Genomic DNA, 54935 nt, shown 5'->3' on the forward strand with positions numbered 1-54935 from the left:
CAAAGGTGGGCAGGTTCACCGCCCCCACCGTCAGCGGCGGGCTGTTGGGCGCGGCATCCACCAGCAGGAACCCGATGACAGAGGGCACGGCGATCAGCACGCCAAACCCCGCAGCCGTTGCCACGGCACGGTGGATCGGTACGTTGAACAGGCTCATCAGCGGCACGCCAAAGCTGCCCCCGCCGATCCCCATCAGTACCGATAGAAACCCGACCGAGGGTGACAACGCCGCGCGCGCGGCCCCACGGGGCATCGCCTGTCCCAAGCGCCAATGCGCCCGCCCAAAGGCCATGTATAGTCCGACGACCAGCGCCAGCCCTCCAAAGATGCCCTGCAAGACGCTCGTGCGCAGCTGTGCCACCACCAGCATCCCGATGATGGCCCCAATCACGATCCCCGGTGCCCATGTCTTGAGGATCGCCCAATCGACCGCACCCTTTTTATTGTGGCTGTGCACCGACCGCAGCGAGGTCACGATGATCGTCGCCAACGAGGTCGCCAGACACATCTGCATCAGCTGCGGGCTGTCATAGCCAAGCGCTTGGAACGCATAGAAGAACGCAGGCACCAAGACGATACCGCCACCGACACCAAGCAGCCCCGCCAGCACACCGGCAAAGGCACCGATGGCCATGATCATAAGGACAATCTGCAGAAAGAGGGTGGGGTCTTGCATGGGGGGCGATCCTGAATGTCGTGCGGTTGCCCCTGTTGCTATACCGCTTCTTGCGCCTCGGCCAGTGTTTGCATCGCGTCCAGCGCCTCTAGCAGCACCTGACGGTCGGCACCGGGGCGGGAGGCTTGCTCGGACAGGGTGCGCCGCCAGACCCGTGCACCGGTGCGACCGGCAAAGAGCCCCATCATATGGCGGGTGATCTGGTTCAGCTTGCCGCCGCCGTCGATATGCGCGTCGATATAGGGCAGCATCTGCGCCACGACATCCTCGGGCGTGGTGTCTGCGCCGGTGCCGTAAATGCGGCGATCCGCCTGCGCCAGAATATCGGTCGGGTTATGATAGGCGCTGCGCCCGATCATCACGCCATCCAAACCGGCGTCCAGAAACGCCTCTGCCTGATCAAGCGAGGTGATGCCCCCGTTGATCGAGATATGCAGGTTCGGGAACAGCCCCTTCATCCGGTGCACCAGCTCGTAGTCCAAGGGGGGAATGTCGCGGTTTTCCTTGGGGCTGAGCCCTTGCAGCCACGCCTTGCGCGCGTGGATTGTCACCCGTTCACAACCCGCGCCGACGATCTGCGCCAGAAACTCGGGCAGCACCTCGGCGGGGTTCTGGTCATCCACGCCGATCCGGCATTTGACGGTCACGTCCACATCCACCGCGCGCCGCATCGCCGCGACGGATTTCGCCACCAGCGCCGGTTGCTCCATCAGCACCGCGCCAAAACAGCCCGATTGCACGCGATCCGACGGGCAGCCGACGTTCAGGTTGATCTCGTCATACCCCGCCTGTGCCCCGATCCGCGCCGCCTCTGCCAGCTCGTCCGGGTCAGACCCGCCAAGCTGCAAGGCCACGGGATGCTCCGAGGTATCATGATCCAGCAAATGCAAAGCGCCGCCGCGCACCAAGGCAGGCGAGGTGACCATTTCGGTATAAAGCAACGTCTGCTTGGAAAACAGCCGGTGCATGTAGCGACAATGCCGGTCGGTCCAGTCCATCATGGGTGCCACGGATAGCCTTGATGACCTGCAAATATCTGATTTTAATATACTATTCGTCAAATCAAGTTCCGTTTCGCTTTGCGCATTGTTGCGCATTTTAGCTTGTTTTTGCCCGTTTTTTGCTATCTGAACAATGCATGTTGTTCAGATTGACCAAAAATGTTGTTCAGATATGCCCCAGATTATAGAGCGTAAACGCAAGGACGGTTCCACCGCGTATGTTGCACAAATCAACATCAGACGGAATGGCAAATGGGCGCATCGCGAATCCCGAACTTTTGACAAGCATTCATCTGCTTCAGCATGGTTCAAAAAGCGGATGAAAGAAATCACTGCTGCTGGTGCAGACTTGACCGCCATCAATAGCAAAGGCCGAACACTAAGCACAGCGATTGACCGCTACATCACCGAAAGCGTCAAAGAGATTGGCCGCACCAAAGCACAGGTTCTGCGGTCAATCCGTGAATATGACATAGCGTCGATGAACTGCAACGACATACAAAGCCACGACATCGTTCAGTTCGCCAAAGAACTTGGCGCGACACGAACACCGGCCACCGTTGGAAACTACTTGTCCCACCTTGGGGCAATCTTTGCCGTGGCCAGACCAGCATGGGGCATCCCATTAGACCAGCAGGCGATGAAAGATGCGTTCGTGGTCTGCAATCGCCTTGGGATAACTGGCAAAGCGAAGAGGCGTGACCGTCGCCCTACGTTGGATGAACTGGATGCGCTGCTGACCATGTTCGAAGACAAGCACCGTCGCCGCCCCAATTCACTGCCCATGCATCGCGTGGTCGGGTTCGCGCTGTTTTCAACGCGCCGTCAGGAAGAAATCACAAGGGTGGCTTGGAAAGGTTTGGACCAGACGCACAACAGGGTGTTCATCAAGGATATGAAGCACCCCGGTGACAAAGTGGGCAATGACGTGTGGTACGACCTACCGGCCCCCGCCATAAACATAGCGATGGCGATGCCAAGGAAGAAGCCACTGGTGTTCCCATATCACAGCGACACCATCAGCGCCGCGTTCACGCGGGCATGCAAAGTTCTGGAAATTGAAGACCTGCGCTTCCACGACCTTCGGCATGAAGGGGTTACGCGCTTGTTCGAAACCGGTGAAACGATTCCGCAGGTTGCCGCCGTGTCCGGGCATCGCTCTTGGTCTTCACTGCAGCGATACACCCACATCAAACAGACAGGCGACAAATATGAAGATTGGAAGTGGCTGCAAAGGTTAACGACAAGTAACTGAGAAGTTTAGATCAACCAGATTTAGTTGCCCGATCACTTTTCACTTCTTTTACCACCTCGGCAACGACTATCCGATGGCCTGGCGTGCTTGTTTCTGAGGCCCAAATCTCTGCGATATCTTGTGCGTTGGAGTAGTCTGAGTATGCTCCATCCATCCGAACAGGTGCGAACACTTCATTGTCCAAAAGTGATGGCGCATATTCGATAACCAGAAATTCTTTGACTTGGGACTATCCTGAATTTTGTGCGCTGACGTGGTAACTGCTCACAGAGGAGACCCACGTATGAGCATCGACAAAGACTTGCTAGACCGTCTGATGGAAGGGCGTTCACCCGGTGACCTGTTTGGCAAGAACGGCATCCTGGCGGAGCTGACCAAGGCGCTGGCGGAACGCGCGCTGAGCACAGAGATGGATGTCCATCTCGATGAAGAGCGCGCAGATGATGCGTCTGAGGGCCAGAACCAGCCGCCCAATCGGCGCAATGGCAGCAGCCAGAAGACCGTGACCATGGACAGCGGCAAGGTGGTTCTGGACATTCCCCGCGACCGGAACGGCACCTTCGATCCGATGCTGATCGCGAAGTATCAGCGGCGCTTTCCTGAATTCGACCGCAAGATTGTCAGCATGTATGCCCGGGGAATGACGACCCGAGAGATCCAGGGGCATATCGAGGAAATCTACGGCGTCGAGGCCTCGCCCAGCCTGATTTCCGCGATCACCGACGCGGTCATGGAGGAGGTCACCGCCTGGCAGAACCGCCCGCTGGATCCCTGCTATCCGATCGTCTTCATGGACGCGATCCGGGTCAATATCCGCAGCGACGGGGCGGTCTCGAACAAGGCGGTCTTCGTGGCCCTCGCGGTGCTGCCGGATGGCACGCGGGACGTTCTGGGCCTGTGGTTTCAGGCCAATGAGGGCGCGAAGTTCTGGGCCAAAGTGCTCAGCGACCTGCGCAACAGGGGCGTCCAGGACATCCTCATCACCGTCGTGGACGGGCTGAAGGGCTTTCCCCAGGCCATTGAGGCCGCATTCCCCCAGACTCGGATCCAGACCTGCATCGTCCATCTGCTGCGCCATTCCATGAACTTCGCCAGCTACAAGGACCGCAAGGCCGTCGCCGCCGCCCTCAAGGCGATCTACACGGCCGTGGACGTCGAGGCGGCAGAACTGGCTCTGGCTGAGTTCGAGGACAGCGATCTGGCAAGGCAGTATCCGGCGATCGCGCCGAGCTGGCGCCGGGCCTGGAACGAGGTCATCCCGTTCCTCGATTACCCGCCCGAGGTCCGCAGGCTGATCTACACCACGAATTCCATTGAGGCCTTGAACTCGAAAATTCGCCGTGCCGTCAGAACCCGAGGTCATTTCCCAAGCGACGACGCTGCGGCGAAATTGATCTATCTGGCGCTCAATGCTACATCGACCGAGTGGAAGCGTTCGGTCCGCGAATGGCACGCTGTCAGATCTCAGCTTGCCATCATGTTCGAAGACCGCTTCCCGATGGCGTAAGAAAACGCGTCACGCACAAAATTCTGCACAGTCTCTTTGACTTTCATTGCTGAGTTCCTTCATTTTTAACTTTGCGTAGCTCAGAAAGGATAGCTGCCAAAGCCAAGAAAATAATGCTGAATGCCGTGACTGCTATGTCAGTATCAAGGTTTCTGCTTCCACCAGTATATTGAATCGCAGTGGTATCATCTGCGAATAGTTTAAGGGCGATGCTAGCGGCTGATATGCTGAGCCCAAAGTAACCAAATACACGCAATACTAACAGCACTTCTTAAGCCCTCCAATCAATATGATCACGGTAAATTACTCGCTTATTTTTTGCCGAAAGAGCAGGGGGACACTAATAACCTGTGCGACGCAATATCAGTCATTCTGATTTATACTATTCCATCTGTGATAGCTGCTTTTACAGTCAAAACACCTATGACGAACAGACCGATAGTGGAAACGGCCACCCCTAGTGCAACAACATGGATAATCCGCTTTGCTATTGCTAAGCGAGGTTCACTAGCGGTGTCCCTTGCATTAAAAGTTGCTGCAGCGGCGTAGTTTGTGAAGTACGCCAATGCGATACCGACTACCCCCAACGCGGCACCAAAGGCAAAATAAGCGATCGCATCAGCTACGCCAACGATTGCGACTGAATAATTCATTTCTGCTTTGGCTATAGAGGCTACAAAGCCGAGCACTGCCACAGCTGCGCCCCCATTGATCAAGATTGCGCTTCTCAAAAACAAGTTCGCGGTATCAATGACCTTTTCGTTCATATGCTTGAACATTTGAACGTACATGTCTGAATCTTGGCTCATCAAAACCCCCAAATGGAATAAGCATCTAAATGCACAGTTGCTTTGAAACAGTACAGCTTACAATCTTTTTTTGGAAATCGAGTAGAGCAGGGGGTTTGCGATAAGATGCTGGCTAAAAATCTTCGTCTATTACTGGAAAAAATAACGCTGTTGAACTGGCAATGCGTTCAAAGGTGTTGAGCCATTAACCAAGCATAATCTTTTTGTAGGTCAAGTGGCAGTACACCCCGTCTAGGATGCCTGCATCCACCCCAAGGGGCGAAAAATACATCGTTCCAAGCGAGGATAGTCTGCTGAGATGGATCTACGACAAAGCGTGTGGGTCGTAACAAGCCGCAAGCGTCTAAATCAGACGAGTTCTGAACAATAAGATCAACGTTTGCCTTCTGAGGAAATTTAACCTTAGTCGTTCCATAGCAAACGCGAACGCCTATTGCACCGGATTTTGCCTGTAAAACTTGCGTTACGAGCAAAGGACGGCAGTCTGGGCTGCCGTCCTTTGGTTTTGTTTCGGGGAAGTACCCAGTAACAATTGAGTAAGCTTGCGGGGGTACTTTAATCCAATCAGGCGACTTCATCGTAAGGGAACTTTAAGCCGTCAACCACTTCCCAACCTTCTTCGCCGAGCTTGCTCTCAATATCAGCCTTCATTTTCCGAACGCTGTCGGCAGAAAATTCGTCGAAATTCATCGCTGCCTCGGGGGGGAAAGCGTTCTCAGCCCATTTCCCGCCGGCTTTTTTGGCTGGTGTTCTGTTCATCTGTACATCTCCGTTAAATCCGACCCGGCTTCTATCGTCCGAACTTCGGTTGATTCTCAGCAGTTTTCCCGCTGAATCCCTATCTGGATAGGGGTTGCGCAGCTTCTATAGCGCGTTTGTGGCGTCTTTGCGTCAGCTAAGCACATATTGTCAACAGCTGTCCATGCATGGGAGTTCCAATACTACACCATCATTGTTGAAAAATAGATAAGCCTTCGACCGTTGTTTGCAAGCAGGTCAGTGATGGGAGAGGCGCTCAGTTTCATCATATACCACAGCCAAAATGTCTGATCATCACCCCCAACCGTTAACTGCGTGAGGACGAAATGGACAAAAAAGTGATCTTTTACCATGCTGCATCAGGGTGTATGCAATCTCTGGTCAGTGTTGCTCTGACCAACTCAATCTTAAGGGAAACTCATGCCAGCTGAAATCACAAAGCTATCCGTCCCAGTCGTCGGAACAAAAGCAGAAGTCCACATCACGCTTGAAGACAAGAAGGGATCTGTCTTTCTAAATCTAGCCGCTGAAGCAGCGGTCACGGAAGAGGAAGTCCGCGAATTAGCCAAAGACGCGCTAAACGAAGCCCTCAAAGCGATATAAATAGTTGCGCGGCACGCACACGGACTACAGCTAGGCAAGAATTTTTCATAAAAAAGGGGCGGTCAGGACCACACCAATGGTCCGAACCGCCCCTTCAAAATAGCATTACTTCACGTCGATCGCACGCAGTCTGACCCAAGCGCGGGCACCTTCCGATTGCCCCAAGTCACAACATCAAACAGGAACTGTGGTGACACACGCTGCGGATTGGGAAGCCCCAAAGCGGCTGCGCAAATCTCCGAACAGAACCATTGGTCAGGGTTGTGGCGACCAAACGCCAGCACCTGTGACAGCATCAAGCCAGCGTAATCATAGCGCGCACCCAAGTGGTCCCTGATGAATTGACAAGGTGCTTCAGCATCCATCGGCAAAAGCACTAAATCCCAGCTTTCTGCAGTCAGAAGAATGCGCTTCTGCCGCACCCCGCCGTCACGACCGGACGCTGAAAGACACATCGAACAATGCCCCGGCAAAGCCGCCCCAGAAATCAACTCAACATGCGAGTAGATGCCGCCGGTCACGCTTCGAATTAATCCATTCTGAAACCGCTGGAAGGCAGTATTGCCGCGCCCCTTGTAGAAGGCCAGCGTGACAGTCACAGCGCGCCGTCAGGGGGTGAAGACTGGAACCCGGCACGCAACTGGTCAAACCATTCAGCGCAGCGCGTTGTACGCATATTCTGACGGGTCAAAGCACGGTCAATCTTCAGCAAGGCCACATCCAACCGGTCACCCTTCTGGACACCAGCCCGCGACAGGGCGCGACAATCTTCAGGTAAAGCTGGCAGGGTTCGTTCAGCGGCGCGCGCGCCTCGATCTGCACCTACAGTATCCAGCCGCGCTTCAGTTTGATCGCAGGCGGCGCAGAAGATCACCATCGACAACGCCTTCAGCATTGATGTCAGTTTCATTTTCGAAAGCCTCCAGTTCTGCGGCAAATCGAAGGGCCTCCCCTTCGGATGCCTGCACCTTTTCCTGCAAGACGCGGTTTGCATTATCTGCCACAGCTGCGCGCCGCCTCATTTCCGCCAGTTCAGCTTCTGCAGCAGCCAGTTCGACCTGCAGCACATAGCCATCACGCGCGCTTTTTACGGCCTGCGATTTATCCGCGACATGCCAAGCCCACACACCGGCACATAAGATGACGGCAAGGCCAACACGGCTGGTCAGCAGCCGCCATCCGAACTTCAATGCAATTGAAATCATTCCCTGCCACCCCATCCGGTTTGGCGACTGACCCACTCCATGCCATGGGCAACGGTAAGGTTGCCAATGACCAAGGGCAGCGCAAGCGTTAGGATAGCCTGTGTTCCCTCAAGAGAACTGCCAGCTGCCTCTTTTGCAGCGGACCACCCAAAAGCGATGGACCACAACAAGAAAACCGCCCACGCCTGTTCACGCTTACCCGACTGACCGCCGATGACAAACTTTCCGAAAAGCTTCAGCATGTCATGCCTCGTTGGTCAGCTTGGCACCACTCGAAGTGATAACCGGCAGGGAACTGAGCCCAGTTTCTGCAGGTGTCGGTGATCCTTCCGGCCAGTGGTATTGTGCGTTGCGTGCGGTCGGGCTGTAGGGATTGATTGAAACCATGTTCCCTTGGTTTCCACCAAGACCCATGATGTTTCCATGGCGGTCACGACCTGCGACAAATGTCATGTGACCACTGCCGGGCCTGCCGGGTCGCTCCATCGACATGACGGCCCCAAGGGCGGGACCATCAAGGCGGGTGCCATACCCATTCCAGCGCCAACCCAATGCGGCCGCACGGTTCTTGCTCACGATAGGCAGACCAGCAGCCTGCACCATCGCGTTCCCGAACCCCGCGCACCATGGCGTTTCATCATCCTTGAACGGTAGCGAAAGACGTTCCCACCACCCCAAAATTTCAGCGTTGTGATGCCGCCCTACAATTTCGCGAAGCCCTAGGTGACTGTACGCCAAACGCAGCCAAACCGGCATAGGGTAGCGCGCGCCATCCGACGCGATATTTGCAGCGACTGGTCGAATTGCCTTACGCAGCGCCATGATGGTCACAGGTCCAACATAATCGCGCGCCCGCAAACCCCTGGACTGTTTGAAAGCGATAGTTGCAGCCGATGTTTTGGGGCCGTCAATGCCGTCGATGCGGCCATGGTAAAACCCGTAACGCTTCAGCAACTTTTGCCGTTCTTTGATGGTCATAGTCATGTCCATTCTCCATAGAAAAAGCCCGCCTAAAAAAAGACGGGCCGGTCAGGTTGAATTGATGTGGATCTGCGCTGGTATTAAAGCAGGCGTAGCAATGGACGCAGAAGGAACTTCAGCGCAACCAACGGGAACAGGTATGGGAACCGCAGGCGGTAACCATTTGGCAGTTTTTCGACCAGCTTGCGCTGTATGTTGTCAGTCCAGCCGTTACCACGGCACCAGACCACAAGGTGTCCACCACCACTCGGCGAACGGCAGTGCCAGAACAGATACTTGAAGGTCACCAGCGCCCACCAGAAGCGCAGCAATGATTGCCGCTCCCACAGCCAGACCAGCGTCAGCGAATAGTCTTCACAGTCGCCGGAAACCGGACCTTCAGCAGCCAAGATGCGCCAACTATCCCCTTCATCGCTGGCATACCTGAAACGCTTATTCAGCGAATTTTGAATTTCATTCATTCGTATCAGCCTCCATTTGGGAAAGAATTGGCACCTCGAAGCACTCTTCTTCAGGGTCAATTGGGTCATCCTTGGCGCTCATACCGGGGCAGCTGACATAGCTTGGGCGAACGCAAAGTTCCGCACCGGGCCGCAGCCGACGCGGTGTTGAAAATTTGAACGGAAGGTTGATGTAGGATGTGCCGACATCCTTAGCCGCGCCCGCGAATGTGATTACGTCATGGACCTCATTGTCTCTAGGATTGCGGTAGTAGTAGTCCACGGTGCCCGGCACTATCTGACAGGCTAAAGCCGCGACCTTCCGCCTGACGCGAATGTTCATCTCGCACGGGACACCATCAATGCAGAAACCGTCGATTGGCCCTGAACGGTCACTGATCTCGAAAATATCTGTTGGAATAGTCAAGCGCCGTATCGCTTCGGTATTCTGCGCAATGGCGCGTGCATTATCCAGCATCAGCTGGCGGTCTTCTTCCCTCTGAAGTAGCGCCTTTTCGGGGTATTCAGACCAAGCCATAATGCCTGACCAGACGTCGGTGGAATAAGCGACAATTCCTGCCGTCACCCCACCCACGAATACACCGATAAACGATTTCCTGAATGCTGAAGGCATATCGCGTCGCCACTTCTGAAGTTCGGTCAGTTTTACTTCTTCAGTCATTCGCCTTCAGCTTCCCTTCAAATGCCGTCCGCAGACCGCCTGATTTTGTGTACGAGTGCTTCACCATTTCAGTAATGAATTCGCGACCATCAACGCCCGGACGGACGCCGAGATACGTGACTGGCTGACCTGCCATCAATCCGGGACGCCCGACGATTGCGCATGATGTCTTGATTAACCCGCGCAACATTTCGCGCGCATAAGCTTCAGCAGCCGCCTGTGCTTCAACCTTGGAACCAAAGGGTTCACGGATTACGTGTTCACCATCAGCTTCCACGTCACCATCAACCGTGACCTCCTGCCGCTTTGCGCTGCCACGGTCCTGATAAAACGCCTTAACCTTGCCAAACCGGTCCACATCGTTTTCTGAAACGCGGCAACTGCCTTCGACGATTGATGTGGGGATGATGACCGTTGCCGCGACAGATGTGCCGTCAGCGGTTTCACCCGCACCCCGCTTCAACCAAAGAAGCGCACCGTTTTTTATCGTGAATAAGGCCCCATGGCGCTTGGCGACACGCTCCAAAAAGTTAAGGTCCGATTCATCTTGCTGGCCAATCCAAGGATAGACGTGACCCGAAACCGCATCTGATATTTTTGGGTCAAGCCCGTACTCACCAGCGATTTCCGTGACAATATCCTTGACTGATGTGTCATCCCAATGCCGCGATTTGCTTGTCTTCATGTCAGAACGAAGGTCAGCCGAATGCCCCCCAACTGTGATCGTGTAAGGCAGGCAGCTATGATCAACACGGTCGATGATATAGGCGCCAGCAAATCCACCACCAGAGCCAGCCAAAATGGTCACGGTCGCGACCGCACCGCGCCTTGGACTGGCAAAATGTGGGGCAGCGTCGTTGAAAGTCATTTCCAAAGTGTCGGACCGGATGCCTTCGCGGTCTGTGATGCTAAGACTGACCAGACGTTCAAAAAACAATCCGGACACAGGGACACCATCAATGTCCACCAGAACCCGTGGATGCGTCATCAGTCCCAAAGCCTCACTGTTTGCTGACCTTGGCCATTGGTGGCGATGTCAGGCAGCACAATGGCCAGCCCGACAGGCAAACGATGTGCAACGCCCGCGATGTCAGGGTTGGCTTCCAGAACCTGTTCAACTGCACCAGCTTGGCGACCGTAGTGGCGCGCGCAGATCAAATCCAAGGCGTCATTTTCAGATGTGACATGAACAGCCGGCATCAAATAATCCCCAACAGTGAAAGCAGCGAAAAGCCAGAGCCGATCTGCCTGACCTTGATTGAATAAGAAATGCGACCGGCTTGCCCTAAACGGTTCATAAACGCCTTGTCGTCTTCGACCCCTTGGATGGCCTGCATCCCAAAAATCTGACCCGAACGATTGGCAAGCATCAGCGGAAGCCCGTTCTTTGCGGCCAAACGAACACCGCCCAACGTGCTTTCCCCACCCCATTCTGCTGGAAGTAGAACGCCGTTTATTGTGACAATTTCAGAACGCGGGCCAGTCCACTGCAGGGCGTTCATACGCCCCGCAGTTTCAATTTCAGCCCATGTTGTGTCCAGCTTGCGACTAACATCTGTGTACCCAAAGCCATGCGCACGGAACAAAAATGGCCCTAAAGCCATGGTGACTGGTCCAGACATCAAGTGCCCCTTTTAATCAGAAAAGCTGGCCGCAAACGTGGCAGCGATGCGCTCACCCAAACGGGTTTCAATAAGATCCACCAACCCTTCAGGGTCAGACACGCCAGTTGGCGCAACGATGTGAATTCCACCGTTGATCTCTAGGCGGACATCCTGCGCTGACGATGCCGAACGTAATTCCTGAGCGGGTGCTGCAGCCGCCTGTGTCGCAACCCCGACAGACACTGCAGCCAAACTGGCAAGCCCAGCAGACCGAACACGCTGCGCACCTCGCGACACGCCTGAATCTTGACCAGTACCAAAATGGGACATGAACGCAGACTTCGCCTGACCCACATTCAAAATGCCACCAGATACAGAAGGCACGAACCATTCGGATTTTGGCGTATGCTCGTTTACGCGATAGGGCAAACCAGCACGCACCGAACCACCGAATGCCCGCGCACCAGCAGGCTTTGCAGTTGAACCAGAACCGGCACTTGCGCCCGGCATCGCCCGCAGCTGCGCAGACAAGCGCGCAACCTTTTCCAAAGCACGATCAATTGACGCGGCATTGATTTCAGGTGTTGCTTCAGTTCCATCCAAGACCTGCAGCGCACCTGTCAGCTGCGCTGCCGCTGCTTCAGCACTATCCAACCGATCTTCAGCGCGTCGAAGGTCAGCTTCAGCTGCATCCAGTCCACTCTGCGCCTGCACACGAAGCGGATTGATGATGCCGCTATTGAATTCCGGATTGGCATCAAGCGCAGCCTGCGCCGCCTCAACTTCCGAGCGATACGCTGCCGCCTCTTCACGCAGATGCGCTATGCGCTCGGGAGTCGGTAGATTGATTTCACCTTTGAACTGATGAACGGTATCTGCAGTAGCCCGGATGCCCGGATCATTAGGTAGCAACTCCGGGGAGACTGGCGGCGACTTTCCATGCACCCATTCAAACGTGCGCTCATAACCCGCAATTAGATGGCTGATTCCGGGCGTGCTTCGAAATGCTTTATCTATTGACCGAACGTTTCCTTCCTGAAATTCCCTTAGGCCTTCGGGATTTTCAGGGACATTACGCATCGCAAGGAAGGTCATCGCCCCAGCGGAAAAGGCACCCCACCTAATGCGCGACAGGCTGCGTTGCATAATGGCGGATTGCCGCCCGACATGGGTGGTCAGGCGTGTGACTTCGGCAGACGCATTGCGGCGAAAGCCAGTGAAACGTGCCAGCGCAGGCACAAAGCTTGGCAGAAGGGCGGCGGTCCACCGCAGCGGTACAATCAGCGATGAAAGCGCCAAGCGTCCAGCTAGCCTTGACCATGGAATCTTCGGGATAAACCGCGATGTCCACTGGAATGGGAATAGCAAACGGTTGATGGCGAAATGCCCTGCGAGACGCACCCACGGAATGCGCCCGATCAGACTCGCACCCCAGCGGACAGGGGTCAGTAGGGAGGACAGCGCAAAACGCGGCAGACGACGCAGCGCACCAAAGCGGCCCGCTAAACTAGCAAGACCACCCCCCGCAAATATGGCGCGCGCGCCCAAGCCCACCAGACCAAAACGCAGAACCGCCATAGTTCCTGCTAGGCCAGCAAGGGCCGTCAGCACAAAGCCACCCGCGACTGCCATGGCACCAAGCGCAACTCCGCCCATCACCAGCGTCTTGGTCAGCTTTGGGTTTTCCTTCGTCCAATCCACCATATTGTCGAGGATAACCTGAGATTTCGACAGCAAATCGTTCAAAGGCGGCAAAACCACTTCACCGATGCTAGTGCCCAAGCGGGTGGTTTGGTTGCGCAAGAGCTGCATATTGTTTGCAGTGGTGCGCGAACGTTCAGCATATTCCGCTTCAGCGCTGCCAAGATATTGCGTTTCCTCAGCGACCAGCGCCAACATTTCCGGCATCAGCTGCATGTTGTTCATCAGCTTAGTAAGTTCGCGGGCTTCATCACCGAACAGGTCTGACATGACTGATGCACGCACGTGGTCAGGTAGTTCATTCAACCGACGCATGACATCCATAGTGGTGCCAACAGCGTCTTTCTGCATGGCGCGTGCTACAGCTTCAGAGCCAAGACCCAAACGCTGCATCGCCGCGCTTTGCCGGTCAGTTGCACTTTCACCGCGGACAAGCGCCCGCCCCATGTTCCGGAACGATGTTGCGGCAGTGTCAGCGCCCGCTCCAGCAGCAATCATCGAAGCACCAATGGCCAGCGTTTCCGTGCTGTCAAAGCCGAAATTAGAACCATCAGCACCAGCACGGTTCAAAAATTCCAGCGTCTGGTCAGCACGCGCTGCCGAATTGTTCGACAGGTGGTTCATCGCGTCGAACAAAGAACCAGTTTGGTCCAAGTCCAATGCCATGGCGGTCTTAATGCTGGCCATCGCATCGCCCGATTGACCAGCAGAAATATCAAACGCCACACCAATTTTTGCGGCCATTTCCGCAAAGCGTGCCAATTCCTCCTGCGCCACCCCGGACTGACCACCAGCGGCAACGATTTCCGCCAGACCAGTTGCTGCAATCGGAATCCGCGTGGACATTTCCATGATGTCTTCAGACATCGCACGGAATGCCGCCGGGCTTTCAAAATCCACAACCTTGCGGACATCTGACATGGCGCTTTCGAATTCGACCGCCTGCATAATTGGCGCAGACATGCCAGTCAGCATGCGCCGCCCGGTCTGCATTGAAGCATTGCCGACAAAGCTAAGGTTCGCAGCAGTAGCAAGCGACCGCTGCATTCTTTCGCGGCCTTCAGCAATACGGTCCTGCATTACCTTCAGGCGCTGCATCCGTTCAGCCTGACGTGCGAACTTGCCATTAGTGGCATCCAATGCACCGGCTAGACGGCGTTGCTCACCAGCAAGGTCAGACGTATTGACGCCTGCAGATTGCATTTGCCCCTGAAGGCCGCGCAGTTCTGCGCGATTGCGGCGATGCTTCTCTTCAAGTCGACCAGCCGCTGTACGCGCGCGATCAAATTCACGGCGCATTGCGGCTGTTGGGTTCTCGGTCGCGCGAATTGTCGCCAAAAGCTGGCGCGTCTTTTCATTCGCCCCATCCAACGCATCAGCAGACTTGCGAACCACCGCTTGCTGACGACGAAAGTCTTCGATCAATCGAAGCGGGCCACGCATGTCCTGCATGCGACCCATTTCCGACCGGACCTTGGACGCAAAACGGCCAGTGACCCCTGTCATGTTACGAATTTCAGACGAGTATTGGTCAATTGCCTTGATGACCAGTTCCGTTTTGATCCGCTTGTCTGCCATGTCGCTACACACCTTGAAGTTGTAGGGTAATATGCCTATATTTATGGCATGGATATTTTTTCGATGTTTTTTGCTATTGTGATGATAGCTGTCGCCATCGCCGCGACGGTTGTATTGGGCGTCTATGCAGGAGGGGTATGGGGCGCAGGCGCATTCGCGCTGCTACTGTTTATCCTATACCGGTCCTTCACCCATCAAAGCGGCCCCGACCGTGCAAACGACCGGGGCACGCTGAATGCTTTTCAGCAGTCACTGGCGGACGACTGAAGCTATTCAAATTTCAGCCGCGTTGAATCCCACACCTTCTGTGCAGTTTCATGCCAACTGTTGAAATCTGACATCTTCATCGACAAGACCTGCGGCAATGGTGTCGAAAACACTGATGCCACAAATCCGGCGGCAAAGCGCAGGTCTTCTGCTACTTTGCCGGGGGTTCGTTTCCCGAACCAGCACCTTCACCTTTGCCTTCCTTGAACCCTAAGATGGCTTCAGCTGCAGCGTTGACGGCTTCAAGGTCCGAGTCCTTGATTTTGCCAACCACGGCCTCAGAGACACCCGACAGACGGGCCAGCCAGAAGCGGTTCACCTTCGCGGCCGTGATAGGCGAATGCACGGCCAGTTCAGAACCATCTGACTGCTTTACCATCTTCGGTTTCGGAAAGGACGCTTCCAGTTCCGCATAAGCGATTTGGGCGTCAAGGTCAGGCTCATCGAACGCAAGCTTGTCATAGGTCTGCTCATTGACCACGACGGGCCGCGTCAGCTTCACTTCAATTGGTAAATCCATCTGCGCAGCCCCTTAGTTCAGCATCAGGGCTGAACGGATGTCAGAAGTCTGCGACTGACCACCCACAGAAACATTGAAGTCATCCGCTTCGATCATTTCAGAACCGCCAATTTCCAGCTTCAGATATTCCCACACGAACGTGTAGTCAGTTTCCGCTTTGTCGCCAGCTTTCCAGCTGCCAAAATCAGCTTCTTTCAGAAAGCCGCGCAGATAGCAGGTCGCGTTCGAAACCGTGCCATCTTCATCCACCAGCGCGCCTGTAATCATAAGCGTGTCGGTGGTACCCTGCATGCCGTTGATGGCAGCGACGGTTGCCGGGTCCAAAGCGGTCATTTTGAACTTGGCGTTTTCGCGCTCATAGCCTTGGCGAATTTCACGCTCCATCACCATGCCTGCGTTGCGGATTTTGTCGGTCTTCACCTTGAAGGGGGGAATGGTCATTTCTGACGCTTGGCCAACCTTCACGTCTTCGTTCAGCCACATCGCACAATCGCGAAGCAGGAATGCCGGGGTCGATTTCATATCATATCTCCTGAATGGGCCATTTATCTGATGGCATCAGTGCAGATGCACTGGTGGTGCATCTGCATCATGGGTTCGCGGATTGACTGGACTTAGGCTGCGGCCTGAAGCGCCGCTTTGGTCAAATCCAGATAGTATTCGATGTTGCGGTGCGCGATGAAGCGGATGTCTTCCATCGGTGCAGGCGGTTCGAAATCAAGCGACAGCGTGATGCGACCGGAAGCCAGGGCAATCGGTTCGTTCAGGTCTTGGTCTAGCCAGACACGGCCCCCGATGATTGCACCTTCAGCAACGAAGGTCCGCATGGCGGCATTGCCTGACTCGATCATCAATTTGACGTTCGCTGCCGAAAACGGTTTGTCCACGAATTCAAAGTAAGCCTTTTCGATGGCTTCATTGATGAAGTCTGCCGTGCGGCGAACTGCGAGGAACACCCACAGGTCATCATCGGGGCGACCGAAAGCCGTGCGGCGCGGGTGAGATCGGATCTATGTCCCATGATGGTCTAAGCCTTATCGTCTATCGAGCTGGAAATATGGGGGTTCGGGAGGGTCAATGCTATAGCGGGGCGGGCATGGCAAGGGGCAGGGGGCCGATATCACGCGCCCGTTGTTTGCCTAAATCCGCGGCATTGGGCCGGAATGTGCCGGGCTTGATACGTTTATTACCCTGATTTTGCCCAAATACTGCCATATCTTAACACTTATATCACACTGTCGGAGCCAAACTACCGACAGGCGACCGAGAATCGAATCGACCGGCGCACAAATTGAACGACCCGAGAGATGGCAGAGATGAACATGACAGATACAGCGCAAGACCCGCAGACCAATATCCTTCGCTTCGTGCCCGCAGCAGCAACATGGCAATGCGTGACCGTGGCGCAGCATTTTGGGGCGACCCCCGTGGTGCCAGCGGCGAATGACAATTACGCCCCGCAAGATCACGAAGGGGCCCAGACCAGCAGCGAAATGCTTGATTTTCTGTACCGCGTGGCCCGCTGAATCCTCATCAACGTTAAGCCGGTTCCCCAGATCAGCCGGTGCTGTCACGCTTGAGCCGCGCAGAACGGCCCCCCCGCCGCTTCGTCAACGCACCCGCTCGCGATGGTAGCTCTGCCATGATGCTGCGGCGCTCTTCGGGGGTCATACGCGACCACGCGCCGATCTCGTCAATGGATCGGTAACAGCCTGTGCACAGGCGCGTTTCGGGATGCACCACGCAAAGTTTCACGCAGGGGCTTTCGACTTCGTTCCGCTTCCAGATCTCGTCACTCATCGCTTTATCCTCGCGCTGTCGCGCTTATGGGGCCTCAATCCGACGCGCCCTGTGCCTTGATCACACGCAAACGGTCCAGCACCCCTTGCAGAATATAGCCCGCAGCCACGTGGTCGATCACCTCGGCGCGGCGGCGACGCGATGTATCGGCCTCCAGCAGCGCACGTTCCGCGGCGACCGTGCTCAGCCGTTCATCCCAGAACCCGATGGGAATATCTCCCAGCCGGTCAAAGTTCCGCGCAAAGGCCCGTGTCGACTGGCAGCGCGCGCCTTCCGATCCGTCCATATTGCGCGGCAGGCCCAGCACCACCCCGCCGATCCCGCGGGCGGCAATGATCTCTGACAGGCGGGCGGCATCAACCCCGAATTTCTTGCGGCGCACCGTTTCCAGCGGGGTGGCGATGGACAGAAAACTGTCGCTGACCGCAACGCCGATGGTCTTTTCCCCAAGGTCCAGCCCGATCAACGCCTGCATCGGGGGCAGGGCGGCGGCGAAATCTGATATGTCGTCATAGATCATTCGGTCACCCCGGCGCGTTCGCCCGCGCGTTGAATATCATCCATCGCGGCGGGGTCATCGGCAAAGACCTCTACCGCATTCTCGAAAATCGCCCGCGCCCGTGCCGTTTCCCCCAGCACGCCAAGCGACGTGATCAACCGCGCCCAATCCTCGACCGGCCCGCCCTGGCTGGCAAGCCGCGACGACAGGCTTTCGACCATGCCGCCGATCATCTCCATCCGTTCGGCAGGGGTCATATCCTGCGCCGCGTCGATATCTCCGGCCGAGGGGCCGCGCAGCGCGCCGCTACCAATTTCGGGCACGGTATAGTCCACACCGGCCATCGTGGCGATTGGGGTGATCTGCGCCAGGATTGGCGCGATCCACGGGGCATCTTCGGGGCCGCGGCGCAGCAACCCGTCCCACATGCGGAACGCCAGATCAGGGCGCCCGGTTTGCACCAGCATCAGCCCCCAATAATACCGCGCCGTGCCGTTTTCGACATCACGGGTCAGCACCGCGCGCAACACCGCCTCGGCTTCGGGCGAGACATAGCCCCCTGCCGCCATCACCAGCAGCTCCGCATAGCCCGACACATCGTCAATCGAGGCATCCGCCCCCTTGAGGCGCACCACCTTGCCCTGCGCGGCGGCGGCGGCGGCATAGTTGCCAACGCGCGCCTCGTTCTGGGCCAGCAGGACATGGCCCTGCACATCATCGGGCCGCGCGGCAACCGTTTCGCGCAGGCGGGTCAGCAGCGCTTCATATTCGGGGCTGAGCTCGGGCGGCAAATCGGCGGCGGGCAGCTCTGCCTCGGCGGTGGCCTGATCGGGTCGGTTCCGGCGCATGTCTTCGGCCCGCGCGATACGGTCCTGCAATGCCAGATCCCCATAGCCCGGCGCACCCAACTGCCAGTAGAGCCCAAGGCTCCCGCCCAGCAAGACCAGCGCGATCACCACGATGACGATAGGCGACGGCGTGCCACTTGCGGCGGGAGTATTTTGTCCGGCAGCATCCGCGGCCAGAATACGGCGCGAGATTTCGGTGCGCACGCGGATGGCGTCGGCTTCGGGCAACACCCCGCGCGCGACATCGCGTTCAACCTCGGCCAGCTGGTCGCGATAGACCTGCACATCATGGGCGGCACCGGTCTCGGCTGGCGCGCTGGCCCCACGGGTCAGGGCACGCGCCAGCAACACGGTCACAAGGGCGGCACCGGCGGCGGCGATGATCCAGAAACTCATAAAGATGCGGTCCAGTAATTATAGGTGCTGCACACCTAACCGCTGCGGCGACCTGACAAAAGAGGCCATATTGCTGCACCTTGTCGCGGCGGCGGCTTGGGTTTTGCCAGATTGCGGCGGATGTCGTAAAACTGTTAAGGAATGCCGCGCCGGGTATCCTCTTTTTCGCCCGAAGACCCAGAAAGAAGCCAAGCCTACGCCACGGCGTACGAATCTTTGCCGGAGACCGCTTTCATGAAGAAATACTCAGCCTTTGCCGTCGCCCGCGAATCCCTGCGCCATCATACCGGCTGGCAGCGGGCCTGGCGCGATGCGCAGCCGAAGAAACGCTATGACGTGATCATCGTCGGGGCCGGGGGGCATGGTCTGGCGACGGCCTACTACCTGGGTAAAAACTTCGGCATCACCAATGTCGCCATTCTGGAAAAAGGCTGGCTTGGGGGCGGCAACACGGGCCGCAACACCACGATCATCCGGTCCAACTACCTGCAAGACCCCTCCGCCGCGATCTATGAAAAGGCGCGCTCGCTTTACGAGACGATGAGCCAGGATCTGAACTATAACGTCATGTTCAGCCCGCGCGGCGTGATCATGCTGGCGCAGACCCATCACGAGGTGCGCGGCTATCAGCGCACGGCCCATGCCAACGCGCTGCAGGGGGTGCAGACCGAATTCATCGGGCCCGAAAAGGTCAAGGAACTGGTGCCGATCATCAATATCGACGGGCCACGTTACCCGGTTCTGGGCGGGCTCTGGCAGCGCCGTGGCGGCACGGCACGCCATGACGCGGTGGCCTGGGGCTATGCGCGGGCCTGTTCCGATATGGGCATGGACGTGATCCAGAAATGCGAGGTCACCGGCATCCGTCAGGAAAACGGCAAGGTGACGGGCGTGTCGACCAACCGTGGCGATATCGACTGTGACAAGCTGGGCATGGTGGTCGCTGGCCATTCTGGTCATCTGGCTGATATGGCGGGCTTCCGTCTCCCGATCGAATCCGTCGCCCTGCAAGCGCTGGTGTCAGAGCCGATCAAACCCTGCATGGATGTCGTGGTCATGGCCAATACGGTGCATGGCTACATGAGCCAGTCCGACAAGGGCGAGATGGTGATCGGCGGCGGGACGGATGGCTATAACAACTACACCCAACGCGGCTCTTTCCATCATATCGAGGAAACGGTCCGCGCCCTGGTCGAGACCTTTCCGATGGTGTCCCGTCTCAAGATGTTGCGCCAATGGGGCGGCATTGTGGATGTGACGGGGGACCGCTCTCCGATCCTGTCCAAAACGCCGGTCGAGGGCGTGTTCGTAAACTGTGGCTGGGGCACCGGCGGGTTCAAGGCGATCCCCGGCTCGGGCTGGGCCATGGCCGAACTGATGGCCAAGGGACGGTCGCCGCTGACGGATGCCTTCGGCCTGAACCGGTTCCAGGAAGGGCGGTTCATCGACGAATCCGTAGCCGCCGGGGTGGCGCATTGATCGGCGCGCGGAAACCTGCCCGCCCAATGGGGCTGTGGAACTTTTTGCCTGTGAACGGGGTTTGCACTTCATATCAAGTTTATGAAGGACCATTACCATGGCTACGCCTGACAACAACCAAGCGCCACACACCACCGTCAACAAAACCAGCGGCACCGGATCGGGGATCGTCATCGGCGTTCTCGTCGTTCTGGTCCTTGGCTTCGGCTTTTACTTCTTCGCCGGTGGCAACCCGATGGACGACTCTGGCGACATCAACGTCAACGTCGAAGGCGCGGCCGATGGTGCTGCCGATGCCGTTGAAGGCGCGGCCGAGGAAGCAACCGGCAACTAAGCCGCTTTCCGCTCTATCCAATATGATCAAGGCTGGCCCTCGCACGGGGGCTGGCCTTTTTGCGTTTCAACCGACCTTAGAAAGGCGCGCCCCATGCTGACCCTGACATGCCCCAACTGCGGCATCACCGCCGAGGAAACCGAATTCCACGCGGGCGGCGAGGCGCATCTGAAACGTTTTGGTCCGGGGTCCTCTGACAGCGACTTCGAAAAATACCTGTTCATGCGGGAAAATCCCAAGGGCGTGCATTTTGAACGCTGGCGGCATGTCTATGGCTGTGGCAAATGGTTCCACGCCGCGCGCGATACCATGACGCTCGAAGTCTTCGGCACCTATACCGCCCAGACCAGCACGGTCCCGCAAGAGATCATCGACAAGATACAGGACCGTCGCCCCGATTGGCAGGCCGCCGCCGCCCCATGACCGCCGCCGTTCTTCATTTTGCCAAGAAAACTCCCGCCGGAGGCGCCCGCGCTTTCGCCCCACACCAAGGTTTGACTTCATGAGCACCAGAATTGCCACAGGCGGCCGCCTGCTGAACAAATCAAATGCTGTCAGTTTTTCGTTCAACGGAAAGCAGCTGCGCGGCTTCGAGGGCGATACCCTGGCCTCGGCTTTGCTGGCGAATGACCAGATGCTGGTGGGGCGGTCGTTCAAATACCACCGTCCGCGCGGCATCGTGGCGGCGGGTCCGGAAGAACCCAACGCGCTGGTGAACCTCGGGCAGGGCGACCGGTTTGAACCCAACCAACGCGCCACGACCACCGATCTTTTTGACGGGCTCAAGGCGGAAAGCCAGAACCACTGGCCCAGCCTCGAATTCGACGTTGGCGCGATCAACAAACACCTCAGCCGCTTTCTGCCCGCGGGCTTCTACTACAAGATGTTCATCCACCCGCGCCCCTTCTGGAAGCATGTCTACGAGCCGATCATCCGCCACTCTGCCGGTCTGGGCAAAGCGCCGAAGGAGACGGATGGCGATACCTATGAACATTTCCACGCCTTTTGCGACGTGCTGATCATCGGCGGTGGTGTCGCGGGGCTCGAAGCCGCGCGCACGGCGGCCCTGTCCGGTGCCAAGGTCATCGTGCTGGAACAGACCGCCCATTGGGGCGGCCGCGCGCCCGTGGATGGTGGTACGGTCGATGGCACGCCCGTCGCCGATTTCATCGACGCGCTGGTGGCAGAGCTGTCGGGGATGGCAAACGTCACCCTGCGCACCCGTGTCATGGGGGCGGGCGTCTATGACCACGGCTATGTGCTGGGCTATGAACGTCTGACGGACCACGCGCCGGAGATTGCCGGACCGCGCCACCGGCTCTGGCGTATTCGCGCAGGTCATATCGTGACCGCCACCGGCGCGATTGAACGGCCTTTGTCCTTTGCTGGCAATGACATTCCCGGCGTGATGCTGGCCGCATCGGTGCGGGATTATCTGGTGAACTATGGCGTGTCGGTCGGGGATCGCACGGTGGTGGTCACCAACAACGACGACGCCTACCGCACCGCCATCGCCTTGACCGAGGCCGGACTGACCGTGCCCGCCATTCTGGATGCCCGCGTGCTGCCGCAGGATTCCGCGCTGATGACGCGCGCCAAAGATCTGGGCATTCGGGTGATGATGGGTCATGCCGTGGCGCGGGTGACGGGCGGGAAACGCGTGACAGGCGTAGAGGTGTGCAGCCAGGCGGGCGAGGGTGCGGTGCTTGAAACCTTCCCCTGTGACGCCGTGGCCATGTCGGGCGGCTGGTCGCCTGTGGTGCATCTGTGGTCCCATTGCGGCGGCAAGCTGACCTGGGATACCGCCGGGGCCATGTTCCGCCCCGATGTGAACAATCCGCCGCTGGGGGCAGACGGGCATGGTTTTGTCACCGCCGCCGGTGCCGCGGGTGGGTTCTTTGCGCTGGATGATATCTTGCACGACGCCCATGCCGCCGCGGATGGGGTGGTCACGACGCTGGGGTTCAAGCTGCCCGCCGACGCCGTCTCGCCGAATGCCGACCGGCAAGAGGAAGCGCCGCTCGCCCCCGTCTGGATGATGCCCCAAGGCGCGAACGTGAAGCTGCGCGAGAAGACGTGGCTGGATTATCAGAACGATGTTAAAGTGTCAGACGTGCGGCTTGCCGCGCAAGAAGGCTTTGTCAGCGTCGAACACGCCAAACGCTATACCACGCTTGGCATGGCGACGGATCAAGGGAAGCTCAGCAATATCAACGGGCTGGCAACGCTGGCGGGCGCGATGGATGCGGATATTCCCGCCGTTGGTACCACCACCTTCCGCCCGCCGTACCACCCGATTTCGATGGGCGCGATCGCAGGCGAGGCGCGTGGCGATGTGTTCCAACCGATCCGCCGCACCCCGCTGCATGACTGGCACGAGGCGAACGGCGCTGAATGGGAACCCGTCGGCCAGTGGCGACGCCCCTATGCCTATCCGCGCAAGGGCGAAACCACCCATGACGCGGTGATGCGCGAGGTCACCAACACGCGCAGCAAATTGGGGATGCTGGATGCCTCCACCCTGGGCAAGATCATCGTCAAGGGACCGGACGCGGGGCGCTTCCTCGACATGCTCTACACCAATATGATGAGCACGCTGAAACCGGGGAAATGCCGCTATGGCCTGATGTGTTCGGAAAACGGGTTCCTGATCGACGATGGTGTGGTGGCGCGGATCGATGACGACACCTTCTTGTGCCATACAACGACGGGCGGCGCGGAAAGCATCCACCAGCATATGGAAGAATGGCTCCAGACCGAGTGGTGGGATTTCAACGTCTATGTCGCCAATGTCACCGAGCAATATGCGCAGATCGCCGTGGTCGGCCCCAATGCACGCAAATGTCTGGAAAAGCTGGGCGGCATGGATGTCAGCAAGGACGCGCTCGCCTTTATGGAGTGGGCGGACGGCACGCTGGGGGGCTTCAAGTGCCGCGTTTACCGGATCTCTTTCTCGGGCGAGCTGAGCTACGAGATCGCGGTGGATGCAGGGCAGGGGCAAGCCTTCTGGGATGCGCTGATGGTGGCGGGCAATGATCTGGGCGTGATGCCCTATGGGACCGAATGTCTGCACATCCTGCGCGCCGAAAAAGGCTTTATCATGATCGGGGACGAAACCGACGGCACCGTGATCCCGCAGGATCTGGGGCTGAACTGGGCGATCTCGAAAAAGAAAGACGACTACTTGGGCAAGCGCGCGCAGCAGCGGTCCCATATGGTGGACCCGACGCGCTGGAAACTGGTGGGGCTGGAAACAACCGACGGCAGCACCCTGCCGGACGGGGCCTATGCCGTGGGCGAAGGCGAGAACGAGAACGGCCAGCGCAATATGATCGGGCGTGTCACCTCCACCTATCATTCGCCGACCTTGGGTAAGGGGATCGCGATGGGGCTGGTGCTGAACGGGCCGGACCGCATGGGCGAGGTGCTCGATTTCCCCGGGACCGACGGCAAGACCTATCAGGCGAAAATCGTCGATCCGGTGTTCTATGACAAAGAAGGGGCCAAGCAAAATGTCTGACGCGGTAAGCGCATTGAAAGCGGCAGAATTCACCGGCGGCATTGCCGAGGTGACCCTGATGGATCCGATTGGCATGATCTCTGTCCGCGGGGATCTGGGGGCGGGCTATATGAAGAAGGCGCTGAAAAAGGCCGTCGGTCTGGGCCTTCCCGACACCCGCAGCGTCCAGATCAACGGGGATCGCGGTGTCGCGTGGATGTCACCGGACGAGCTGTTGTTGCTCTGCCCCTACGATCAGGTCAGCGACACCATCGACACGCTGACCAAATGCTTTGGCAGCAATCACACGCTGGCGGTCAATGTCTCGGACGCGCGGGCGGTGTTTCGCATCAGCGGGGCGCACAGCCGCGATGTGCTGGCCAAGCTCGCCCCCGTGGATCTGTCGCCAGACAGTTTCACCCCCGGCATGATCCGCCGCACGCGGCTGGCGCAGGTGCCCGCCGCGTTCTGGATCGAGGACGGCGACAGTTTCCGTCTGGTCTGCTTCCGCTCGGTCGCGCAATATGTGTTTGATCTGCTTAAAACCGCGGCACAGGCCGGGTCCGCCCCCGAATATTATAGCGCCGCGCGGTAAGCCGCTGGTCAGGGGCAGGGCGGCAGACTGGCGGGAACATTCGCCCCAGCCAGCCGTTTTACCCTTAAGCGGGTGACGATCAAAGCGCCCCGTCGGCTGTGCCGGTTTGCCCCTTGCGGGTCGATCAGCACTTGACCTTATGACGGGACGGGCTTCATGTGACCCAGACGCAATTCAATAACGGAGGCTTTTCTCATGGCTTTTACACTTCCTGATCTTCCCTATGCCCACGATGCGCTTGCATCCAAAGGTATGTCCAAGGAAACGCTGGAATATCACCACGATAAGCACCACAACGCCTATGTGACCAACGGCAACAAAGCCATTGAAGGCACCGAGTGGGAAGGCAAGACCCTCGAGGAAATCATCAAGGGCACCTATAACCCTGACGCGGTCGCGCAAAGCGGCATCTTCAACAACATCAGCCAGCTCTGGAACCACAACCAGTTCTGGGAAATGATGTCCCCCGAAGACAGCAAAATGCCGTCCGAGCTGGAAAATGCGATCACTGAAAGCTTTGGCTCTGTCGATAAGTTCAAGGATGAATTCAAGGCAGCCGGTGGCGGTCAGTTCGGCTCCGGTTGGGCGTGGCTGGTCAAGGACACCGATGGTGGCCTGAAAGTGACCAAGACCGAAAACGGCGTGAACCCTGTCTGTTTCGGTCAGACCGCACTGCTGGGCTGCGACGTTTGGGAACACTCCTACTACATTGATTTCCGCAACGCGCGCCCCGACTACCTGTCGAACTTCCTCGACAATCTGGTCAACTGGGACAACGTCGCATCGCGCATGTAATCGCAATATGATGGGTTAAGGCATCACGCCAACCTGTTGAAATATTTATGTGAAAGGCCCTGCAGCATTCCGCTGTGGGGCCTTTTCTTGTGGAACCACCGGCGGGACTGGGGCGTTTTGCCTGTGAACCCACAAGATGAGAAGGAGACCACGATGGCAGAGCGTCACAGATCGCAGGACGGCGTCAAGGAAACCGACAAATACATCAGCGAAGCCGATGATATTGACCATCAGGGCCGCTCGGGCGGGGGGCTGCAACGCGATGTCGGCACGCAAGACGAAGAGAAACAGGTGGTCGACAAACCCGGCGCTGACACCCGCGTCACTGGCGAAGACAAACGCAACCATGGAGAAGACGCATGACCAAGATTGAAAATGGCACTTGGGTGCTGATCGCAGACGGTGAAAAAGCGCTGTTCATGGTGAATGAAACCGACGGAGAGGATCCGTTCCTGCAGGTCTTCCGCGAGGAAGAGCAGGAGAACCCGCCCAACCGCGATCAGGCCGCCAATCGTCGTGGACGCTTCAACGACGGCCCGTCTGTGCACCGCTCGGCTGTGGACGACACCGACTGGCACCAGCTGTCCAAGGACCGCTTTGCCAGCGAGCTGGCGGATATCCTGTACAAACAGGCGCATAAGGGCAAGTTCGACAAGATCATTCTGGTCGCACCGCCGAACACTCTGGGCGAGTTGCGTCACGAGATGCACAAAGAGGTCGCGGACAAAGTCGTGGGCGAAATCCCCAAGACGCTGACGAACCACCCCATCGAAGAGATTGAGAATATCGTGAAATCGACGCTTGAAACAGCGTGATGATGTGGCCGCATAGCAACAGTAGAAATCCGGCTATGCGGCCACATCTATAGGTATTCGGGTTGCCGCAGGGCGGTGATTTGAAAGGGCATCCAGACGTGGGTGCCCTTTGCTGTATCGCGCGTGCTAGCGGCGAACAGGGAGTATGGCGTTGGCCGCTTTAACCTACCGCCCATAGCACTCCTGATCCTGCTTCGCCGCCGATCAACCCGTTGCCGCGCAGGCGCTTTCTGCACTACCGCGCGCGCTGCCGTGCGTACCTCTATGCGGTCAGGCTACGGCGCAGAATGTCCAGCGCGCCGTCAACGTCATCGACCGTATCCACATAGCCAAGCAGGCTTTCTTCGGCAAAGCCGCGGGCGACGACATGATCCAGAAGCGCTGTGAGAGGATCCCAGTAACCATTTGTATTCAATAGGATTACCGGTTTCTGATGTAACCCCAACTGGCGCCAGGTCAGCACTTCGAACAGCTCGTCCAGTGATCCGGCACCGCCGGGCAGGACCACCACGGCATCGCAGTTCATGAACATCACCTTTTTGCGTTCATGCATAGTTTCGGTCACGACATAGGTGGTCAGATCGGTCTTGCCGACCTCCCATTTGACCAGATGATCGGGGATCACGCCAAAGGTCGTGCCGCCCGCCGTTTGTGCTGCTCGTGCAACGGTGCCCATCAGCCCCACGTCCCCCGCGCCATAGACCAGCCGCCAATCGTTCTGCGCCAAAGCGCGCCCCAAAGCGTCGGCTTGTGCGGTATATTCGGGGTCATCACCGGGGCGCGAGCCGCAGTAAACACATACGGATTTCTGGATCATAAACGGGGGTCCTTTTTGCGAATATGCACATGGCATGCAGCTGCATTTTGACCCGTGATAGCCTGCTTGGTACAAGTCCTCAATGTGGGGAAGTTCAAAGGGATGAACGGGATGTCGGTGTTTCAAACGCGGGGTGCTCAGTTTGCGGGCGCCGCGCTGGTCGTGGCGGTTGCCGTTGCGGGATATATCTGGTCGCAAGATGCGGATCCCGTCGTGCCGGATACGGCGAAAGACACCGCCACCCAGCCGAAACCCGCGGCCCAGCCCCCCGCGCAAACCGCCACCGCACCCCAAGACACCAAGGCCGCCGCCACCGTTCCCCCTGCGCCCCAAACGCCTGATCCCGCCGCGTCGCCCGCCACACCCAGTTTTGACGAGGTGCGCCGCGAGGGGGACGGGATGACCGTGATCGCAGGCCGCGCAGCACCAGGGGCCCGCGTCAGCGTCATCAGCAACGGGGCAGAGGTCGCCAGCGCGCAGGCCGATCGCTCTGGCAAATTCGCCACGCTTGCCATTTTGCCGCCCGATGGCAGCGGCAAGATCCTGAGCCTGAGCGCGGATGCGGAAACAGGCCCTGTCGCCTCGGTCGAGGAAGTCATCTTGGCCCCGATCACCGCGCCTGCCGTGGCGCAGGTGACGCTGGCGGAACCAGCAGACGTATCCATCGACACCACATCAGAGACCACGCCCGACGACACGGCCCCTGAAGCAGCCTCCGCTCCGGTCGCGGAACCGCGAGGGGAAGCCCCCGATGACAGTGCCCCCGAGATGACCGAGGTCGCCGCCGTGACACCGCAGCCCGATCCCGCGCCCCCGTCTGCTGATACCCCCGTCGCCCTGTTGAAATCCGACGCCGATGGTGTGGAATTACTGCCCGGCACCGCGCCCGAGGTGACAGACCGCATCGCGCTCGACACGATCACCTATTCCGATGAGGGCGAGGTCCGGCTGGCGGGGCGCGCACAGGCGCAGGCGTCTTCCGTGCGGGTCTATCTGGACAACCGCAGCGTCGGCGCGCTTGAGGTGGACCCCCAAGGCCGTTGGCGCGGCGATATCGAGGATATCAAGACCGGCATCTACACCCTGCGCGTGGATGAGCTGGATCAGGGCGGCGACGTGATCAGCCGCGTCGAAACCCCCTTTAAACGTGAATCCCCCGAGGTGCTGGCCCGTGCCACCGCAGACAACGACGGCCCGATCAAGGCGGTGACCGTGCAGGAGGGAGCCACGCTTTGGGCCATCGCCCGCGAACGCTATGGTGACCCGACGCTCTATGTGCGCGTCTTTGCCGCCAACCGCTCATCAATCCGCGATCCGGATCTGATCTACCCCGGTCAGGTCTTTGATCTGCCGGATTAATAGCGGCTATGCACGCGGATGAGGCAGCTGCACTGGCATGATCCGGCTGACGGCCCTATGTAAGGGGCAACCACACAGGATCGTTCATGTCAGCCGATAGCCCGCGCACTGCCAGCCAACCCAAACCCGCCACCCAATATCCCATGACAGAAGAGGAGATCGCCCAAGCTGCAGAGCGGCAGTCGAACCTGCTTGTCCTGCGCAAGGTGGCCCCGTACCTGTGGCCCGACGATATGCCTTGGGTCAAGAAACGCGTGGTCTGGGCGCTGATCTTCTTGGTGGTGTCCAAGCTGATTTCTGTTGTTATTCCCGTGCTTTACAAAGACGCGGTGGATGCTCTTGCGAATGAGGGCGTGCCGTTTCTGGCACTTGGCGCGGTGGGGCTGACGATTGCCTATGGGATGGCCCGCGCAATGAACGTGGGCTTTCAACAGCTGCGCGACGCGGTCTTTGCCCGTGTCGGCCAGCGCGCTTTGCGGATGCTTGCGCTGGAGACGTTCGAGCATATCCACAAGCTGTCGATGCGCTATCACATCACGCGCAAAACCGGCGGGCTGAGCCGGATCATCGAACGCGGGGTCAAGGGTGTGGAATTCCTGCTCCGCTTCCTGCTTTTCTCGATCGGGCCGCTGATTCTGGAGCTGCTGCTGGTCGGCATCATCCTGACCGTGCTGTTCGACGCGTGGTATCTGCTGATCGTGACGGTCACCATCGGGCTTTACGTCTGGTTTACCTTCGCGGTGACCGAGTGGCGCGTGAAGCTGCGCCGCCAGATGAACGACCGCGACACGGATGCCAACCAAAAGGCCATCGACAGCCTGCTGAACTATGAAACCGTCAAGTATTTCGTCGCCGAACAGCGCGAGGCGCAGCGCTATGACGCGGCAATGGCGGGCTATGAAGAGGCGGCGATCAAGACGAACTACTCGCTTGCCTTCCTGAACTTCGGCCAGTCGTTGCTGATCACCTGCGGGTTGGTCGGCGTGATGATCCTGGCCGCCATCGGGGTGCAGAACGGTGACCTTACCGTGGGGGATTTCGTTATGGTCAACGCCTATATGGTGCAGTTGACCGTGCCCCTGAACTTCCTTGGCACCGTCTATCGCGAAATCCGTCAAGCGCTGGTCGATATGGGGCAGATGTTCACGTTGCTCGATCAACCGGCCGAAATCTCGGACAAGCCCGACGCCCCTGCGCTGCACGTCTCAGGCGGGCGTGTCACGCTGGACAACGTGCGCTTTGGCTATGACGACGACCGAGAGATCCTCAAGGGCGTGTCGATCGAAGCCGCCCCGGGAGAGATGGTGGCGATTGTCGGCTCTACCGGATCGGGGAAATCCACCATCGGGCGTTTGCTGTTCCGGTTCTACGATGTGCAGGGCGGTGCCGTGCGTGTGGACGGGCAAGATGTGCGCGATGTGACCCAAGACAGCCTGCACCGCGCGATTGGCGTGGTGCCTCAGGATACCGTGCTGTTCAACGATACCATCGGCTATAACATCGCCTATGGCCGCGATAACGCCACGCAAGAAGACATCGAGGCCGCGGCAAAATCGGCGCAGATCCACGACTTTATCCAGCGTTTGCCCCACGGGTATGAAACCGCTGTGGGTGAACGCGGGCTGAAACTGTCGGGGGGGGAAAAGCAGCGTGTCGGTATCGCGCGAACCTTGCTGAAAAACCCGCCGATCCTGCTGCTGGACGAAGCCACAAGCGCGCTGGACAGCGAGACGGAGCACGAGATTCAGGATGCCCTACGTCAAGCGGGCAAGGGGCGCACGGTGCTGACCATCGCGCACCGCCTGTCCACCGTGGCCGAGGCGGACCGTATCGTCGTGCTGGAGCAAGGCGAGGTGGTAGAACAGGGGACCCATGACGATCTGCTGGCACGCAACGGGCGTTACGCGCAGCTGTGGCAACGCCAGCAATCCGAGGGCGAATAGCTGGCGCCGCCAAGGTTTGGTGGGCGCGGGGGTTATTCCTCCGCGATGGCCTTGTCGGTGAGCTTGTCTAGCGCGCCGGTCATTTTGGTCAGATATTCCGCGTCATCGGGCAACCCGTGGTCTGCGGCCAATGTGGCGGGGTCGTGGTAGCTGACATGCACCATGCCGCTGTCATCGGCATAGGCCAGCACGCGCATGGGCAGGTCTAGACCAGCGGTCTGACCGTCCAGCATCGCAGGCGTGCCCAGCTTGGGGTTGCCAAAGATCAGCAATGTGGTCGGGCGCAGCTCCATATCCACTTTGGTCGCCCCTTCGGCGTGGTCCACGCGGGCAAAGACCGTGGCACCGGCTTCGGTCACGGCAGTTTCCAGACGGTCGATTGTGTCGGGCACGGAATGGGGGCTCATCTTGGTGATGATGTCGGCGGCGGCAGGCAGGGCGGCCAGCGTCGTCAGGGCGAGCGTTGTCGCGGCGAGTGTCTTGCGGATCATGTGGTCTCTCCTTCGGTTTGCGCGGCCCGTAGGCCTCGGCTTCCTTCTGGAACCTAGTACGCCTTGCCCCATGAACGAGCAAAATTCGATCAACAAGCAGTGAATTTCCGGTATATGCATACAAACAACATGGTGCATTCTTGCCGTCGGGTACATATGTGCTAGCTCTGCGCTGGCCGAGCGTAAGACGCGCGGCACCCCCACAGCCTTGCCCACAACCTTGAAGGACTGCCCATGTCTGCCGGAATGTTCCGTACCGCCCTTATTCTTGGCTCTATCTGTGTGACAGGTCCTTTTGCCATCGACATGTATCTGCCCGCCTTGCCCGCGATCGAAGAGGCGCTGGATGTCTCTGTCTCGGCGGCCCAGATTACACTGGTCGCCTATTTCCTCGCCTACGGCGTGTCGCAGTTGGTCTATGGGCCGCTGTCCGACCAGATCGGGCGCAAAAAGACCCTTGCCATTGGGATGAGCATTTTCTGCGTCGGCGCGGTGATCTGTGCGGTGGCCCCCGACATCGAGACGCTGGTGCTGGGGCGTCTGGTGCAGGGCATCGGCGGGGCGACGGTGATGGTCATTCCCCGTGCCATCGTGCGCGATATGTACACCGGAGCGCAGGCGACGCGGTTGATGTCGTCGATCATGCTGGTGATCTCGGTCTCGCCCATGCTGGCGCCCTTGGCGGGCAGCGCGGTGGTCAGCTTTGGCAGCTGGCGCGAGATTTTCCTCGCCCTTGCTATCCTTGCGGCGGCGACGTTGACGATGGCGCAAATCGCGCTGCCCGAGACGCTGACCGCGGACAAACGCCGCAAGGTCAATCTGCGCGAGCTGTCGCGCAGTTGTGGTATCCTGTTCCGCGATCCGGTGTTCGTCGGCCTGACCTTCATCGCGGGTTTCGGCATGGCGAGCTTCTTCTTGTTCATCTCCAGCGCGTCCTTCGTCTACACCGGTCAATTCGGGCTGACCCCGACCGAGTTCTCGCTGGCCTTCGCCTTTAACGCGGTGGGGTTCTTTATCGCCACGCAAGCGGCGGGGCGTCTGGCCGATATGTGGGGGCTCGCCACGCTGATCGGGCGCGGTGTCACCGGCTTTGCCGTCTGCTCTGCGCTGTTGACGGGCGTTGTGCTGGCCGGTTTCGGCACGCTGCCGGTGCTGTTGATCGGGCTGTTTCTGGCCTATTCCTTTCTGGGGGTCGTTGTGCCTTCGGCGATGGTCGCGGCACTTGATGCGCATGGACGGCGCGCGGGTATGGCGTCCTCGCTCAGCGGAAGCCTGACAATGCTGACGGGGGCCTTTTGCATCGCTGCGACGACGCCGTTCTTTGACGGCACCGCCGTGCCCATGGTGGTGAGCATCGCGCTGTGTGGTGTGGCGGCATTGGGGCTGGTGATCTTTACCATGCCCAAGCTGCGCCAGCAGCAGGATGCCGCGGCGGCCGACCAGATGCCCGCCGCGGCCTAAGGGTCACTCCGCCGGTGGGGTATGGGCCGGCGGTCCGGTGTCCTCCCACTGGATCACGGTTGTTTGCAGCCTGCGTGCATCACGCGCCAGCGCCCAGTCCTGCGCGGATTTGCTGGCGCGCCCCAGCGACATCTTGGCCAGCAGCCGCGCGATCCAGCGGGCGTAGGTGGTGGCCCACACGCGGATCGCCAGCATGGACGGGGTGACCAGCAGCGTCAGCACCGTCGCGATGCCCAGACCAAAGACCACCGCCGTTGCCAGCTGTTTCCACCACAGCGCCGTGGGGCTGTCGATGGTGTAGCCGCCATTGGCAAAGTCGAGGCTCAGCCCGAACATCATCGGCGCAAGCCCTGCCATCGTGGTGATGGTGGTCAGCAGTACAGGGCGGATACGGGCCTGCGCCGTGCGAATGATCGCCTCGATCCGCGGCATGTACTGGCTGAACTCCTGATAGGTATCGATCAGGATGATGTTATTGTTCACCACGATCCCCGCCAGCGCCACGATCCCCGTGCCCGTCATGATGATCGAAAACGTCTGATCCATCACCAACATGCCAATCAGCACGCCCGTGGTCGATAGCACCACCGCCAGCAGCACCAGCACCGAGTTGTAGATGCTGTTGAACTGCGCCAGCAGGATGATGAACATCAACCCCAGTGCCGCGGTAAAGGCCGAGGACAAGAACGCCTGACTTTCGGCCTGATCCTCTTGGTCGCCGGTCCATTCATAGCTGACGCCCGCGGGCAGGGGCCGGGTTTCCAGCCATTTGGTCAGCTCCGCAATCCGTTCGTTGGCATTGATCGGGATCATGCGGAGGGTGCCATTGTCCAGCTCTTGTTGCAGATCGACGCCTTGGGCGGCATTGGTCCGGTTGGTGATCTTGAAGGCCGCACCCTCGGGCCCCGTGATATCGCCCGCGTCCCCCGCAGGGCGCATCGTCGCGAGGGTGATTGTCGTCTCGCCCGCCTGTTCTGTGTCCGCCTGTGCCGTGCCCGTCTGTGCCGTGCCCGTTTGCGCGGCGGCCTGGGAGGCATCCACCGTGCGCACCAGTTTGACCAGCCCGGGGAAGACATCGGCCTTCACATCAAGATAGCGTTTCTGGTCGATCCGGTTGATCTCTGCCAGCTTGGGCACGGGGGTCCGGGTGATGAAGTTCGACAGCGGCACCAGCCCATCCACCGTGCGCACCTTCAGCGTGTCCAGCGTGCTGAGCACACGGTCTTCTTGCGGCAGGCGCACCCTGATCTCGATCTCTTCGTCCGAACTGTCGACCCGCATCGTGTCCAGCAGCAGCCCGCGGGTGACCAGCTGCACCATTGCGCCGACGGTGACCACATCAGCCCCGTATTGCCCCGCCTTGGCGACATCCACGTCGATCTGCCAGTCGATGCCGGGCAGGGGGCGGGTGTCTTCGATCAGGGTCAGGCCGGGGGTTTTCTCGAAGGTGTCACGGGCCTGTGCCGTCGCGGCGATCAGGTCAGTGAAACTGTCGGATTTCAGACGCAGGTGCACCGGCTTGCCCGACGCAGGGCCGCGCGCCTGTGCAAGGATTTCGATCTTGATGCCGGGGATCGCGCTCAGCGCTTCCGTGAGCTCTGCGATCACGATGTCGCCGTCGAGTTCCGGGCGCAGGGCGCGGTCTTCCCACGGGATGGTTTCAAGCTGCACCTGACCGATGCTGTCCTTGGGGGCCTGGGCCCCGCCGGTATTGCTGTCGAGCCCGCCTTCACCGGCAAATGCAAAGGCGGTAGAGACACCGGGATGCGCCAGCACGATCGCCTCCGCCTGCTGCATGATCGCGTCTTTTTCCGCCAGCGACAGGTTGCCCCGGGCCAGCACATAGACGATCGCCTGCTCGGGTTCGGATTCGACAAAGAACTCCACACCTTTGCTGTTGTTGCCAAAGAAGATCATCGTGGTGCCGACAAAGACAAAGACGACCCCCGCGACCACCAGCGGCATCACCGGGTTGCCCGCGATAAAGGCAATGACCCGCCCGAAGCCTGATCGACGGTAGCCCGCCTTGATCACGGTGGGCTCTTTGCGGAACAGCCGCGATGTGACCCAGCGGCCCCCGCGGCCCATGCGGGTGAACAGTGCGAAAAAGCTGGTCAGCCCCAAAAGCACGCCCGATATCGCCACCGCCACCAGCGCGCAGAGCACGGCGATGCAGATAAAGACCACGGCAAAGACCGGAATGACCGAGCCAAGGATATCCAGCCCGTCCATGCCCGCGAACTGCGCCGAGATCACGGCAAACAGCGGCTGCATCAGCGCCAGCGGCAGGGCGATCATCGCGGCGACAATGGGAAACAGCAGCAGATGCAGATAGAACCGCAGCTTGGCGATGGCAGTCATATTCTGCGCCATCCAGCGTTCCAGCCGTCCGGTGACGCCGCCCATGACGGGTAGATAGATCAGCGCCACCACCAGCGAGGCGGAGAGCACAAAGATCAGCGTGACCGGCAACATGCCCATGAACTCCCCCGGGACGCCGGGCCAGAACAACATGGGCAGGAAGGCGCAAAGCGTGGTCGCGGTGGACGAGATGATGGGCCAGAACATGCGTTTGGCGGCCTCGACATAGGCGGCCATGGGGCCTTCGCCCTGTTGCTGGCGCGCGTCGGCATATTCCACCACAACAATCGCGCCATCCACCAGCATCCCCACCGCAAGGATCAGCCCGAACATCACGATGTTCGAGATGGAAATCCCCATCAGCGCGAGAAAGGCAAAACACAGCAGGAACGACGTGGGAATCGCAAAGCCCACCAGCAGGGCCGCACGGATCCCCAGGGCGGCAAGCACCACGATCATCACCAGCGCGATCGCGGTAAAGACCGACCCCAGAAGCTGCTGCACCATACTGTCGACGATGCGGCTTTGATCGTTCGAGGTGCCAAGCGTGACAGCGGCTTTCAGCCCCTCGGGCCAGGCGGCGCTTTGGGCGGCGACGATCTCTTTCACCTGGGTGGAGGTGTCGATCAGGTTATAGCCCTTGCGTTTGACCACCTGCAGCGCCAGCGTCTTTTCCCCGTTGAACCGTGCGGTGCCTTCGCGGTCTTCAAAGGTCAGGTTGATGGTCGCCAGATCGCCCAGTGTCACCACGCGGTCGCCGTTGGTTTTGACCGGCAGCGCATAGACATCGCGCGGTTCATCAAAGGAGGACGGGATCTTGACCGAGAAACTGCCCTGATCCGACTGCACTTCGCCCGCGGCAATCAGCTGGTTATTGTTCTGCACCACATTGATCAGCTCGCCCGCGGTCACGTCATAGGCTTCCAGCCGCAAGGGATCGATCAGCACCTCAAGCATCTCGTCACGGTCGCCCGCCAACCCTGCTTCAAGCACCGCATGCACACCTTCCAGCGCGTCTTGCAGATCACGCGCGACGCGAGCCATGGTACGTTCGGGCACGGGGCCGGTCAGGTTGACGATGATGATGGGGAATTCGGAAAAGTTGATCTCTGTGATCGAATATTTCTCGTAGCCTTCGGGGAATTTGGATTCCGCCGTGCTCATCGCGTCGCGCACGTCGGCCATGATCTTGGACTTGTCCCAGCCGAATTCGAATTCCAGCGCGACACCGGCGTAGTTTTCGGCGGCGGTGCCGGTCATGGTCTTCAGGCCGTCCAGATCGGAAAGCTCCGTCTCCATCGGTTTGACCAGCAGGGTTTCGCTATCCGCGGCAGAGATGCCCGGAAACTGGACCGAGACGAAAAGCGCCGGGATCTCGATGTCGGGTTCGCCCTCTTTGGGCAGGGTGGAATAGGCATAGCCCCCCACCACGAGGCTCAGCAGGATAAACGCCATGACCATACGGGCACGGCCCGCGGCCCAATCGACCATGCCGCTCATTCCGGGGCCTCGTCGCGGAAGGTCGGGGTGACGGTCACGCCAGCGGTGACATATTCCTGTCCCAGCACGATGACATTCGCCTGCGCGGGCAGGCCGGTGACCCAGATCCCCTCGGGCGTGTCGCGCACAAGTGTGACTGCGGCGAAATCAACGGTATTCTCGGCGTCGATCAGACGCACGCCAAGGGTGCCGTCATCATTCAGCGTCAGGGCGGATTGCGGCAGCAGATGCGCCTCGACCCCGGCCGAGGCGATGGCGATTTCGGCGGTCTGGCCGTCGCGGATGCTCAGATCGGGGTTGGGCACCTCGATTTCCACCTGAAAGGTGCGCGTCGTCGGATCGGAGGCGCGCGAGATAAAGGTGACGGTACCTGCGATCTCGCGGTCGCCCGCGGCCAGCCGCGCCTGCGCCTGCGCGCCAAGGCTGACGCGGTCAACCTCGGTTTCGGGGATAAAGCCCACCAGTTTGATCGGATCAAGCTGGATCACCTGCGCACAAAGCGATCCGGTTTGCAGCAGGCTGCCAAGCTCTGCGGTGTCGCTTTCCAGCAGCCCTTCGAACGGCGCGGTGAGGGTCAGCCGGTCAATCTCGGCCTGTGTGCTGGCAACGGCGGCCTCCGCAGCCTCAATGCCGGAATGTGCCGCATTCAGCCCCGCCTCGGCAGAGCTGAGTGCAGCGCGCGCGGCGGCGACAGCAGCTTCGGCGGTGGCCAGCGTGGTCTGCGACGAAAACCCGCCTTCGCCCAGTTTTTGTGCCGCGTTCAGCTTGATCAGGGTTTCATCCAGACGGGCCTGCGCCTCGGCCACGCGGGCCTGTGCCTCGGGGACGCGGGATTGTGCCTCGTCGCGGCGGGCCTGCGCCTCTGCCTGTTGCGCACCACGGGTGCCGGGGTCCAGCTCGCACAGCACATCGCCCGCGTTCACGGTCGCGCCCTTGCGCAGCGGGGCCGATACCACAACGGCAGAGGTTTCCGCCTTGACCGCCACCTGCCGCGCCGCCGTGGTCTGACCGCGCACGATCACGGCAGAGGCGAGCGGTGCCGCCGCGCTGCGCTGCACCACGACCTTCACCCGCGCGGGCTCTGCCACATCTGACGGGGACGCGGTATCGGTGCTGTCGGCATCCACCGCAGGCGCCGGAGGTTGCGCGGCCCCCTGTGCCAGCCCCAACAGGGCGTCACGTTCGAAAATTGCCATATACATCAGGGCGGAAACGGCGATGGCCGCCAGAAGGGGGAAGATGCGCATTCGGGCCTCGGTTCAGTGAAACGCGGGCTTTGCGGCACCGCAGTATGTCGTATGCTATAGGGCCAAATGCTTAAGCGAATAAAACTGAACTGCATAGTTCACTATTGAAAAAACTTGCGACATGCGACCTTGTGAACAACGCGTGGGTCACTTGCTGTGCAGCCAAGCCCTTGGCAGCCCCGCAGCCGCAGGTTAAGAGGGGCGTTAAATCAGGCGGGACGGGTACCACATGAGCGATACAGACAGTTTCATCGACGAAGTAAACGAAGAGGTCCGCCGCGACCGGTTCTACTTTATGCTCAAACGCTATGGCTGGATTGCGGTGCTGGCCGTGATCCTGCTGGTCGGTGGGGCCGCGTGGAACGAATACCAGAAAGCACAGGCCCGCGCAGAGGCGGAAACCCTTGGCGACGCGATGTTTGCAGCGCTTTCCGCCGAAGATACAGCCGCCCGCGCTGCCGCCTTTGAAAAAATCGAGGCCACAAACCCCCGCGCCGGTGCCATGCTGGGCTTGCTGACCGCCGCCGAACAAGCCCAAGCAGGCGAGACCGACGCCGCCGTCGCCACCTTGAACGGCATCGGGCTGGATGCGGATGTGCCCGCGATCTATCGCGAAATCGCCCAGTTCAAGGCGATTACCCTGCAAGGATCGGATATGCCCGCCAATGAACGCCGTCTGGCGTTGGAAAATCTGGCGCAGCCCGGCAGCAGCCTGCGCTTGCTGGCGCAAGAACAACTGGCCATGATCGACATCGAAGAAGACGCCCCCGAGGCCGCGATCGAACGGTATCAGGGGATCCTGAACGACGCGGATGTGACCTCGGACTTGCAACAACGCGCCCTTCAGGTGATTGTCGCCTTGGGGGGGGATCCGCAAATGGGTACCGCAGCCCCCGCGCCGCAAACGGACACCGTGCCGGCGCTGGATGCAGACAATAACTAATCCTGCCTGAACCCTTCAGGTGACACGGACTTAAAGAGCAAAGCGAGCAGGGCCATGACCATTCTCCACAGCATCTCCTTGAAACCCACGTCGACGCGCCGTGCCACACTTGGGATGGGGGCGGTGGTGGCATCGCTGCTGCTGTCAGCCTGCGCCGAACCAGAGGTGATCCTGCCCGGCGTGCGCGAGGATGTGCGATCGGTCCTGCAAGGCAGCGACGGCTTTGCAGCCCCCGCCGATGCGCCGGTGCCAGCCAATACAACACGCGCGATTTCGCTGCCTGCAGCGACCACTAACGCCAGCTGGTCGCAAAGCTCTGGCACGCCAAGCACACGCGTCAGCCACCCCGCGCTTGGTGCAGCGCCGCAGCTTGCGTGGTCTGCCTCTATCGGGAAGGGCGACAGCCGCAAGCAACGCATCACCGCGACGCCTGTCGTGTCGGGCGGGCGCGTGTTCACCATCGATTCCGGTGCGACGGTCACCGCGACCTCTGCCACATCGGGAGCCACACTTTGGACGCGTGACCTGACGCCGCAAAGCGACGGGCAGGGCGATGCGACCGGTGGCGGCTTGGCCGTCGATGGCAACACAGTCTACGTCTCGCTCGGCTTCGGGTCGGTCACGGCGCTGGATGTCGACAGTGGCGGCACGCGCTGGACGCAGGATATCGATGGCACCGGATCGGGGGCCCCGACAGTCTTTGGCGATATGGTCTATTTCACCTCTGGCGACGACACCGGTTGGGCGCTGAACAAATCCAACGGCCGCGTGCAATGGCAGACCGGGTCGACCAGCAGCATCAACAATGTGCTTGGCGCACCGGCCCCCGCCGTGGGGTCGCAGATCGCCGTGCTGGCCTTTGGCTCGGGCGAGGTGCAAGGGCTCTTCCGTCAGGGCGGGCTGGATCGTTGGAACACGTCTGTCGTGGGCAAACGCCCGGGGCGCGCGCTGGCCAATATCTCTGACGTGACAAGCGCGCCGGTGATCTCGGGCGATACCGTTTATGTGGGCAACCAGTCGGGCCGCCTGGCAGCACTGAGCCTTGGCGGCGGCGAACGCCAGTGGACCGCGCGCGAAGGCGCGATTGGCCCCGTTTGGCCCGCAGGCGACAGCGTCTTTGTCGTGACCGACCTGAACGAGCTGGTGCGTCTGGATGCCAGCACCGGCACCCGCATCTGGGGCACACCGCTGCCGAATTTCGTCAAGGACAAGCCCAAGCGCCAGTCCGAGGTCTTTGGCAACTACGGCCCCATCCTTGCCGGTGGCCGCGTGATCGTGGCCTCTAGCGATGGCACGCTGCGCAGCTTTGACCCTACCAATGGCGCGCTGGTTGCACAGGTGACGATCCCCGGCGGGGCGACCACTGCGCCGGTCGTGGCGGGGGGCGTTCTTTACGTCGTATCCGCGAAAGGGCAATTGCACGCTTTCCGTTAGGCCGCAAATAGGCTAAGCGGCGGGCTTGACCTAGTCTTCGGAGCCGTTCCATGTCTTTCACCCTCGCCATTGTGGGCCGTCCCAACGTCGGGAAATCCACGCTGTTCAACCGTCTGGTCGGTAAAAAGCTGGCGTTGGTCGATGATCAGCCCGGTGTGACGCGCGATCTGCGAGAAGGCGCGGCGCGGCTTGCCGACCTGCGATTCACCGTGGTGGATACCGCCGGGCTTGAAGAAGTCACCGACGACAGCCTGCAGGGCCGGATGCGCCGCCTGACCGAACGTGCCGTGGATATGGCGGACATCTGCCTGTTCATGATCGACGCCCGCGTGGGGGTCACGCCGTCTGATCTGGTCTTTGCCGATATCCTGCGCAAGAAATCCGCCCATGTTATTCTGGCCGCCAACAAGGCCGAAGGCAAAGCCGCCGACGCCGGTGTGATCGAGGCCTACAGCCTTGGCCTTGGCGAACCGATCCGCCTGTCTGCCGAACACGGCGAGGGGCTGAACGATCTTTACACCCATCTGATGCCAATCGCCGACAGTTTCGCCGAGCGGGCGCAAACCGATGCGCCGGAAACAGATGTGGACCTGACCGAGGAAGAAGCCGAACTGGGCGACGAAGAGGCACCCATGCCCGTCCCCACCAAGACCAAGCCCTTGCAGGTGGCCGTCGTAGGGCGTCCGAACGCGGGTAAATCCACCCTCATCAACCAGATTATGGGCGAGGATCGTCTGCTCACCGGACCAGAGGCGGGGATCACCCGTGATGCGATTTCGCTGCAAACCGACTGGTTCGACGTGCCCATGCGGATCTTTGACACCGCCGGGATGCGCAAACGCGCCAAGGTGCAGGAAAAGCTCGAAAAGCTGAGCGTCAGCGATGGTTTACGTGCGGTGAAATTCGCCGAGGTTATGGTGGTTCTGCTGGATGCGGATATCCCCTTTGAACAGCAAGACCTGCGCATCGCCGATCTGGCCGAACGCGAAGGCCGCGCCGTTGTGGTTGCGGTGAACAAATGGGACCTTGAGACCGACAAACAGGGCAAGTTGAAAGACCTGCGCGAAAGCTTTGAACGGCTTCTGCCGCAGCTCAAGGGCGCGCCTTTGGTGACCGTTTCGGCCAAGACCGGGCGCGGGATGGACCGTTTGCACAACGCGATCATGCGCGCCTATGAGGTCTGGAACCGCCGTGTCACCACCGCACAGCTGAACCGCTGGCTGTCTGGCATGATGGAGGCGCACCCGCCCCCCGCGCCGCAGGGCAAGCGTATCAAGCTGCGCTATATGACCCAAGCCAAGACCCGCCCGCCGGGGTTCGTGGTCATGTGTAGCCACCCCGATAAGGTGCCGGAAAGCTATAACCGCTATCTTGTCAACGGGTTACGGCTGGACTTTGACATGCCGGGCACGCCGATCCGCCTGTGGATGCGCGGCCAGTCGGACGCCAACCCCTATAAGGGGCGCAAAAAGGCGAAACCGTCGAAGCTGCGCAAACATACCGACGGGCACCGCAAGGACCGCTAGGGACTGTAGAGCTTTCGAAAGATCGGGACCGGAGTTTTCAGAACTCCGGTTCTTTGCATTTAGCCGCGCCGCCATGACCGGTAGGTGGGCAGGATCAAGGCAATCGCGCCCCCCGCGGCCAGCGCGGCAACGGTCGGGGCCGTCGCGACATTCGCCACCACCACAGCGACCAGCGCCCAGATCACCCCGATCCCATAGGTCGGCGCGCGCATCAGCGACGATTGCACCCCCGCTGCAATCACAATCGCCAGCCCGACAAAGACCAGCCCCGCGGTTGGCCCGCTCATCCAGCCATAGCCGGCCGCCAGCAGCCCCAGAGACACGCAGGAGGCCGCGCTTAGCCAGCCCGCATAAAGCCCCACGGGCAGGGCGGCAAAGCCGCGATCCTCACGCGGGGCGCGGAACAGCGCATAAAGCGCCGACACCAGCATCACCCATATCAGCACGGATGCCCAGATCGGGCTGGCCACGGCCACGGCAAGCCAGAAGCACCCGACAAACAGCGACGGCGCGAGCGGCAGACGCATGTCGTGCCAAAGGGTATCCTCGCGGCGTTTCCACAGGCCCCAGCCCATGCCGACGATCAACCAGACATAGATCAGCCCCCAGATCGAGAACGCGTAGCCCGCAGGCTGCACCGGCGGGTTGTCTTGGGGGATGGGGAATTGGTCCGGCGAAAAGCCGTTGAAGCCGGAGACAAAAAAAGGCGACACGGCAAAGCCGATCGCCAGCAGAAAGGTCAAAAGGGCAATAAGGGAACGGGACATCGGGCTACCTTGCGAAAAGTGGTTCTCGCCTCAGATAGCCCGATGATCCCGGCGTTCAATCAGCTGAGCGTGCCGTCGATGCCCAAAGTGGTCTTGCCGCCCAGATAGGGGGTCAGCACGTCGGGCAGTTTGACCGACCCATCGGCCTGCTGGCCGTTTTCCAGCACCGCGATCAGGCAGCGCCCGACGGCCAGACCGGACCCGTTCAACGTGTGCACGAACTGCGGTTTGCCGCCATCTGCGGGTTTGAACCGTGCGTTCATCCGCCGCGCCTGAAAATCCCCCGTGGTCGAAACAGAGCTTATCTCGCGGTAGGCGTTCTGACCGGGGAGCCAGGCCTCGATGTCAAAGGTCCGGCGCGCGCCAAATCCCATGTCACCGGTGCACAGGATCACGGTGCGGTACGGCACGCCCAGACGTTCCAGCATGTCTTCGGCACAGCGCAGCATACGCTTTTGTTCGTCATCCGATTGATCGGGGTGGGTGACCGATACCATCTCGACCTTCTCGAACTGGTGCTGGCGCAGCATGCCCGAGGTGTCGCGGCCCGCGCTGCCCGCCTCGGAGCGGAAGCACAGGGTGTGGGCGGTCATCCGGCGGGGCAGGGCGGCCTCTTCCAGCACGTCACCGGCGACCGAATAGGTCAGCGTCACTTCGGAGGTGGGGATCAGCCACCAGCCGTTTGTGGTCTGATAGCTGTCGTCGCCGAATTTGGGCAGCTTGTCGGTGCCATACATCGCCTCGTCGCGCACCAGCACGGGGGTCATATGTTCGGTCAGCCCGTTTTCATCGACATGGGTGTCGATCATGAATTGCGCCAGCGCACGGTGAATCCGCGCCACGGCCCCTTTAAGCATCACAAAGCGCGCGCCGGAAGTTTTGGCGGCGGTTTCGAAATCCATTGACGCCGCGACGCTGGCGATCTCGAAATGCTCTTTCGCCTTGAAATCAAACGCCGGCACATCGCCCCAGCGGTTCACTTCGACATTGTCAGCCTCGTCCGCGCCATCTGGGGCATCATCGGCGGGCAGGTTGGGGATGCGCGCCAGCATGTCGGTCAACTGCGCGTCCAGATCCTTGGCCTCTGCCTGCATGGCGGTGACTTCGGCCTTCTTGTCGCTGACCAATGTGCGCAGACGTTCGAATTCGGCCTCGTCGCCCTTGGCCTTGGCCGCGCCCACCAGTTTGGAGGCTTTGTTCTGCTCGGCCTGCGCGGTTTCCGCTGCTGAAATCTTGGCCCGCCGTGCCTCGTCCAGTGCCAGTACCTGCGCGCTTACAGGGGTGTCGCCGCGCCGTGCGAGGGCGGCGTCGAAAGCATCGGGGTTTTCACGGATGGCTTTGATGTCGTGCATGGGCTGTTCCTTTGTCGTCCGAGTCGCATGATCTGCGTTGCGCGCGTTATGCCCGATTGTGGATCGCGGTGCCAGATGTGGATACGCGGGGGGGGATCGCGCCCTTGGATGCTTGCCCAAACAGCTTATTGCAGGCTGCGACACCGGGCGGCGCCATTTCCCCCCGGAACCCACCTTGCAAAGCCCCGCGTCTGACCATAGGTTCCGCCAAACTTAGACGGCAGGCCGTTTGCGGCATGCGCCCAACACAAAGGACGACCTCCATGGAAGCCATTCAGCAATTTGTACCCCTGATCCTGATCTTCGCGATCATGTATTTTCTGCTTATCCGCCCTCAGCAAAAGAAGGTGAAAGAGCATAAGGCAATGGTGGACGGTCTGCGTCGTGGCGATCAAGTGGTCACCGCTGGCGGTCTGATCGGCAAAGTCGTCAAAGTCAAAGATGACGGCGAGCTGGAAGTCGAACTGGCCGACAACGTCAAAGTGCGCGTTGTGCAATCGACCATCGCCACCGTCGTCTCCAAGACCGAACCAGCCAAGTAAGCGCCTCTTCGGGCGTGTCGAGAAAAGGGCAGTACCATGCTTCAGATTGATCTGTGGAAACGGGTGTTGATCATCCTCACCTGTGCCGCTGGCCTGTGGCTGGCGCTGCCCAATGCGTTCTACGGACCCGTCGAACAGCACAATGATGCGGTCAAGGCGATCAGCGTTGCTGGCGCCACCCCCGAGCTTGAGGCGCAAAAGGCGCTTTGGCCCGAGTGGATGCCGGAACGTCTGGTCAACCTTGGCCTCGATCTGCGCGGCGGGGCCCATTTGCTGGCCGAAGTGAATGTCGAAGACGTTTACGCCAACCGGATGGAGGCCGCCTGGCCCGAGGTCCGCGATGCGTTACGCTCGATCACGCCGGTCCGCCGCGTTGACGCCCCCAAGGGCGAGCTGCGCGTGCGCATCAACGATGCCTCTGTCATGGCACAAGCTTTAGAGGCGACCCGTGCCTTGGCCCGCCCCGTGCAGTCGCTGACCGGCACAGGGCAGAACGACATCGTGGTAAACGGTGCCAATGACATCATCACCATCACGCTGACCGATGCCGAGAAACAGGCCACGGACGAGCGCACGATGCAGCAGTCGCTGGAAATCATCCGCCGCCGCATCGACGAGGTGGGCACACGCGAGCCCACGATCCAGCGTCAGGGTTCGGACCGTATCCTTATTCAGGTGCCCGGCATCGGGTCGGCCGCAGAGCTGAAAGCGATCATCGGGACCACGGCGCAGCTGACGTTTAACCCCGTGGTGAACCGTGGTGCCAACGAAAACGCGGCACCGGGTCTGGGCAATTCGCTTTTGCCCGACGCCGAAGCGCCCGGTGTCTTCTACATCATCGAAACCGCGCCCGTCGTGACCGGCGAACAGCTGGTCGATGCGCAGCCCAGCTTTGACCAGAACGGCCGCCCCGCTGTCAGCTTCCGCTTTGACACCACCGGCGCGCGCAAGTTCGGCACCTACACGGCAGAGAACATCGGCGCGCCTTTCGCCATTGTGCTGGATGACGAGGTCATCAGCGCCCCCACCATCCAAAGCGCGATCCCCGGCGGGTCGGGCATCATCACCGGTAACTTCACGGTCGAGGAATCCACCAATCTGGCCGTCTTGCTGCGGGCAGGGGCCTTGCCCGCGGGTCTGACCTTTGTCGAGGAACGCACCATCGGGCCGGAACTGGGGCAAGACAGCATTGACGCGGGCAAGATCGCGACCAGCGTCGCCTTTGGCGCGGTGCTGTTCTTTATGTGGGCCAGCTACGGGCTTTTCGGGCTGTTTGCCAATATCGCGCTGATCATCAACGTCGGCATGATCTTTGGCTTGCTGAGCCTGATTGGTGCCACGCTGACCCTGCCCGGTATCGCGGGGATCGTTCTGACAGTGGGTATGGCGGTGGACGCCAACGTGCTGATCTTTGAACGCATCCGCGAAGAGCTCAAGACCGCAAAGGGACCGGCCCGCGCCATCAGCCTTGGCTATGAACGCGCGCTTAGCGCCATTCTGGACGCCAACATCACCACCTTCATCATTGCAACGATCCTCTTTGTGCTTGGCTCCGGCCCTGTGCGCGGGTTCGCGGTGACGCTGGGGCTTGGCATCGTCACGTCGGTCTTTACGGCGTATTTCGTCACACGTCTGATCGTGGTGTTCTGGTTTGAACGCCGCCGTCCCAAGACAATCACGGTATAGGAACGCGCACCATGCGGCTGAGACTGATCTCCGACGATACGAATATCGACTTCTTCAAACACGCCAAGCTGACCTTTGGGGCGTCCTGTGTGGCGGTGCTGCTGGCCTTGGCCGTGTGGTTCACCATGGGCCTGAACTACGGCATCGACTTCCGAGGCGGGACGACCCTGCGCACGCAAAGTGACGCAGCCGTGGACGTGGCGGCCTACCGCACGGCGCTGGATCCGCTAGAGCTTGGCGATGTGTCCATCTCAGAGGTGTTTGACCCTGCCAGCGACAGCACCAAACATGTCGCGATGGTCCGCATCCAGGCCCAGGAGGGCGAAGAGGCCGCATCCCCCGAGATGATCCAGAATGTCGAGGAAGCGTTGAAAACCGTGGCCCCGAACATCGTCTTCACCTCGGTCGAATCTGTTGGCCCCAAAGTGTCGGGCGAGCTGATCCAGACCGCGTTTCTGGCGGTTGCTGCCTCCCTCGGGGCGATCCTGATCTACATCTGGCTCAGGTTCGAATGGCAGTTCTCTGTCGGGGCGGTCGCGGCGCTGTTTCATGATGTGGTGCTGACCATCGGCGTCTTCTCGGCCCTGCAGATCCGGTTCGATCTGGCGGTGATCGCGGCGATCCTGACCATCATCGGCTATTCGATCAACGACACCGTGGTGATCTTTGACCGCCTGCGTGAAAACCTGCGCAAATACAAGAAACGCGACCTGCGCGAGATCATGAACCTCAGCGTCAATGAGACCCTGAGCCGGACCTTGATGACATCGGGCACCACCTTGCTCGCGCTCATCGCGCTGCTGGTTCTGGGCGGCGATGTGATCCGTGGCTTTGTCTTCGCGATCACATGGGGCGTTGTTGTGGGCACCTATTCTTCGGTCTATGTGGCCAAGAACGTCGTGCTGTTTCTGGGCGTCAAACGCGACTGGTCCAAGAAAGACAACAACAATACCGGCCAATACGCCAACATCGACGCGTAATATATTTCGCTGCCAGCAGGGCACCCCTTGCTGGCAGCACCGTTCCGCGCCCGCCTCCGGCGCGACGCTTTGCCCATAGGGCGCGCCCCATTTCACCGCCAGTTGATCTGTATTGTCCGCGCGTGATCCGCTATGATCGCGCAGCCCCCGCGAGAAGGAGAACATCATGCGTTTGAACGAGGTCGTGTATTCGGATGCCAAACCCGTCGAAGGCTATGGCCCTGGTTTCTTCCGCATTGGCGGCACGGTGTTCGAAGGGCCGGTGATCGCGGGCACCTCTGGGGTTTCTGCGTGGCAAGGCTTTGACGATCACGCACCGCTGCTGGCGCTGGCGGGCAAGATCGACATCCTGTTCATCGGCACCGGGGCCGAGATTGCGCATATCCCGGCCGACCTGCGCAGCACGCTTGAAGACGCGGGCATCGGGGTTGATGTCATGTCGTCCCCCGCCGCGGCGCGGACCTATAACGTCCTGCTCAGCGAAGGCCGTCGCATCGCCTTGGCGATGATCCCCGTCTGATATGACCCTGCGTGTCACCGACCTTGCCGTCGCGCGCGGCGGTGTGCCCGTGCTGGACGGGGTGTCTTTTGCGATTGAACCGGGGGCTGCCTTGATCCTGCGAGGGCCGAACGGGGCGGGCAAGACCACGCTACTGCGCTGCATCGCGGGGCTGCAACCGCCCTTGTCGGGGCAGATCGACGGGGCAGAGGAAACCATCGCCTACGCCGGGCACGCCGACGGGCTGAAAGCGATGCTGAGCGTGCGCGAAAACCTCACATTCTGGGCACAGGTCTTCGGGCAGCGCGATATCTCTGACGCATTGACCGCCTATGACCTCGAGCCGCTGCAAGACCGGCTGGCAGGCACCTTGTCGGCGGGGCAAAAGCGGCGCTTGGGGCTGGCGCGGTTGATGGTCACGGGGCGGCCCATCTGGGTGCTGGACGAGCCGACCGTGTCGCTGGACGCCGCCGCCGTTGGGCTTTTCGCCGCGGCGGTGACGGCGCATCTGGGGGCAGGCGGCATGGCGCTGATCGCCACCCATATCGACCTTGGCCTGAAAGCGCATAGCTTTGATATCACCCCGTTTCGCGCCAAACCATCACTGCGCAGCGGTGCCAGTGACGAGGCTTTCCTGTGATCGCCTTGCTGCGCCGGGACCTGATGCTTGCCTTTCGGGCGGGCGGGGGCTTTGGCCTCGGGCTGGCGTTCTTCCTGATTGTCACCGTACTGGTGCCCTTCTCGGTCGGGCCGCACCCCGATCTGTTGGGGACCATCGCGCCCGGTGTGCTTTGGCTGGGGGCGCTGCTGGCCTGCCTGCTCTCGCTCGACCGGCTGCTTGCGCTGGATTACGAGGATGGCACGCTGGACCTGCTGGCCACGGCACCGCTGCCGCTTGAGGCGGCGTTGAGCGTCAAGGCACTGTCCCACTGGGTGACGACCGGGCTGCCGCTGGTGCTTGCAGCACCTGTGTTGGGGGTGATGCTGAACCTCGCGCCCACGGGGTATCTGTGGCTGGTGGCCTCGCTGGGTCTGGGCACGCCCGCGCTGTCGGTGATCGGCACCTTTGGCGCGGCGCTGACCGTGGGCATTAAACGCGGCGGGCTGCTGATGTCGCTGCTGGTGCTGCCGCTATACGTGCCGACGCTGATCTTCGGGGCAGAGGCCGCGCGCCGCGGCGCAATGGGGCTGGATACCACGACCCCGCTGACCCTGCTGGCTGGCATCACCTTTGGCACCATCGCGCTCATGCCCTTCGCCTCTGCCGCGGTGCTGCGGATGACCTTAAGGTGAGTGCGCGCTTTTGACCATTGAGTGCCAGGAAACGGAGCGATAGAACCCCGCCATGTCTTTATGGGAATACGCCAATCCGGTGAAATTTTTAGGCCTCTCGGCCCGCGTACAACCCTATGTCTGGGGGGGGGCGGCGCTGTGTCTGATCGTCGGTCTGGGCTGGGGCTTTTTCGGCACGCCGGATGATTACCGTCAAGGATCGACGGTCAAGATCATCTACCTGCATGTACCCGCCGCGCTGATGGCGATCAACGCGTGGTTCATGATGCTGGTGGCCTCGCTGGTCTGGTTGATCCGGCGGCATCACGTCAGCGCCCTCGCGGCCAAGGCGGCGGCCCCTGTGGGCGTCACCATGACAGTGATCGCGCTGATCACCGGTGCGATCTGGGGGCAGCCCATGTGGGGAACCTGGTGGGCATGGGATCCACGGCTGACGTCCTTTCTGATCCTGTTCCTCTTCTACCTCGGCTATATCGCCCTGTGGGAAGCGGTCGAGGACCCCGATACCGCGGCAGACCTGACCTCGGTCCTGTGTCTGGTAGGCTCGGTCTTTGCGGTGCTGTCGCGCTATGCGGTCAAGTTCTGGAATCAGGGGCTGCATCAAGGCACCTCTGTCCCGCTGGCTACCGGCGGTCGTACCGTGTCGGATGTGTTTTTCTACCCGCTGCTGATCAGTATGGTCGGCTTTGGCCTGCTGTTTCTGGCGCTGGTCCTGTACCGCACAGGGACCGAAATCCGCCTGCGCCGCGCCCGCGCGCTGCTGGCGCGCAGCGAAAGGGGTGCATGATGCCGGAACTTGGGAAATACGCCGCCGAAGTACTGGCCGCCTATGGGGTGTCGCTGCTGCTGCTGGCGGGGCTGGTGGGGCTGAGCTTGAACAAAGGGCGCAAGGCCCGCGCCACACTTGCTGATATAGAGGCCCGTAAAGATGGCTAAAATCTCTCCGCTCATGATCGCGCCACCGCTGGTCTTCGCCGGTTTCGTGGCGCTTGCCGCCTTTGGCATGTTCCGCCCCGATCCCGAAGGGCTGCCCTCGACGCTGGTGGGGCAGATGGCCCCCGCGCTGCCGGAAAAACCGCTGGAAGGGTTTCCCGCCGCGGCACCGGATGTGCTGACCAATGGCGAGGTGACGCTGGTCAACTTCTGGGCCAGCTGGTGCCCGCCCTGCCGCGCCGAACATCCGCAGCTGCTTGATATGCAGGCGCAGGGGCTGTCGATCATCGGGGTGAACTTCAAAGACACGATAGGCCCCGCAACCAGCTACCTGACCAATGATGGCAACCCCTTCGAAGGCGTCGCCTTTGACCCGCAGGGGCGCACCGCCATCAACTGGGGCGTCACCGCCCCGCCAGAGACGTTCATCATCGCGGGCGACGGCACGGTTCTGTTCCGCTACGCCGGTCCACTGGTCGGCAGTGACTACGAACAACGCTTCCTGCCGGCGCTGCAAGACGCTCTGAAGAACTGACAGCCGCTTCCAAATGGCCATAAATCCTCGCCGAAGGCATGGCCCTTAGCAGGCTGCGCCCCGGCAGCGGGCCTGTGCGCCACACCGCCGGCTTCGCACCGGGTGCCCCCCCCCCCGGCTGGCCCTCATCCGCTGACCAAAAAGGAGACCTCATGCCCGTGATATTGCAAACCAGACTACCGGATGCGCAGACCGGCACGCCCGGATTGCCGGGCACGGGGCCTTGCGGGGCGGAGGACTGGTTGCTGATGGACGAAGCCTACGCGCCGCAGATGGTCTACCGCGAAGCGCTGCTGGCGGACCGACCCGAGGCTGTTTTCTACCAAAGCGAGGTCGCCAGACCCGCCGCGGCAGAGCTGTTGTCAGAGGCGCTGGCCCTTCTGCCGCGTTTCGGTTTCACCCTCGGGGCTGATGCGGTGGTTTGCCCCGACGGGCGCAAGGTCACGCTGGACCGGTCGCAACCGCTGTGGACGCTGGCGCATCTGGTGCAAGAAGACCTCTGCATCCTGCAAAAGCGTGGCGATGAACATGTGCTGACCGCTGCGGCACTGTGCTTTCCGGCGAATTGGCGTCTGGCGGATAAGATAGAGCAACCCCTGACGGGCATTCACGCCCCGGTCGAGGAATATGACGCCGATATCGCGCGGCGTGTGCAACGTCTGTTTGACGGCGTGCGGGCAGGGCGGCCCCTATGGCGGTTCAACAAGCTGCGCTATGCGGATGCGGATCTGCACCAGCCGCGGCGGCGCGAGACAGGCAGCGACATGCCCTTTATCCGGTCAGAGCGGCAGTGCATCCTGCGTCTGCCCGAAAGCGACGCGGTGGTCTTTACGATCCACACCTATGTGGTGCGCGACGGAGATGCGCCTGCCTGAGCGGACCCGGACAGGCGCGATGGTTCGGGATTGATGACGCTAGGTCAGAACCAGATGCGGCTGCCCGTCAGAGGTCTTGCGCGGGGAGACCCCCTGCGCATCGACCACCGCATTGATCTGCCGCCGCATATTGCTGAACAGGGGCGAGGTCACAACGTCAATGGCCGTGTCAAAGCGCAAGGTCAGCGACCACATGCCACTGCCCGATAGCCGCGCCGCCTTGACCACGCCGGTAAAGGGATGGCCTAGATAGCGGCCCTGCACGCGGTCCCCGGGCGTCCAGCCCTGCGCAGGGGCCGCGGCCTGGGCGCTCAGCGTGTTCCAGTCGCGCGCGCCCCATTGGTGGGCCACCATTTCCAGCGTCGCCGCATGGGACATTGCTGTGCCTTGGGCTGCAAGGTCCGCGCGCAAGCGTTTGGCTTGGGATTTCAGCACATCAGCCGAAGGTACGGCGGTGGGATGGTTTTGGGTTGTCATCATAACACTCCTGCTCTCGCAAAAGTCGAAGGGGGTCCGCGTTGCCCGTCAATCCGCGAGATTGAAGGTGTGTTCTTGATCAAGGACTTCACCGATATGCGGACGGCAGGGGCCTTTCCCTCTGGGGGCTATATGGCGCTTGGGTGCTGCAATTGCAATGGGGCGGTGCGGGTGGCAAGCCGCTAATGCCTTCGGCGAGGATTTTCAGCCATTTGGAAGCAAAACGCGCGCGTCGCAGAACCGGCGCGCGCGTGGCGGTTGTTTTTATTTTCGAGCGGGTTAGCCGTCGATGCGGGCGGCCATGATGGCGATGGCTTTCTGGTACACGCCGGCAGCGTTCCACTGTTTGATCACATTGAAGTTGGTTTGCCCTTCCTGATAGCCGGCACCGGGTTGCCAGCCTTTCTGACGCAGGAAGTTCGCGGTCGAGGCCAGCGCATCGGTCTGGTTGTAGAAATCAACGCGGCCGTCGCCGTTACCGTCCACCCCATAGCGCAGGGCATTGCCGGGCAGGAACTGAGTGTGGCCAAGCTCGCCATGTTTTGCGCCTTTGGTGCCGCCATTGATCGCGCCGGTATCAACCAGTTTCAGCGCGCCGATGGCGTGGGGGGCAAAGAAATCGGAGCGGCGGCAGTCATAGGTCAGCGTTGTGATTGCAGACACCACCGAGGTATCGCCCATGAAGCCACCAAAGGCGGTTTCCATCCCGTGGATCGCGATGATCACCCCCGCTGGCACGCCGTAGCGCGCTTCGAGTGACTGGTAGAAGCTTGCATTGCGGGCCTTGCGCTTGCGGCCTTGGGCGACGATCGTATCGGCACCGCGCACCTGCATGAACTTATCGAGCGAATAGTTGAAGGATTTCTGGTTGCGGTCGGCGGCGATGGTGCTGCTGGCATAGCGCGCGTTGGCCAGTGCATCGAGCCCCCGTTGACCGACACCCGCGGCGGCGGCCTCTTTCGCGAAGGCGGGTTTCCAGGCGTCGAAGCCTCCCGCGTTGTTGCCACATTGGGCCGCTGCAACTGGGGCGGCGAAGCCCAAAGAAAGCATAAGTGCCGTGGCAAGACGTTTGGTGGGGCGCATGAAATAACCTCTGACTATATTAAACTTCGGCTGACTCTAGCTCAGCTGTTTCGAACTTCAAATAGCAAGACGCATTCCAAGCGAAAGGGCGCCCCGATAGGGACGCCCTTTGCTGTTGGTCTGGCCACCCGTCCGGGTGGGGACCGCGTTTAGCAGCTGTAGTACATGCCGAATTCAACAGGGTGGGGTGTGTGCTCGTATTTGTGCACTTCTTCCATCTTGAGTTCGATATAGCCTTCGATCTGGTCTTTGGTGAAGACGTCACCGGCCAGCAGGTAATCCATATCCGACTGCAGCTCTTCCAGCGCTTCGCGCAGGGAACCGGAAACGGTCGGGATATCGGCCAGTTCTTCGGCGGGCAGATCATACAGGTTCTTATCCATGGCTTCGCCCGGATCGATCTTGTTCTTGATCCCGTCAAGGCCGGCCATCAGCAGCGCGGCAAAGCACAGGTAGGGGTTTGCCGCCGGATCGGGGAAGCGGGCCTCTACGCGTTTTGCCTTGGGGGATTCGGTCCATGGGATACGGACACAGCCCGAGCGGTTGCGTGCGGAATAGGCGCGTAGAACGGGGGCTTCGAAACCGGGGATCAAACGCTTGTAGCTGTTGGTTGCCGGGTTGGTGAAGGCGTTCAGCGATTTCGCGTGGGACAGGATGCCGCCGATGAAATACAGCGCTTCCTGGCTCAGGTCGGCGTATTTGTCGCCTGCGAACAGGGGCTTGCCGTCTTTCCAGATCGACATGTTCACGTGCATGCCGGAGCCGTTGTCGCCATAGATCGGCTTGGGCATGAAGGTTGCGGATTTACCATAGGCGTGCGCCACGTTGTGGATCACGTATTTGTATTTCTGCAGCTCGTCCGCCTGTTCGGTCAGCGTGCCGAAGATCAGGCCCAGTTCGTGCTGGCAGGACGCCACTTCGTGGTGGTGTTTGTCGACCTTCATGCCAAGACGTTTCATGGTCGACAGCATTTCGGCGCGCAGGTCCTGTGCTTCGTCCGTGGGGTTCACGGGGAAGTAGCCGCCCTTGAGGCCCGGGCGGTGGCCCATGTTGCCCATTTCATAGTCGGTGTCGGTGTTCCAGGACGCGTCGGACGCATCAACTTCGTAGGATACCTTGTTGATCGAGTTCGAGAATTTGACGTTATCGAACAGGAAGAATTCGGCTTCCGGACCCATATAGGCCACATCACCGATACCGGAGGCTTTCAGATAGGCTTCGGCTTTTTGCGCGGTGCCACGGGGGTCACGCTCGTAGGCTTCGCCTGTGTCGGGCTCTACAACAGAGCAGTGCACGCAGATGGTTTTTTCGGCATAGAACGGATCAACATAAGCGGTGTCCGTGTCGAGCATCAGCTTCATGTCGGAGGCTTCGATGCTTTTCCAACCCGCGATGGAGGAGCCGTCAAACATGAACCCTTCTTCGACAAAATCTTCGTCAACAAGATCGGAGACGATTGTCACGTGCTGCAGTTTACCGCGTGTATCGGTGAAACGTACATCAACGTATTCGATGTCCTCGTCCTTGATCTTCTTCAGGAAGTCCTTGGTGCTCATTGGATGATATCCTTTTCTTGAATCTCGTAAATTCGATTAAAGCGCGTCTGACCCGGTCTCGCCGGTACGGATGCGGATTGTTTGTTCGATGGGGCTGACGAAGATTTTGCCGTCGCCGATCTTTTCGGTCTTCGCGGCCGATACGATGGCCTCGATGGCGGCGTCTACCTGATCGTCGTCCAAGACGATCTCGATTTTTACCTTGGGCAGAAAATCCACGACATATTCAGCGCCACGGTACAATTCTGTATGGCCCTTTTGACGCCCGAAGCCTTTGACTTCGATAACGCTAAGGCCCTGAACGCCAACCTCTTGGAGCGCCTCCTTGACTTCATCAAGCTTGAACGGCTTGATTACAGCTTCGATCTTTTTCATCTGAGGCCTCCCTGCCAGACGGGTGATTTTCGGTCTACATCGGTGTCATCTCACCGTGCGGGCCGACGGTCTACCAGACGCGCGATGGAGTCCACCGAAAGAGGCGAAAATTTGTGCGCATCGGCTGTTTTATGTGCGCTGCGATTAAAATATGTGCAGTTTGAAAATCCACGTGCTGGCAGCCTTGGCTATCGCTTGGGCAGGTGGTTTATCTTTGGGCAAAAGACGGACCAGAAAGGGGCTGCCATGCAA

Annotated in this window: 61 protein-coding genes (2 of these 61 running past the window's edge); 30 read left to right on the top strand and 31 right to left on the bottom strand. The window is 60.1% G+C overall.

Going from position 1 to position 54935, the window contains the following annotated elements; all coding sequences use genetic code 11:
- Together AB1495_RS11490 and dusA are read right to left on the bottom strand one after the other, a co-directional pair.
- Positions 1–676 carry the 5' portion of a sulfite exporter TauE/SafE family protein gene (locus AB1495_RS11490; RefSeq protein WP_074635689.1) on the bottom strand. Its footprint begins 146 nt before the window's first position, so the window shows 676 of its 822 coding nt (coding positions 1–676); the start codon lies at positions 674–676; its stop codon lies beyond the left edge, outside the window.
- A 38-nt stretch (positions 677–714) separates the two neighbouring features.
- Complete coding sequence (dusA, locus tag AB1495_RS11495; protein ID WP_074635691.1) at positions 715–1773, bottom strand: tRNA dihydrouridine(20/20a) synthase DusA; 1059 nt, start codon at positions 1771–1773, stop codon at positions 715–717.
- Positions 1774–1849: 76 nt separating this feature from the next.
- On the opposite strand from dusA, the gene AB1495_RS11500 reads away from it, so the two are divergent.
- Positions 1850–2932, top strand: a complete 1083-nt coding sequence (locus AB1495_RS11500) for a site-specific integrase (protein WP_074635693.1) — start codon at positions 1850–1852, stop codon at positions 2930–2932.
- Positions 2933–3215: 283 nt separating this feature from the next.
- Positions 3216–4439, top strand: coding sequence for an IS256 family transposase (locus AB1495_RS11505; protein WP_197145911.1), 1224 nt, complete (start codon positions 3216–3218; stop codon positions 4437–4439).
- 43 nt (positions 4440–4482) lie between these two features.
- Here AB1495_RS11505 and AB1495_RS11510 read toward each other — a convergent pair whose 3' ends face one another.
- The 3 genes from AB1495_RS11510 to AB1495_RS11520 all read right to left on the bottom strand — a co-directional run bounded on the left by AB1495_RS11510 (position 4483) and on the right by AB1495_RS11520 (position 6007).
- Complete coding sequence (locus tag AB1495_RS11510) at positions 4483–4707, bottom strand: hypothetical protein (protein WP_139283787.1); 225 nt, start codon at positions 4705–4707, stop codon at positions 4483–4485.
- A 109-nt stretch (positions 4708–4816) separates the two neighbouring features.
- Positions 4817–5248 (bottom strand): hypothetical protein, encoded by a 432-nt coding sequence (locus tag AB1495_RS11515; protein ID WP_139283785.1) that lies wholly within the window; start codon positions 5246–5248, stop codon positions 4817–4819.
- 564 nt (positions 5249–5812) lie between these two features.
- Positions 5813–6007 carry a hypothetical protein gene (locus AB1495_RS11520; RefSeq protein WP_074635187.1) on the bottom strand — a complete coding sequence of 65 codons (195 nt, stop codon included), beginning with the start codon at positions 6005–6007 and terminating at the stop codon, positions 5813–5815.
- A gap of 420 nt (positions 6008–6427) precedes the next feature.
- Here AB1495_RS11520 and AB1495_RS11525 point away from each other — a divergent pair, with 420 nt between their 5' ends.
- Positions 6428–6610, top strand: a complete 183-nt coding sequence (locus AB1495_RS11525) for a hypothetical protein (RefSeq protein WP_074635186.1) — start codon at positions 6428–6430, stop codon at positions 6608–6610.
- Between the two features lie 110 nt (positions 6611–6720).
- Here the strand turns inward: AB1495_RS11525 and AB1495_RS11530 are convergent, their stop codons facing one another.
- From AB1495_RS11530 to AB1495_RS11575, 10 genes are all read right to left on the bottom strand, one after another.
- Complete coding sequence (locus tag AB1495_RS11530; RefSeq protein ID WP_074635185.1) at positions 6721–7209, bottom strand: hypothetical protein; 489 nt, start codon at positions 7207–7209, stop codon at positions 6721–6723.
- Positions 7206–7520, bottom strand: coding sequence for a hypothetical protein (locus AB1495_RS11535; protein WP_367581965.1), 315 nt, complete (start codon positions 7518–7520; stop codon positions 7206–7208). Before AB1495_RS11535 ends, AB1495_RS11530 begins: the two co-directional genes overlap by 4 nt.
- Positions 7453–7851 carry a hypothetical protein gene (locus AB1495_RS11540; protein WP_139283783.1) on the bottom strand — a complete coding sequence of 133 codons (399 nt, stop codon included), beginning with the start codon at positions 7849–7851 and terminating at the stop codon, positions 7453–7455. Before AB1495_RS11540 ends, AB1495_RS11535 begins: the two co-directional genes overlap by 68 nt.
- A gap of 207 nt (positions 7852–8058) precedes the next feature.
- Positions 8059–8799 carry a TIGR02594 family protein gene (locus tag AB1495_RS11545; RefSeq protein WP_159431863.1) on the bottom strand — a complete coding sequence of 247 codons (741 nt, stop codon included), beginning with the start codon at positions 8797–8799 and terminating at the stop codon, positions 8059–8061.
- Between the two features lie 77 nt (positions 8800–8876).
- Positions 8877–9257: a hypothetical protein gene (locus AB1495_RS11550; RefSeq protein WP_074635182.1), complete on the bottom strand. Its 381-nt coding sequence runs from the start codon at positions 9255–9257 to the stop codon at positions 8877–8879.
- Entirely contained in the window at positions 9250–9918 is a 669-nt protein-coding gene (locus AB1495_RS11555) for a hypothetical protein (RefSeq protein WP_074635181.1), read from the bottom strand. Before AB1495_RS11555 ends, AB1495_RS11550 begins: the two co-directional genes overlap by 8 nt.
- Positions 9911–10906 (bottom strand): phage late control D family protein, encoded by a 996-nt coding sequence (locus AB1495_RS11560; protein ID WP_074635180.1) that lies wholly within the window; start codon positions 10904–10906, stop codon positions 9911–9913. The genes AB1495_RS11555 and AB1495_RS11560 overlap by 8 nt, the downstream gene beginning before the upstream one ends.
- Positions 10906–11118 carry a tail protein X gene (locus AB1495_RS11565; RefSeq protein ID WP_074635179.1) on the bottom strand — a complete coding sequence of 71 codons (213 nt, stop codon included), beginning with the start codon at positions 11116–11118 and terminating at the stop codon, positions 10906–10908. The genes AB1495_RS11560 and AB1495_RS11565 overlap by 1 nt, the downstream gene beginning before the upstream one ends.
- Entirely contained in the window at positions 11118–11540 is a 423-nt protein-coding gene (locus tag AB1495_RS11570) for a phage tail protein (protein ID WP_074635178.1), read from the bottom strand. The genes AB1495_RS11565 and AB1495_RS11570 overlap by 1 nt, the downstream gene beginning before the upstream one ends.
- A 12-nt stretch (positions 11541–11552) precedes the next feature.
- Positions 11553–14801, bottom strand: coding sequence for a phage tail tape measure protein (locus AB1495_RS11575; protein ID WP_074635177.1), 3249 nt, complete (start codon positions 14799–14801; stop codon positions 11553–11555).
- A gap of 48 nt (positions 14802–14849) precedes the next feature.
- Between AB1495_RS11575 and AB1495_RS11580 the strand changes: the two genes are divergently transcribed.
- Complete coding sequence (locus tag AB1495_RS11580; RefSeq protein ID WP_074635176.1) at positions 14850–15068, top strand: hypothetical protein; 219 nt, start codon at positions 14850–14852, stop codon at positions 15066–15068.
- 151 nt (positions 15069–15219) lie between these two features.
- On the opposite strand, the gene AB1495_RS11585 is transcribed toward AB1495_RS11580, so the two are convergent.
- From AB1495_RS11585 to AB1495_RS11595, 3 genes are all read right to left on the bottom strand, one after another.
- Positions 15220–15588 carry a hypothetical protein gene (locus AB1495_RS11585; RefSeq protein ID WP_074635175.1) on the bottom strand — a complete coding sequence of 123 codons (369 nt, stop codon included), beginning with the start codon at positions 15586–15588 and terminating at the stop codon, positions 15220–15222.
- Between the two features lie 12 nt (positions 15589–15600).
- A complete protein-coding gene (locus AB1495_RS11590; protein ID WP_074635174.1) occupies positions 15601–16110 on the bottom strand; it encodes a phage major tail tube protein in 510 nt (169 codons plus the stop codon).
- A gap of 92 nt (positions 16111–16202) precedes the next feature.
- Complete coding sequence (locus AB1495_RS11595) at positions 16203–16598, bottom strand: phage tail sheath C-terminal domain-containing protein (RefSeq protein ID WP_083350866.1); 396 nt, start codon at positions 16596–16598, stop codon at positions 16203–16205.
- A gap of 312 nt (positions 16599–16910) precedes the next feature.
- Between AB1495_RS11595 and AB1495_RS11600 the strand changes: the two genes are divergently transcribed.
- Complete coding sequence (locus tag AB1495_RS11600; protein WP_235183771.1) at positions 16911–17114, top strand: hypothetical protein; 204 nt, start codon at positions 16911–16913, stop codon at positions 17112–17114.
- A gap of 31 nt (positions 17115–17145) precedes the next feature.
- On the opposite strand, the gene AB1495_RS11605 is transcribed toward AB1495_RS11600, so the two are convergent.
- The 3 genes from AB1495_RS11605 to ccmI are packed head-to-tail and all read right to left on the bottom strand — an operon-like array spanning position 17146 to position 19131.
- On the bottom strand, positions 17146–17388 hold the full coding sequence (locus tag AB1495_RS11605; protein WP_005852599.1) for a DUF1289 domain-containing protein: 243 nt from the start codon (positions 17386–17388) through the stop codon (positions 17146–17148).
- Positions 17389–17422: 34 nt separating this feature from the next.
- Positions 17423–17908 (bottom strand): Holliday junction resolvase RuvX, encoded by a 486-nt coding sequence (gene ruvX / locus AB1495_RS11610; protein WP_074635173.1) that lies wholly within the window; start codon positions 17906–17908, stop codon positions 17423–17425.
- Positions 17905–19131 carry a c-type cytochrome biogenesis protein CcmI gene (ccmI, locus tag AB1495_RS11615; RefSeq protein ID WP_074635172.1) on the bottom strand — a complete coding sequence of 409 codons (1227 nt, stop codon included), beginning with the start codon at positions 19129–19131 and terminating at the stop codon, positions 17905–17907. Before ccmI ends, ruvX begins: the two co-directional genes overlap by 4 nt.
- Positions 19132–19365: 234 nt before the next feature.
- On the opposite strand from ccmI, the gene AB1495_RS11620 reads away from it, so the two are divergent.
- The 8 genes from AB1495_RS11620 to AB1495_RS11655 all read left to right on the top strand — a co-directional run bounded on the left by AB1495_RS11620 (position 19366) and on the right by AB1495_RS11655 (position 26648).
- A complete protein-coding gene (locus tag AB1495_RS11620; RefSeq protein WP_074635208.1) occupies positions 19366–20610 on the top strand; it encodes a sarcosine oxidase subunit beta family protein in 1245 nt (414 codons plus the stop codon).
- Positions 20611–20707: 97 nt separating this feature from the next.
- On the top strand, positions 20708–20944 hold the full coding sequence (locus AB1495_RS11625) for a hypothetical protein (protein WP_005852605.1): 237 nt from the start codon (positions 20708–20710) through the stop codon (positions 20942–20944).
- Between the two features lie 93 nt (positions 20945–21037).
- The gene (locus tag AB1495_RS11630) at positions 21038–21367 is read left to right on the top strand and encodes a sarcosine oxidase subunit delta (RefSeq protein WP_074635171.1); all 330 of its coding nucleotides are present in this window, start codon (positions 21038–21040) and stop codon (positions 21365–21367) included.
- Between the two features lie 79 nt (positions 21368–21446).
- Positions 21447–24464, top strand: coding sequence for a sarcosine oxidase subunit alpha family protein (locus AB1495_RS11635; protein ID WP_074635170.1), 3018 nt, complete (start codon positions 21447–21449; stop codon positions 24462–24464).
- Complete coding sequence (locus tag AB1495_RS11640) at positions 24457–25038, top strand: sarcosine oxidase subunit gamma (protein WP_074635169.1); 582 nt, start codon at positions 24457–24459, stop codon at positions 25036–25038. The genes AB1495_RS11635 and AB1495_RS11640 overlap by 8 nt, the downstream gene beginning before the upstream one ends.
- 195 nt (positions 25039–25233) lie before the next feature.
- Positions 25234–25833, top strand: coding sequence for a superoxide dismutase (locus AB1495_RS11645; protein ID WP_074635168.1), 600 nt, complete (start codon positions 25234–25236; stop codon positions 25831–25833).
- Between the two features lie 153 nt (positions 25834–25986).
- On the top strand, positions 25987–26196 hold the full coding sequence (locus AB1495_RS11650) for a hypothetical protein (protein WP_037962905.1): 210 nt from the start codon (positions 25987–25989) through the stop codon (positions 26194–26196).
- Complete coding sequence (locus AB1495_RS11655; protein WP_037962902.1) at positions 26193–26648, top strand: host attachment family protein; 456 nt, start codon at positions 26193–26195, stop codon at positions 26646–26648. Before AB1495_RS11650 ends, AB1495_RS11655 begins: the two co-directional genes overlap by 4 nt.
- Before the next feature lie 262 nt (positions 26649–26910).
- Here the strand turns inward: AB1495_RS11655 and AB1495_RS11660 are convergent, their stop codons facing one another.
- Positions 26911–27465 carry a TIGR00730 family Rossman fold protein gene (locus tag AB1495_RS11660; RefSeq protein ID WP_074635167.1) on the bottom strand — a complete coding sequence of 185 codons (555 nt, stop codon included), beginning with the start codon at positions 27463–27465 and terminating at the stop codon, positions 26911–26913.
- Positions 27466–27576: 111 nt separating this feature from the next.
- Between AB1495_RS11660 and AB1495_RS11665 the strand changes: the two genes are divergently transcribed.
- The gene (locus AB1495_RS11665; RefSeq protein ID WP_074635166.1) at positions 27577–28824 is read left to right on the top strand and encodes an Ig-like domain-containing protein; all 1248 of its coding nucleotides are present in this window, start codon (positions 27577–27579) and stop codon (positions 28822–28824) included.
- A 143-nt stretch (positions 28825–28967) separates the two neighbouring features.
- Positions 28968–30767 (top strand): ABC transporter ATP-binding protein/permease, encoded by a 1800-nt coding sequence (locus AB1495_RS11670; protein ID WP_074635207.1) that lies wholly within the window; start codon positions 28968–28970, stop codon positions 30765–30767.
- Positions 30768–30799: 32 nt separating this feature from the next.
- Here the strand turns inward: AB1495_RS11670 and AB1495_RS11675 are convergent, their stop codons facing one another.
- Positions 30800–31258: a DUF302 domain-containing protein gene (locus AB1495_RS11675; protein ID WP_005852621.1), complete on the bottom strand. Its 459-nt coding sequence runs from the start codon at positions 31256–31258 to the stop codon at positions 30800–30802.
- Positions 31259–31492: 234 nt separating this feature from the next.
- Here AB1495_RS11675 and AB1495_RS11680 point away from each other — a divergent pair, with 234 nt between their 5' ends.
- Positions 31493–32719 carry a multidrug effflux MFS transporter gene (locus AB1495_RS11680; RefSeq protein WP_074635165.1) on the top strand — a complete coding sequence of 409 codons (1227 nt, stop codon included), beginning with the start codon at positions 31493–31495 and terminating at the stop codon, positions 32717–32719.
- Between the two features lie 3 nt (positions 32720–32722).
- On the opposite strand, the gene AB1495_RS11685 is transcribed toward AB1495_RS11680, so the two are convergent.
- The gene (locus tag AB1495_RS11685; protein ID WP_074635164.1) at positions 32723–36580 is read right to left on the bottom strand and encodes an efflux RND transporter permease subunit; all 3858 of its coding nucleotides are present in this window, start codon (positions 36578–36580) and stop codon (positions 32723–32725) included.
- Complete coding sequence (locus AB1495_RS11690) at positions 36577–37827, bottom strand: efflux RND transporter periplasmic adaptor subunit (RefSeq protein ID WP_074635163.1); 1251 nt, start codon at positions 37825–37827, stop codon at positions 36577–36579. Before AB1495_RS11690 ends, AB1495_RS11685 begins: the two co-directional genes overlap by 4 nt.
- Before the next feature lie 229 nt (positions 37828–38056).
- On the opposite strand from AB1495_RS11690, the gene AB1495_RS11695 reads away from it, so the two are divergent.
- The 3 genes from AB1495_RS11695 to der are packed head-to-tail and all read left to right on the top strand — an operon-like array spanning position 38057 to position 41730.
- On the top strand, positions 38057–38770 hold the full coding sequence (locus AB1495_RS11695; RefSeq protein WP_005852627.1) for a tetratricopeptide repeat protein: 714 nt from the start codon (positions 38057–38059) through the stop codon (positions 38768–38770).
- Between the two features lie 54 nt (positions 38771–38824).
- Entirely contained in the window at positions 38825–40204 is a 1380-nt protein-coding gene (locus AB1495_RS11700) for a PQQ-like beta-propeller repeat protein (protein WP_083350865.1), read from the top strand.
- Between the two features lie 50 nt (positions 40205–40254).
- Positions 40255–41730: a ribosome biogenesis GTPase Der gene (gene der / locus AB1495_RS11705; RefSeq protein ID WP_074635162.1), complete on the top strand. Its 1476-nt coding sequence runs from the start codon at positions 40255–40257 to the stop codon at positions 41728–41730.
- Between the two features lie 59 nt (positions 41731–41789).
- Here der and AB1495_RS11710 read toward each other — a convergent pair whose 3' ends face one another.
- Positions 41790–42497, bottom strand: coding sequence for a tryptophan-rich sensory protein (locus AB1495_RS11710; protein ID WP_074635161.1), 708 nt, complete (start codon positions 42495–42497; stop codon positions 41790–41792).
- A 59-nt stretch (positions 42498–42556) separates the two neighbouring features.
- On the bottom strand, positions 42557–43849 hold the full coding sequence (gene serS / locus AB1495_RS11715; RefSeq protein WP_074635160.1) for a serine--tRNA ligase: 1293 nt from the start codon (positions 43847–43849) through the stop codon (positions 42557–42559).
- A 263-nt stretch (positions 43850–44112) separates the two neighbouring features.
- On the opposite strand from serS, the gene yajC reads away from it, so the two are divergent.
- The 10 genes from yajC to AB1495_RS11765 all read left to right on the top strand — a co-directional run bounded on the left by yajC (position 44113) and on the right by AB1495_RS11765 (position 51192).
- Positions 44113–44391, top strand: a complete 279-nt coding sequence (gene yajC / locus AB1495_RS11720; protein ID WP_005852640.1) for a preprotein translocase subunit YajC — start codon at positions 44113–44115, stop codon at positions 44389–44391.
- Between the two features lie 36 nt (positions 44392–44427).
- Positions 44428–46077 (top strand): protein translocase subunit SecD, encoded by a 1650-nt coding sequence (secD, locus tag AB1495_RS11725; RefSeq protein ID WP_074635159.1) that lies wholly within the window; start codon positions 44428–44430, stop codon positions 46075–46077.
- 11 nt (positions 46078–46088) lie between these two features.
- The gene (secF, locus tag AB1495_RS11730) at positions 46089–47057 is read left to right on the top strand and encodes a protein translocase subunit SecF (protein WP_074635158.1); all 969 of its coding nucleotides are present in this window, start codon (positions 46089–46091) and stop codon (positions 47055–47057) included.
- A gap of 166 nt (positions 47058–47223) precedes the next feature.
- Positions 47224–47577 carry an Mth938-like domain-containing protein gene (locus AB1495_RS11735; protein WP_005852646.1) on the top strand — a complete coding sequence of 118 codons (354 nt, stop codon included), beginning with the start codon at positions 47224–47226 and terminating at the stop codon, positions 47575–47577.
- Position 47578: 1 nt separating this feature from the next.
- Positions 47579–48196, top strand: coding sequence for a heme ABC exporter ATP-binding protein CcmA (ccmA, locus tag AB1495_RS11740; RefSeq protein WP_074635157.1), 618 nt, complete (start codon positions 47579–47581; stop codon positions 48194–48196).
- Entirely contained in the window at positions 48193–48849 is a 657-nt protein-coding gene (gene ccmB, locus AB1495_RS11745) for a heme exporter protein CcmB (RefSeq protein WP_074635156.1), read from the top strand. Before ccmA ends, ccmB begins: the two co-directional genes overlap by 4 nt.
- A gap of 52 nt (positions 48850–48901) precedes the next feature.
- On the top strand, positions 48902–49636 hold the full coding sequence (locus AB1495_RS11750) for a heme ABC transporter permease (protein ID WP_005852651.1): 735 nt from the start codon (positions 48902–48904) through the stop codon (positions 49634–49636).
- Positions 49633–49785 (top strand): heme exporter protein CcmD, encoded by a 153-nt coding sequence (gene ccmD, locus AB1495_RS11755; protein WP_009826661.1) that lies wholly within the window; start codon positions 49633–49635, stop codon positions 49783–49785. Before AB1495_RS11750 ends, ccmD begins: the two co-directional genes overlap by 4 nt.
- Positions 49778–50317, top strand: a complete 540-nt coding sequence (locus AB1495_RS11760) for a DsbE family thiol:disulfide interchange protein (protein WP_005852653.1) — start codon at positions 49778–49780, stop codon at positions 50315–50317. The genes ccmD and AB1495_RS11760 overlap by 8 nt, the downstream gene beginning before the upstream one ends.
- Positions 50318–50469: 152 nt before the next feature.
- A complete protein-coding gene (locus AB1495_RS11765; protein ID WP_074635155.1) occupies positions 50470–51192 on the top strand; it encodes a DUF3445 domain-containing protein in 723 nt (240 codons plus the stop codon).
- Between the two features lie 39 nt (positions 51193–51231).
- Here the strand turns inward: AB1495_RS11765 and AB1495_RS11770 are convergent, their stop codons facing one another.
- The 4 genes from AB1495_RS11770 to AB1495_RS11785 all read right to left on the bottom strand — a co-directional run bounded on the left by AB1495_RS11770 (position 51232) and on the right by AB1495_RS11785 (position 54683).
- Entirely contained in the window at positions 51232–51669 is a 438-nt protein-coding gene (locus AB1495_RS11770) for a glyoxalase superfamily protein (protein ID WP_244268859.1), read from the bottom strand.
- 279 nt (positions 51670–51948) lie between these two features.
- Positions 51949–52752, bottom strand: coding sequence for a lytic transglycosylase domain-containing protein (locus AB1495_RS11775; RefSeq protein WP_005852656.1), 804 nt, complete (start codon positions 52750–52752; stop codon positions 51949–51951).
- Positions 52753–52901: 149 nt separating this feature from the next.
- Entirely contained in the window at positions 52902–54308 is a 1407-nt protein-coding gene (gene glnA / locus AB1495_RS11780) for a type I glutamate--ammonia ligase (RefSeq protein WP_005852657.1), read from the bottom strand.
- 36 nt (positions 54309–54344) lie between these two features.
- Positions 54345–54683 carry a P-II family nitrogen regulator gene (locus AB1495_RS11785; RefSeq protein ID WP_005852659.1) on the bottom strand — a complete coding sequence of 113 codons (339 nt, stop codon included), beginning with the start codon at positions 54681–54683 and terminating at the stop codon, positions 54345–54347.
- 246 nt (positions 54684–54929) lie between these two features.
- On the opposite strand from AB1495_RS11785, the gene AB1495_RS11790 reads away from it, so the two are divergent.
- Positions 54930–54935: the beginning of an NAD(P)H-hydrate dehydratase gene (locus AB1495_RS11790; protein ID WP_074635153.1), read on the top strand. 837 nt of this gene lie beyond the right edge of the window; 6 of the gene's 843 nt are visible here — the first part of the coding sequence; it begins with the start codon at positions 54930–54932; the stop codon falls past the right edge of the window.

The sequence above is a fragment of the Sulfitobacter pontiacus genome (genome assembly GCF_040790665.1).
Classification (GTDB): Bacteria; Pseudomonadota; Alphaproteobacteria; order Rhodobacterales; family Rhodobacteraceae; genus Sulfitobacter; species Sulfitobacter pontiacus.

Excerpts from the sequence above, each read along its gene's own strand:
- AB1495_RS11505 (WP_197145911.1), top strand. The coding sequence starts at position 3,216 with ATGAGCATCGACAAAGACTTGCTAGACCGTCTGATGGAAGGGCGTTCA.
- AB1495_RS11630 (WP_074635171.1), top strand. The coding sequence starts at position 21,038 with ATGCTGACCCTGACATGCCCCAACTGCGGCATCACCGCCGAGGAAACC.
- AB1495_RS11765 (WP_074635155.1), top strand. The coding sequence starts at position 50,470 with ATGCCCGTGATATTGCAAACCAGACTACCGGATGCGCAGACCGGCACG.
- ccmD (WP_009826661.1), top strand. The coding sequence starts at position 49,633 with ATGATGCCGGAACTTGGGAAATACGCCGCCGAAGTACTGGCCGCCTAT.
- AB1495_RS11635 (WP_074635170.1), top strand. The coding sequence starts at position 21,447 with ATGAGCACCAGAATTGCCACAGGCGGCCGCCTGCTGAACAAATCAAAT.
- AB1495_RS11695 (WP_005852627.1), top strand. The coding sequence starts at position 38,057 with ATGAGCGATACAGACAGTTTCATCGACGAAGTAAACGAAGAGGTCCGC.
- AB1495_RS11760 (WP_005852653.1), top strand. The coding sequence starts at position 49,778 with ATGGCTAAAATCTCTCCGCTCATGATCGCGCCACCGCTGGTCTTCGCC.
- AB1495_RS11590 (WP_074635174.1), bottom strand. The coding sequence starts at position 16,110 with ATGAAATCGACCCCGGCATTCCTGCTTCGCGATTGTGCGATGTGGCTG.
- glnA (WP_005852657.1), bottom strand. The coding sequence starts at position 54,308 with ATGAGCACCAAGGACTTCCTGAAGAAGATCAAGGACGAGGACATCGAA.
- AB1495_RS11660 (WP_074635167.1), bottom strand. The coding sequence starts at position 27,465 with ATGATCCAGAAATCCGTATGTGTTTACTGCGGCTCGCGCCCCGGTGAT.
- AB1495_RS11515 (WP_139283785.1), bottom strand. The coding sequence starts at position 5,248 with ATGAGCCAAGATTCAGACATGTACGTTCAAATGTTCAAGCATATGAAC.
- AB1495_RS11580 (WP_074635176.1), top strand. The coding sequence starts at position 14,850 with ATGGATATTTTTTCGATGTTTTTTGCTATTGTGATGATAGCTGTCGCC.
- ccmI (WP_074635172.1), bottom strand. The coding sequence starts at position 19,131 with ATGAGTTTCTGGATCATCGCCGCCGCCGGTGCCGCCCTTGTGACCGTG.
- AB1495_RS11670 (WP_074635207.1), top strand. The coding sequence starts at position 28,968 with ATGACAGAAGAGGAGATCGCCCAAGCTGCAGAGCGGCAGTCGAACCTG.
- AB1495_RS11570 (WP_074635178.1), bottom strand. The coding sequence starts at position 11,540 with ATGTCTGGACCAGTCACCATGGCTTTAGGGCCATTTTTGTTCCGTGCG.
- ruvX (WP_074635173.1), bottom strand. The coding sequence starts at position 17,908 with ATGATCTATGACGACATATCAGATTTCGCCGCCGCCCTGCCCCCGATG.
- AB1495_RS11575 (WP_074635177.1), bottom strand. The coding sequence starts at position 14,801 with ATGGCAGACAAGCGGATCAAAACGGAACTGGTCATCAAGGCAATTGAC.
- AB1495_RS11700 (WP_083350865.1), top strand. The coding sequence starts at position 38,825 with ATGACCATTCTCCACAGCATCTCCTTGAAACCCACGTCGACGCGCCGT.
- AB1495_RS11550 (WP_074635182.1), bottom strand. The coding sequence starts at position 9,257 with ATGAATGAAATTCAAAATTCGCTGAATAAGCGTTTCAGGTATGCCAGC.
- AB1495_RS11650 (WP_037962905.1), top strand. The coding sequence starts at position 25,987 with ATGGCAGAGCGTCACAGATCGCAGGACGGCGTCAAGGAAACCGACAAA.
- AB1495_RS11690 (WP_074635163.1), bottom strand. The coding sequence starts at position 37,827 with ATGCGCATCTTCCCCCTTCTGGCGGCCATCGCCGTTTCCGCCCTGATG.
- AB1495_RS11605 (WP_005852599.1), bottom strand. The coding sequence starts at position 17,388 with ATGAGTGACGAGATCTGGAAGCGGAACGAAGTCGAAAGCCCCTGCGTG.
- secD (WP_074635159.1), top strand. The coding sequence starts at position 44,428 with ATGCTTCAGATTGATCTGTGGAAACGGGTGTTGATCATCCTCACCTGT.
- AB1495_RS11680 (WP_074635165.1), top strand. The coding sequence starts at position 31,493 with ATGTCTGCCGGAATGTTCCGTACCGCCCTTATTCTTGGCTCTATCTGT.
- AB1495_RS11555 (WP_074635181.1), bottom strand. The coding sequence starts at position 9,918 with ATGACTGAAGAAGTAAAACTGACCGAACTTCAGAAGTGGCGACGCGAT.
- AB1495_RS11710 (WP_074635161.1), bottom strand. The coding sequence starts at position 42,497 with ATGTCCCGTTCCCTTATTGCCCTTTTGACCTTTCTGCTGGCGATCGGC.
- AB1495_RS11625 (WP_005852605.1), top strand. The coding sequence starts at position 20,708 with ATGGCTACGCCTGACAACAACCAAGCGCCACACACCACCGTCAACAAA.
- AB1495_RS11775 (WP_005852656.1), bottom strand. The coding sequence starts at position 52,752 with ATGCGCCCCACCAAACGTCTTGCCACGGCACTTATGCTTTCTTTGGGC.
- AB1495_RS11520 (WP_074635187.1), bottom strand. The coding sequence starts at position 6,007 with ATGAACAGAACACCAGCCAAAAAAGCCGGCGGGAAATGGGCTGAGAAC.
- dusA (WP_074635691.1), bottom strand. The coding sequence starts at position 1,773 with ATGCGCAACAATGCGCAAAGCGAAACGGAACTTGATTTGACGAATAGT.
- AB1495_RS11640 (WP_074635169.1), top strand. The coding sequence starts at position 24,457 with ATGTCTGACGCGGTAAGCGCATTGAAAGCGGCAGAATTCACCGGCGGC.
- secF (WP_074635158.1), top strand. The coding sequence starts at position 46,089 with ATGCGGCTGAGACTGATCTCCGACGATACGAATATCGACTTCTTCAAA.
- ccmA (WP_074635157.1), top strand. The coding sequence starts at position 47,579 with ATGACCCTGCGTGTCACCGACCTTGCCGTCGCGCGCGGCGGTGTGCCC.
- AB1495_RS11565 (WP_074635179.1), bottom strand. The coding sequence starts at position 11,118 with ATGCCGGCTGTTCATGTCACATCTGAAAATGACGCCTTGGATTTGATC.
- AB1495_RS11585 (WP_074635175.1), bottom strand. The coding sequence starts at position 15,588 with ATGGATTTACCAATTGAAGTGAAGCTGACGCGGCCCGTCGTGGTCAAT.
- der (WP_074635162.1), top strand. The coding sequence starts at position 40,255 with ATGTCTTTCACCCTCGCCATTGTGGGCCGTCCCAACGTCGGGAAATCC.
- AB1495_RS11620 (WP_074635208.1), top strand. The coding sequence starts at position 19,366 with ATGAAGAAATACTCAGCCTTTGCCGTCGCCCGCGAATCCCTGCGCCAT.
- AB1495_RS11675 (WP_005852621.1), bottom strand. The coding sequence starts at position 31,258 with ATGATCCGCAAGACACTCGCCGCGACAACGCTCGCCCTGACGACGCTG.
- AB1495_RS11735 (WP_005852646.1), top strand. The coding sequence starts at position 47,224 with ATGCGTTTGAACGAGGTCGTGTATTCGGATGCCAAACCCGTCGAAGGC.
- AB1495_RS11560 (WP_074635180.1), bottom strand. The coding sequence starts at position 10,906 with ATGACGCATCCACGGGTTCTGGTGGACATTGATGGTGTCCCTGTGTCC.
- yajC (WP_005852640.1), top strand. The coding sequence starts at position 44,113 with ATGGAAGCCATTCAGCAATTTGTACCCCTGATCCTGATCTTCGCGATC.
- AB1495_RS11750 (WP_005852651.1), top strand. The coding sequence starts at position 48,902 with ATGTCTTTATGGGAATACGCCAATCCGGTGAAATTTTTAGGCCTCTCG.
- serS (WP_074635160.1), bottom strand. The coding sequence starts at position 43,849 with ATGCACGACATCAAAGCCATCCGTGAAAACCCCGATGCTTTCGACGCC.
- AB1495_RS11500 (WP_074635693.1), top strand. The coding sequence starts at position 1,850 with ATGCCCCAGATTATAGAGCGTAAACGCAAGGACGGTTCCACCGCGTAT.
- AB1495_RS11685 (WP_074635164.1), bottom strand. The coding sequence starts at position 36,580 with ATGAGCGGCATGGTCGATTGGGCCGCGGGCCGTGCCCGTATGGTCATG.
- AB1495_RS11665 (WP_074635166.1), top strand. The coding sequence starts at position 27,577 with ATGTCGGTGTTTCAAACGCGGGGTGCTCAGTTTGCGGGCGCCGCGCTG.
- AB1495_RS11545 (WP_159431863.1), bottom strand. The coding sequence starts at position 8,799 with ATGACTATGACCATCAAAGAACGGCAAAAGTTGCTGAAGCGTTACGGG.
- AB1495_RS11785 (WP_005852659.1), bottom strand. The coding sequence starts at position 54,683 with ATGAAAAAGATCGAAGCTGTAATCAAGCCGTTCAAGCTTGATGAAGTC.
- AB1495_RS11770 (WP_244268859.1), bottom strand. The coding sequence starts at position 51,669 with ATGACAACCCAAAACCATCCCACCGCCGTACCTTCGGCTGATGTGCTG.
- AB1495_RS11645 (WP_074635168.1), top strand. The coding sequence starts at position 25,234 with ATGGCTTTTACACTTCCTGATCTTCCCTATGCCCACGATGCGCTTGCA.
- AB1495_RS11525 (WP_074635186.1), top strand. The coding sequence starts at position 6,428 with ATGCCAGCTGAAATCACAAAGCTATCCGTCCCAGTCGTCGGAACAAAA.
- AB1495_RS11535 (WP_367581965.1), bottom strand. The coding sequence starts at position 7,520 with ATGAAACTGACATCAATGCTGAAGGCGTTGTCGATGGTGATCTTCTGC.
- AB1495_RS11600 (WP_235183771.1), top strand. The coding sequence starts at position 16,911 with ATGACAGATACAGCGCAAGACCCGCAGACCAATATCCTTCGCTTCGTG.
- AB1495_RS11655 (WP_037962902.1), top strand. The coding sequence starts at position 26,193 with ATGACCAAGATTGAAAATGGCACTTGGGTGCTGATCGCAGACGGTGAA.